The organism is Cedecea sp. NFIX57 (genome assembly GCF_900177785.1).
GTDB lineage: Bacteria > Pseudomonadota > Gammaproteobacteria > Enterobacterales > Enterobacteriaceae > Cedecea > Cedecea neteri_C.
The window spans coordinates 1-56,019 of sequence record NZ_FXAS01000002.1 but is presented as its reverse complement, the minus strand read 5'-3'; the positions used below and the strand labels follow the sequence as shown (position 1 = coordinate 56,019).

At 55.1% G+C, this 56,019-nt stretch carries 54 protein-coding genes, 2 pseudogenes and 1 other annotated feature (1 of these 57 only partly in view); of the genes and pseudogenes, 27 read left to right on the top strand and 29 right to left on the bottom strand.

Features of this window, described 5'->3' with window-relative positions:
- The 3 genes in view from B9Y90_RS01660 to B9Y90_RS01650 are tightly spaced (at most 59 nt apart) and all read right to left on the bottom strand, a layout consistent with a single transcriptional unit that may run on beyond the window.
- Positions 1–113, bottom strand: partial view of a septation protein A gene (locus B9Y90_RS01660; RefSeq protein ID WP_039294111.1) — the 5' portion only. It extends 424 nt beyond the left edge of the window; 113 of the gene's 537 nt are visible here — the first part of the coding sequence; it begins with the start codon at positions 111–113; the stop codon falls past the left edge of the window.
- Positions 114–172: 59 nt separating this feature from the next.
- Entirely contained in the window at positions 173–916 is a 744-nt protein-coding gene (locus B9Y90_RS01655; RefSeq protein WP_085540021.1) for a YciC family protein, read from the bottom strand.
- A gap of 28 nt (positions 917–944) precedes the next feature.
- Positions 945–1,355: a YkgJ family cysteine cluster protein gene (locus B9Y90_RS01650; RefSeq protein ID WP_085540020.1), complete on the bottom strand. Its 411-nt coding sequence runs from the start codon at positions 1,353–1,355 to the stop codon at positions 945–947.
- 285 nt (positions 1,356–1,640) lie between these two features.
- Between B9Y90_RS01650 and B9Y90_RS01645 the strand changes: the two are divergent.
- A pseudogene (locus tag B9Y90_RS01645) lies at positions 1,641–2,021 on the top strand (OmpW family outer membrane protein); the annotation flags it as partial.
- Between the two features lie 34 nt (positions 2,022–2,055).
- On the opposite strand, the pseudogene B9Y90_RS26320 reads toward B9Y90_RS01645, so the two are convergent.
- The 6 genes and pseudogenes from B9Y90_RS26320 to B9Y90_RS01620 form a co-directional block, all read right to left on the bottom strand.
- Positions 2,056–2,343: pseudogene (locus B9Y90_RS26320) on the bottom strand (alpha/beta fold hydrolase); the annotation flags it as partial.
- A 253-nt stretch (positions 2,344–2,596) separates the two neighbouring features.
- Entirely contained in the window at positions 2,597–3,403 is an 807-nt protein-coding gene (gene trpA, locus B9Y90_RS01640) for a tryptophan synthase subunit alpha (protein ID WP_039294104.1), read from the bottom strand.
- Positions 3,403–4,593 (bottom strand): tryptophan synthase subunit beta, encoded by a 1,191-nt coding sequence (trpB, locus tag B9Y90_RS01635; RefSeq protein ID WP_008454293.1) that lies wholly within the window; start codon positions 4,591–4,593, stop codon positions 3,403–3,405. Before trpB ends, trpA begins: the two co-directional genes overlap by 1 nt.
- A gap of 12 nt (positions 4,594–4,605) precedes the next feature.
- Positions 4,606–5,967: a bifunctional indole-3-glycerol-phosphate synthase TrpC/phosphoribosylanthranilate isomerase TrpF gene (gene trpCF / locus B9Y90_RS01630; RefSeq protein ID WP_085540019.1), complete on the bottom strand. Its 1,362-nt coding sequence runs from the start codon at positions 5,965–5,967 to the stop codon at positions 4,606–4,608.
- A gap of 4 nt (positions 5,968–5,971) precedes the next feature.
- On the bottom strand, positions 5,972–7,567 hold the full coding sequence (gene trpD, locus B9Y90_RS01625; RefSeq protein WP_085540018.1) for a bifunctional anthranilate synthase glutamate amidotransferase component TrpG/anthranilate phosphoribosyltransferase TrpD: 1,596 nt from the start codon (positions 7,565–7,567) through the stop codon (positions 5,972–5,974).
- Positions 7,567–9,129: an anthranilate synthase component 1 gene (locus B9Y90_RS01620; protein WP_085540017.1), complete on the bottom strand. Its 1,563-nt coding sequence runs from the start codon at positions 9,127–9,129 to the stop codon at positions 7,567–7,569. Before B9Y90_RS01620 ends, trpD begins: the two co-directional genes overlap by 1 nt.
- A gap of 21 nt (positions 9,130–9,150) precedes the next feature.
- Positions 9,151–9,248: a sequence feature (Trp leader region), on the bottom strand.
- Positions 9,249–9,380: 132 nt separating this feature from the next.
- On the opposite strand from B9Y90_RS01620, the gene rnm reads away from it, so the two are divergent.
- The 4 genes from rnm to rluB all read left to right on the top strand — a co-directional run bounded on the left by rnm (position 9,381) and on the right by rluB (position 12,813).
- Complete coding sequence (gene rnm / locus B9Y90_RS01615; protein ID WP_176227835.1) at positions 9,381–10,286, top strand: RNase RNM; 906 nt, start codon at positions 9,381–9,383, stop codon at positions 10,284–10,286.
- On the top strand, positions 10,283–10,903 hold the full coding sequence (locus B9Y90_RS01610; protein WP_085540015.1) for an L-threonylcarbamoyladenylate synthase: 621 nt from the start codon (positions 10,283–10,285) through the stop codon (positions 10,901–10,903). Before rnm ends, B9Y90_RS01610 begins: the two co-directional genes overlap by 4 nt.
- Before the next feature lie 10 nt (positions 10,904–10,913).
- The gene (locus B9Y90_RS01605) at positions 10,914–11,735 is read left to right on the top strand and encodes a MerR family transcriptional regulator (protein ID WP_085540014.1); all 822 of its coding nucleotides are present in this window, start codon (positions 10,914–10,916) and stop codon (positions 11,733–11,735) included.
- A 190-nt stretch (positions 11,736–11,925) separates the two neighbouring features.
- Positions 11,926–12,813, top strand: coding sequence for a 23S rRNA pseudouridine(2605) synthase RluB (rluB, locus tag B9Y90_RS01600; protein ID WP_085540013.1), 888 nt, complete (start codon positions 11,926–11,928; stop codon positions 12,811–12,813).
- Between the two features lie 30 nt (positions 12,814–12,843).
- Here rluB and cobO read toward each other — a convergent pair whose 3' ends face one another.
- Both cobO and B9Y90_RS01590 read right to left on the bottom strand, forming a co-directional pair.
- Positions 12,844–13,434 carry a cob(I)yrinic acid a,c-diamide adenosyltransferase gene (gene cobO / locus B9Y90_RS01595; protein ID WP_085540012.1) on the bottom strand — a complete coding sequence of 197 codons (591 nt, stop codon included), beginning with the start codon at positions 13,432–13,434 and terminating at the stop codon, positions 12,844–12,846.
- Entirely contained in the window at positions 13,431–14,192 is a 762-nt protein-coding gene (locus tag B9Y90_RS01590; RefSeq protein ID WP_039294082.1) for a YciK family oxidoreductase, read from the bottom strand. The genes cobO and B9Y90_RS01590 overlap by 4 nt, the downstream gene beginning before the upstream one ends.
- Before the next feature lie 256 nt (positions 14,193–14,448).
- Between B9Y90_RS01590 and sohB the strand changes: the two genes are divergently transcribed.
- Positions 14,449–15,498 carry a protease SohB gene (gene sohB / locus B9Y90_RS01585; RefSeq protein WP_085540011.1) on the top strand — a complete coding sequence of 350 codons (1,050 nt, stop codon included), beginning with the start codon at positions 14,449–14,451 and terminating at the stop codon, positions 15,496–15,498.
- A gap of 49 nt (positions 15,499–15,547) precedes the next feature.
- Here the strand turns inward: sohB and B9Y90_RS01580 are convergent, their stop codons facing one another.
- Positions 15,548–15,799, bottom strand: a complete 252-nt coding sequence (locus B9Y90_RS01580; protein WP_039294075.1) for a YciN family protein — start codon at positions 15,797–15,799, stop codon at positions 15,548–15,550.
- Between the two features lie 400 nt (positions 15,800–16,199).
- Here B9Y90_RS01580 and topA point away from each other — a divergent pair, with 400 nt between their 5' ends.
- From topA to acnA, 6 genes are all read left to right on the top strand, one after another.
- Complete coding sequence (gene topA / locus B9Y90_RS01575) at positions 16,200–18,797, top strand: type I DNA topoisomerase (RefSeq protein ID WP_085540010.1); 2,598 nt, start codon at positions 16,200–16,202, stop codon at positions 18,795–18,797.
- 198 nt (positions 18,798–18,995) lie between these two features.
- The gene (gene cysB / locus B9Y90_RS01570) at positions 18,996–19,970 is read left to right on the top strand and encodes an HTH-type transcriptional regulator CysB (RefSeq protein WP_008461319.1); all 975 of its coding nucleotides are present in this window, start codon (positions 18,996–18,998) and stop codon (positions 19,968–19,970) included.
- Positions 19,971–20,315: 345 nt separating this feature from the next.
- Positions 20,316–20,444, top strand: a complete 129-nt coding sequence (locus tag B9Y90_RS01565; RefSeq protein ID WP_071842743.1) for a YmiA family putative membrane protein — start codon at positions 20,316–20,318, stop codon at positions 20,442–20,444.
- A 2-nt stretch (positions 20,445–20,446) separates the two neighbouring features.
- The gene (locus tag B9Y90_RS26810; RefSeq protein WP_176227832.1) at positions 20,447–20,617 is read left to right on the top strand and encodes a hypothetical protein; all 171 of its coding nucleotides are present in this window, start codon (positions 20,447–20,449) and stop codon (positions 20,615–20,617) included.
- Positions 20,618–20,775: 158 nt separating this feature from the next.
- The gene (gene ymiC, locus B9Y90_RS27185; RefSeq protein WP_231560145.1) at positions 20,776–20,874 is read left to right on the top strand and encodes a small membrane protein YmiC; all 99 of its coding nucleotides are present in this window, start codon (positions 20,776–20,778) and stop codon (positions 20,872–20,874) included.
- A 230-nt stretch (positions 20,875–21,104) separates the two neighbouring features.
- On the top strand, positions 21,105–23,780 hold the full coding sequence (gene acnA, locus B9Y90_RS01560) for an aconitate hydratase AcnA (RefSeq protein WP_085540009.1): 2,676 nt from the start codon (positions 21,105–21,107) through the stop codon (positions 23,778–23,780).
- A gap of 48 nt (positions 23,781–23,828) precedes the next feature.
- Here the strand turns inward: acnA and ribA are convergent, their stop codons facing one another.
- Positions 23,829–24,419, bottom strand: a complete 591-nt coding sequence (gene ribA, locus B9Y90_RS01555) for a GTP cyclohydrolase II (RefSeq protein WP_039294068.1) — start codon at positions 24,417–24,419, stop codon at positions 23,829–23,831.
- A gap of 205 nt (positions 24,420–24,624) precedes the next feature.
- Between ribA and pgpB the strand changes: the two genes are divergently transcribed.
- The 5 genes from pgpB (at position 24,625) to yciH (ending at position 28,270) form a co-directional block, all read left to right on the top strand.
- Positions 24,625–25,389: a phosphatidylglycerophosphatase B gene (gene pgpB, locus B9Y90_RS01550; protein WP_085540008.1), complete on the top strand. Its 765-nt coding sequence runs from the start codon at positions 24,625–24,627 to the stop codon at positions 25,387–25,389.
- Positions 25,390–25,529: 140 nt separating this feature from the next.
- Positions 25,530–25,835 carry a LapA family protein gene (locus B9Y90_RS01545; RefSeq protein ID WP_039294065.1) on the top strand — a complete coding sequence of 102 codons (306 nt, stop codon included), beginning with the start codon at positions 25,530–25,532 and terminating at the stop codon, positions 25,833–25,835.
- A gap of 6 nt (positions 25,836–25,841) precedes the next feature.
- Positions 25,842–27,011, top strand: a complete 1,170-nt coding sequence (gene lapB, locus B9Y90_RS01540; RefSeq protein ID WP_085540007.1) for a lipopolysaccharide assembly protein LapB — start codon at positions 25,842–25,844, stop codon at positions 27,009–27,011.
- A gap of 195 nt (positions 27,012–27,206) precedes the next feature.
- Positions 27,207–27,944: an orotidine-5'-phosphate decarboxylase gene (gene pyrF / locus B9Y90_RS01535; RefSeq protein ID WP_039294060.1), complete on the top strand. Its 738-nt coding sequence runs from the start codon at positions 27,207–27,209 to the stop codon at positions 27,942–27,944.
- Positions 27,944–28,270 (top strand): stress response translation initiation inhibitor YciH, encoded by a 327-nt coding sequence (yciH, locus tag B9Y90_RS01530; protein ID WP_085540006.1) that lies wholly within the window; start codon positions 27,944–27,946, stop codon positions 28,268–28,270. Before pyrF ends, yciH begins: the two co-directional genes overlap by 1 nt.
- Before the next feature lie 129 nt (positions 28,271–28,399).
- On the opposite strand, the gene osmB is transcribed toward yciH, so the two are convergent.
- The 4 genes from osmB to B9Y90_RS01510 form a co-directional block, all read right to left on the bottom strand.
- Positions 28,400–28,618: an osmotically-inducible lipoprotein OsmB gene (gene osmB / locus B9Y90_RS01525; protein WP_008461331.1), complete on the bottom strand. Its 219-nt coding sequence runs from the start codon at positions 28,616–28,618 to the stop codon at positions 28,400–28,402.
- Positions 28,619–28,875: 257 nt separating this feature from the next.
- On the bottom strand, positions 28,876–29,634 hold the full coding sequence (gene yciT / locus B9Y90_RS01520; protein WP_039294053.1) for a DNA-binding transcriptional regulator YciT: 759 nt from the start codon (positions 29,632–29,634) through the stop codon (positions 28,876–28,878).
- Positions 29,635–29,677: 43 nt separating this feature from the next.
- A complete protein-coding gene (locus tag B9Y90_RS01515; protein WP_085540005.1) occupies positions 29,678–32,110 on the bottom strand; it encodes a formate C-acetyltransferase/glycerol dehydratase family glycyl radical enzyme in 2,433 nt (810 codons plus the stop codon).
- 5 nt (positions 32,111–32,115) lie between these two features.
- Positions 32,116–33,015, bottom strand: coding sequence for a glycyl-radical enzyme activating protein (locus tag B9Y90_RS01510; RefSeq protein WP_039294047.1), 900 nt, complete (start codon positions 33,013–33,015; stop codon positions 32,116–32,118).
- 136 nt (positions 33,016–33,151) lie between these two features.
- Between B9Y90_RS01510 and fsa the strand changes: the two genes are divergently transcribed.
- Positions 33,152–33,814, top strand: a complete 663-nt coding sequence (gene fsa / locus B9Y90_RS01505; protein ID WP_039294043.1) for a fructose-6-phosphate aldolase — start codon at positions 33,152–33,154, stop codon at positions 33,812–33,814.
- Positions 33,815–33,854: 40 nt separating this feature from the next.
- Here fsa and rcnR read toward each other — a convergent pair whose 3' ends face one another.
- The gene (gene rcnR / locus B9Y90_RS01500) at positions 33,855–34,127 is read right to left on the bottom strand and encodes a Ni(II)/Co(II)-binding transcriptional repressor RcnR (RefSeq protein WP_039294041.1); all 273 of its coding nucleotides are present in this window, start codon (positions 34,125–34,127) and stop codon (positions 33,855–33,857) included.
- Positions 34,128–34,245: 118 nt separating this feature from the next.
- Here rcnR and B9Y90_RS01495 point away from each other — a divergent pair, with 118 nt between their 5' ends.
- Positions 34,246–35,361: a nickel/cobalt efflux protein RcnA gene (locus tag B9Y90_RS01495; RefSeq protein WP_085540004.1), complete on the top strand. Its 1,116-nt coding sequence runs from the start codon at positions 34,246–34,248 to the stop codon at positions 35,359–35,361.
- Between the two features lie 68 nt (positions 35,362–35,429).
- Here the strand turns inward: B9Y90_RS01495 and yciZ are convergent, their stop codons facing one another.
- The gene (yciZ, locus tag B9Y90_RS01490) at positions 35,430–35,612 is read right to left on the bottom strand and encodes a protein YciZ/DeoL (protein ID WP_085540003.1); all 183 of its coding nucleotides are present in this window, start codon (positions 35,610–35,612) and stop codon (positions 35,430–35,432) included.
- A gap of 222 nt (positions 35,613–35,834) precedes the next feature.
- On the opposite strand from yciZ, the gene B9Y90_RS01485 reads away from it, so the two are divergent.
- Positions 35,835–36,704 carry a crotonase/enoyl-CoA hydratase family protein gene (locus B9Y90_RS01485; protein WP_085540002.1) on the top strand — a complete coding sequence of 290 codons (870 nt, stop codon included), beginning with the start codon at positions 35,835–35,837 and terminating at the stop codon, positions 36,702–36,704.
- On the opposite strand, the gene pdeR is transcribed toward B9Y90_RS01485, so the two are convergent.
- The 10 genes from pdeR to pspF all read right to left on the bottom strand — a co-directional run bounded on the left by pdeR (position 36,701) and on the right by pspF (position 49,616).
- The gene (pdeR, locus tag B9Y90_RS01480) at positions 36,701–38,692 is read right to left on the bottom strand and encodes a cyclic di-GMP phosphodiesterase (protein WP_085540001.1); all 1,992 of its coding nucleotides are present in this window, start codon (positions 38,690–38,692) and stop codon (positions 36,701–36,703) included. The two genes, B9Y90_RS01485 and pdeR, sit on opposite strands and share 4 nt — an antisense overlap.
- Before the next feature lie 196 nt (positions 38,693–38,888).
- Positions 38,889–40,823, bottom strand: a complete 1,935-nt coding sequence (locus B9Y90_RS01475; protein WP_085540000.1) for an exoribonuclease II — start codon at positions 40,821–40,823, stop codon at positions 38,889–38,891.
- 85 nt (positions 40,824–40,908) lie between these two features.
- Positions 40,909–42,084, bottom strand: coding sequence for a CMD domain-containing protein (locus B9Y90_RS01470; protein ID WP_085539999.1), 1,176 nt, complete (start codon positions 42,082–42,084; stop codon positions 40,909–40,911).
- 211 nt (positions 42,085–42,295) lie between these two features.
- Positions 42,296–43,087: an enoyl-ACP reductase FabI gene (gene fabI / locus B9Y90_RS01465; RefSeq protein ID WP_039294025.1), complete on the bottom strand. Its 792-nt coding sequence runs from the start codon at positions 43,085–43,087 to the stop codon at positions 42,296–42,298.
- Between the two features lie 138 nt (positions 43,088–43,225).
- Entirely contained in the window at positions 43,226–44,032 is an 807-nt protein-coding gene (sapF, locus tag B9Y90_RS01460) for a putrescine export ABC transporter ATP-binding protein SapF (RefSeq protein ID WP_085539998.1), read from the bottom strand.
- Positions 44,032–45,024, bottom strand: coding sequence for a putrescine export ABC transporter ATP-binding protein SapD (gene sapD / locus B9Y90_RS01455; protein WP_039294023.1), 993 nt, complete (start codon positions 45,022–45,024; stop codon positions 44,032–44,034). Before sapD ends, sapF begins: the two co-directional genes overlap by 1 nt.
- Positions 45,024–45,914: a putrescine export ABC transporter permease SapC gene (gene sapC, locus B9Y90_RS01450; protein WP_085539997.1), complete on the bottom strand. Its 891-nt coding sequence runs from the start codon at positions 45,912–45,914 to the stop codon at positions 45,024–45,026. The genes sapD and sapC overlap by 1 nt, the downstream gene beginning before the upstream one ends.
- The gene (gene sapB / locus B9Y90_RS01445; protein ID WP_039294015.1) at positions 45,901–46,866 is read right to left on the bottom strand and encodes a putrescine export ABC transporter permease SapB; all 966 of its coding nucleotides are present in this window, start codon (positions 46,864–46,866) and stop codon (positions 45,901–45,903) included. The genes sapC and sapB overlap by 14 nt, the downstream gene beginning before the upstream one ends.
- On the bottom strand, positions 46,866–48,503 hold the full coding sequence (gene sapA, locus B9Y90_RS01440) for an ABC transporter substrate-binding protein SapA (protein ID WP_039294012.1): 1,638 nt from the start codon (positions 48,501–48,503) through the stop codon (positions 46,866–46,868). Before sapA ends, sapB begins: the two co-directional genes overlap by 1 nt.
- Positions 48,504–48,617: 114 nt before the next feature.
- Positions 48,618–49,616 carry a phage shock protein operon transcriptional activator gene (gene pspF, locus B9Y90_RS01435; protein WP_085539996.1) on the bottom strand — a complete coding sequence of 333 codons (999 nt, stop codon included), beginning with the start codon at positions 49,614–49,616 and terminating at the stop codon, positions 48,618–48,620.
- A gap of 172 nt (positions 49,617–49,788) precedes the next feature.
- On the opposite strand from pspF, the gene pspA reads away from it, so the two are divergent.
- The 7 genes from pspA (at position 49,789) to tyrR (ending at position 55,867) form a co-directional block, all read left to right on the top strand.
- Positions 49,789–50,457 carry a phage shock protein PspA gene (gene pspA / locus B9Y90_RS01430; protein ID WP_038471992.1) on the top strand — a complete coding sequence of 223 codons (669 nt, stop codon included), beginning with the start codon at positions 49,789–49,791 and terminating at the stop codon, positions 50,455–50,457.
- Between the two features lie 61 nt (positions 50,458–50,518).
- On the top strand, positions 50,519–50,743 hold the full coding sequence (gene pspB / locus B9Y90_RS01425; RefSeq protein WP_008461355.1) for an envelope stress response membrane protein PspB: 225 nt from the start codon (positions 50,519–50,521) through the stop codon (positions 50,741–50,743).
- Positions 50,743–51,102: an envelope stress response membrane protein PspC gene (gene pspC / locus B9Y90_RS01420; RefSeq protein ID WP_085539995.1), complete on the top strand. Its 360-nt coding sequence runs from the start codon at positions 50,743–50,745 to the stop codon at positions 51,100–51,102. Before pspB ends, pspC begins: the two co-directional genes overlap by 1 nt.
- 175 nt (positions 51,103–51,277) lie before the next feature.
- Positions 51,278–51,508, top strand: coding sequence for a phage shock protein PspD (gene pspD / locus B9Y90_RS01415; RefSeq protein WP_085539994.1), 231 nt, complete (start codon positions 51,278–51,280; stop codon positions 51,506–51,508).
- Positions 51,509–51,616: 108 nt separating this feature from the next.
- Positions 51,617–53,014: a YcjX family GTP-binding protein gene (locus tag B9Y90_RS01410; RefSeq protein ID WP_085539993.1), complete on the top strand. Its 1,398-nt coding sequence runs from the start codon at positions 51,617–51,619 to the stop codon at positions 53,012–53,014.
- Positions 53,011–54,078 (top strand): YcjF family protein, encoded by a 1,068-nt coding sequence (locus tag B9Y90_RS01405; protein WP_085539992.1) that lies wholly within the window; start codon positions 53,011–53,013, stop codon positions 54,076–54,078. Before B9Y90_RS01410 ends, B9Y90_RS01405 begins: the two co-directional genes overlap by 4 nt.
- Before the next feature lie 226 nt (positions 54,079–54,304).
- The gene (gene tyrR / locus B9Y90_RS01400; protein ID WP_039293991.1) at positions 54,305–55,867 is read left to right on the top strand and encodes a transcriptional regulator TyrR; all 1,563 of its coding nucleotides are present in this window, start codon (positions 54,305–54,307) and stop codon (positions 55,865–55,867) included.
- Positions 55,868–56,019: the final 152 nt, after the last annotated feature.

Sequence of the window (56,019 nt, the reverse complement as noted above, 5' to 3'; positions counted from 1 at the left end):
ACCAGCGCGAGGGCGGTGGCGATGATCAGCGCCCAGGTGCCGACAAAAATGTCGTACATCTTGTAGAAGGCAAAAAAGACAATCAGGGGCAGGAAGTCGAGAAACTGCTTCATAATCTGTTCCGTAAAGAGGTGACTCCTGACTATAACGCGCGGTCAGGAGTCGGGGAAGGTTATTGACGTATCAACATGTACAGGCGGAATAAGTAGATAAGCAGCACGGCTGAAATCAGGTTGCTTATGGTATTCGCGACCACGGCACCGGCTTCCGGCGACAGCGCAGCAAAGCTGGATGCCAGCAGTAGTAACGCCGTTTTAGCCGCCAGCCAGGCGACGACCGCAGGAGCGACAAGGCGCATGTTTGCCCACACCAGGCGCAGGCTGCTGCGCATAGAGCGGAAAATCCCGATTTTATCCTGCACCAGCATCACCGGGGCAAGTGAGAGCAGGATTGCCAGCAGCACGCCCGGCACAACCACAAGCATAATGCCGATTTGCACCAGCAGCGTGGTCAGGAAGATCAGAATAAACATTTTTGGCAGCACGGGCGCGGAGGCACCAATCGCGCGCAGGGCGCTAACGCGCTGGCCTGCAGAAACGATTTGCATCAGTACCATCATGCTGGCCGCCAGAATAGCGTTGCCAATCAGGCCCGAAAACGTGGAAGCCGCAGACGCTTTCAGTAACACTTGCTGCTGTTCCAGCGACATATTCTGCACTAAATCAAACAGCCCGACGCTGCCCGCCAGGTTATCTCCCTCACTCAGAATCGCCATTTGTTCTTCGCTGGGCGAGAACGCACGGCCAATAATCACCGAAATTAAGGCGCAAAGTAACGCAATCAGCAATATGGTAACAAACTGATTACGCAAAAAATTCCCCGTGTCACGGTATACGGAACCTGCCGTGATAGACATGCACTCTCCTTGATGTTGCTAACGGTTATCAATCTGGGGGCAATTGTACCCTGGATGAGGCTGCCGTGGCACCACAAAGACTTTCTATAAGCGGTTGAATAGCGTCAGTTCCGTACAGCGGTACCAGGCCGTAGCGGGCTCTTGCCCGGTTGCAGGCATCGTGGGTGATGCCGTCTTCCCCGGACATCGCAAACTCGCGGCAGGGCGAAGGGCGATTCTCATAAATGCCGCAGCTGACCCGCTGACCCGGCTCGCCCTCCAGCGCAACGCAGCGGCTATTGCGCTGGTTGGTGCCGCTCATGCAGCGCAGAAAAGGGGTAACAGGCTCGGTTAAGTGTGAAGGGACCAGGCCGCCAGCGTCGTCGGCTTCAGCCCAGTAGAAAGAGACACGAAAGTAAGCACAACAGGCACCACAAGTCATACAAGGGTTATCGCTCATCTTGCACCTGCAACTTCTGATTTCACGTTCCAACGGTTGAGAGGAATATCCAAATTAGCCAGGGCAGGACGTTTTGCAAGAGGTGGAGGGGGAAGAATTTTCAGGATGTGATTATTCACAAAGTTGATCTGGTTTCGGTTTGTTGTTTTTCACTGCGCAACCAAAAATTAATCCAGATCATTGAATGTTAAATTAGTGGATAAAGTGTGATCGGTGTTAGATCACTTTGTACTTCTTTCTAAGTATATTCAGCCCGCTGTTAAAAACCATAACAAGGGAAGGGCTATGAAAAAACTCACACTGGCATTACTGGCGATGGGATGTTTGTCCGGTGCGGCGTCGGCGCATCAGGCGGGGGAATTCTTTATGCGCGCGGGTACCGCGACGGTTCGACCCACCGCGGGTTCGGATGACGTGCTCAACATGGGCAGCTTTAAAGTTGATAACAATACGCAGCTGGGGCTGACTTTCGACTATATGGTCACCGATAACATCGGGATTGAGCTGCTGGCGGCGACGCCGTTCCGTCATAAGGTAGGGCTTGGGCCAACCGGTGACCTGGCCACCGTGCACCAGCTGCCACCCACGCTGATGGCGCAGTGGTACTTTGGCGATGCGGGCAGCAAAGTGCGGCCTTATGTGGGCGTCGGGGTGAACTACACCACTTGTGTCCACGACTGTCGACAATAATGACCTGGTGATTTTTAGCTAATACGGGGATTTGTTTCCCCCAATAGTCAGAATTAGCGAGGCCGCCGTGAACCAAAATAACCGGTGAGCCATGGCCCAGGGTGCCATAGTAGAGCTTAATGCCGTTGATGTCTGCGTAGCTCGATTTTATGCCAGCGACTGGCGCTGGCGTCTCAGGTAAGTGTTGCCAGCGAGATGCCCAGTTGATTTGATTAGGTGCTTGTGACGCCTGAACAGCTGGCAAGAGACCACCAGTGAAGGAGAGCAGTCCAGCAAGTAATATGGATGTCTTTTTCATCTTTTCTACCATCTTAGGTTCTGAGTTGTGGGAGTGACTTCAGTTACATCTGCGTCTGGGCGCGAATTGCATTTCTGAAGCGGTGAGAGAATAAAGGTAAATTACTCCAGAGATCTTCATCAAATATTCACATTTTTGTGATTTGTAATGGCGGGAAATGGCAAAAGGATCAGAGATAAGCGAGAAGAGACTGGGAAATATCGATGAAACAATGGGAAAAGAATAAGGCCGGATCTCTCCGGCCTTTTGCTTATTAACCGCGCGTGGCGGCTTTCATGTTTTGCACGAACTGTTTTAGTTCGCTGAGCATCACTTCAGGCTGCGCCAGATTCTTTTCGATGATTTTCACCACCGCAGAACCTGAAATCGCGCCTGCTGCACCGGCGGCAATGGCATCGCGTACCTGAGAAGGTTCGGAGATCCCGAAGCCTTGCAGAGGCGGTGCGGCCTGATATTCGCCCAGTTTCTCAATTAAATGATGCAGCGGAAGCTGAGCGCGCGTTTCGGTGCCGGTGACGCCTGCACGAGAAAGCAGGTAGGTGTAACCCCGGCCATGAGCCGAAATTTCACGCAGCAGCGTTTCGTCGGCGTTCGGCGGGCAGATGAAAATAGGCGCGACGTTGTGGCGCATTGCGGCGTGGCGGAATTCAGCGGACTCTTCCACCGGCACGTCTGCAACCAGCACGGAATCCACGCCCACTTTGGCGCACAGCGCATAAAACTCGTCGATGCCGCGGTTAAAGACCAGGTTGGCATACATCAGCAGGCCGATCGGGATCTCCGGGTACTTTTGGCGGATCGTCGCCAGCATTTCAAAGCACTGGGTTGGCGTCACGTCAGAAGCAAAAGCCCTCAGCGCTGCGCCCTGGATGGTTGGCCCGTCTGCCAGCGGATCGGAGAACGGAATGCCCAGCTCGAGCGCATCCGCGCCGCCTTCAACCAGCGCATCAATAATTTTCAGCGAAAGCTCAGGGTTCGGGTCGCCCAGCGTCACGAAGGGAACGAATGCGCCTTCCTTGCGGGCCTGGAGCTGTTCAAACAGATGATGATAACGTTCCATTACATTTCCCCTCGTGCTTTCAGAATATCGTGGACGGTGAAGATGTCTTTGTCGCCGCGGCCAGAGAGGTTCACTACCAACAGCTGCTCTTTTTCAGGGTTCTCGCGCATCATTTTTAAGGCATGGGCGAGGGCGTGGGAGGACTCCAGCGCAGGAATAATCCCTTCGCTGCGGCACAGTGCTTTAAAGGCATCCAGCGCTTCGTCATCGGTAATAGAGACGTAATCGGCGCGGCCGGTGCTGTTCAGGTACGCGTGCTGTGGCCCCACGGACGGGAAGTCCAGCCCGGCAGAAATAGAGTAAGACTCTTCAATTTGCCCTTCGTCGGTTTGCATCATCGGCGACTTCATGCCGAAGTAGATCCCCACGCGGCCATGTTTCAGCGGCGCGCCGTGTTCACCGGTTTCGATCCCGTGCCCGGCTGGCTCAACGCCAATCAGGCCCACGCTGGTTTCATCGATAAAGTCGGCAAACATGCCGATGGCGTTAGAGCCACCGCCCACGCAGGCGATTACTGCGTCAGGCAGGCGACCTTCTTTTTCCAGGATCTGCGCTTTGGTTTCTTCGCCGATCATGCGCTGGAATTCACGCACGATGGTCGGGAACGGGTGCGGACCCGCAGCGGTGCCGAGCATGTAGTGCGCGGTTTCATAGCTTGCAGACCAGTCGCGCAGCGCTTCGTTACAGGCATCTTTCAGGGTGGATGAGCCGCTGTGCACCGGAATGACTTCGGCCCCCATCAGGCGCATACGGAAGACGTTTGGCGACTGGCGCTCGACGTCTTTGGCACCCATATAAATGCGGCATTTAAGGCCGAGCAGGGCGCTGGCGAGAGCAGACGCTACGCCGTGCTGACCCGCGCCGGTTTCGGCGATGATTTCGGTTTTGCCCATGCGCTTGGCAAGCAGCGCCTGGCCCAGTACCTGGTTAGTTTTGTGTGCACCGCCGTGAAGCAGGTCTTCACGTTTGAGGTACAGCGTGGTGTTGGTGCCTGCGGTGAGGTTTTTGCATTTGGTCAGCGCCGTTGGGCGGCCCGCGTAGTTCTTCAGCAGGTCGGTAAATTCCGCCTGGAACTCAGCGTCGCTTTGTGCCGCCACGAAAGCTTCTTCGAGCTGGCGCAAAGCAGGCATCAGGATCTGCGGCACGTACATACCGCCAAATTCACCAAAATAAGGGTTCAGTAAAGTCATGGTATCTCTTCCTTAGTAAGCCCGCAGGGTCCGGAAGACCGCAGCCAGCTTGTTAGCATCTTTTATTCCTGGCGCGCTTTCTACGCCAGAGTTGAAATCCAGTCCCGCGCAGCCGGCTTTAGCCGCTTCCACGCAGTTATCCGCTCCGAGGCCGCCCGCCAGAATCACGTTGTCCAGCTTTTGTCCGGCTAACAGTCGCCAGTCAAAGCTTTGCCCGGTGCCGCCCTGGCCGTTATCGAACACGTATTTATCGACGTGCTGCAGATTCCGCTCTGGAAGCGTGTCGGCCACGCTTAACGCTTTCCAGATTTGTGTTTTCTCCGGCAGCAGCGCTCGCAGCTCATTAATGTATGCCTGGGTCTCAGCGCCGTGAAGCTGAACTGCGCTCAGTGAGAATGTCTCTACTTTCTGCACAACTTCTGTTACCGGCGTATTTCTGAATACGCCCACGTAGCGAAGCGGCGCGGAGGCTATGACTGCGGCGGCTTTCTCATCGCTGACGAAACGCGGTGAAGTCGGGACGAAGATCAGGCCCCCGTAAATAGCCCCGGCTTCCTGAGCCGCACGAGCATCTTCCCCTCGGGTCAGGCCGCAAACTTTATTTTCACCCAGCAGCACGCGGCGTACCGCAGCGTTCAGGTCATCTTCACTCATCAACGCAGAGCCAATCAGGAACCCGTTGGCGAAGTGGCTTAGCTCACGAACCTGGGCGTAATTATTGATGCCCGATTCGCTAATAACCGTGACGCCATGAGTCAGACGTGGAGCCAACTGGCGAGTGCGGTCCAGGTCAATGGACAGATCGCGCAGGTCGCGATTGTTGATGCCGACCACTTTGGCACCGAGCGCGATGGCACGCTCCAGTTCTTCTTCGTTACTGACTTCCGTCAGCACGCCCATGTTCAGGCTGTGGGCCACGGCGGCCAACTGGCGATACTGTTCATCGTCCAGCACCGAAAGCATCAGCAGGCAGGCATCCGCCTGGTAAAAACGCGCCAGATGGATCTGGTAGGCGTCGATAATAAAGTCTTTGCACAGCACAGGCTGGCTGACAATTCCGCTGACGATTGGCAGAAAATCGAAGCTGCCCTGGAAGTATTTCTCGTCGGTCAGCACCGACACGGCAGAGGCATAATGCTTATACACACCGGCGATACGCGCCGGGTCGAAGTCATCGCGGATCACCCCTTTAGAGGGAGATGCCTTTTTGCACTCAAGAATAAAGACGGTGCGGGCACCCTGCAGCGCGTGATAGAAGTTCCGCGTGGCTGGCACAATCTCATTCTGGAAGCTCGCCAGCGGCTGCTGCTGTTTGCGGGCTTCGACCCACAGCGCTTTGTCAGCCACGATGCGGTTTAAAACAGTCTCCTGCATTCCCTTATCCTCTCCCTGCGAGCGCGGTAACGCGGTCGTATGCGGCTCCGCTGTGCAATACATCCAGCACTTTTTTGACGTTAGCCTTCAAGTCTTCATGGCCGTGCAATCTCATCAGCATCGCTACGTTGGCCGCGACGGCAGACTCGTGCGCGGTCTCGCCTTTACCTTGTAGCAGGCGCGTCAGAATGTCACGGTTTTCTTCCGGCGTACCGCCCGCCAGCGCTTCCTGGTGATAGGCCGGAAGATCGAAATCGGCGGCGGTCAGCTGATAGCTTTTGATTTCGCCGTTATTTAATTCAGCGACCAGCGTTGGGGCATGGAGCGACACTTCATCCATGCCGCCGCTGTGAACCACAGCCGCACGCTTATAGCCGAGGACGCGCAGGGTTTCAGCAATCGGCAGCACCAGTTCCGGGCTGTAGACGCCGATCAGCGCCAGCGGCGGATGCGCCGGGTTAATCAGCGGCCCCAAAACGTTGAACAAGGTACGCGTTTTCAACTGCTGGCGAACCGGCATCGCGTGGCGGAATCCTGTGTGGTACTTAGGCGCAAACAGGAAGCAAACGCCCAGCTCGTCCAGCGCTTTGCGGGATGCGTCCGCGTTCATTTCCAGGTTGATGCCAAACGCCGCCAGCAGATCGGAGGACCCCGAACGACTGGAAACGCTGCGGTTGCCGTGTTTGGCGACCTTTAGCCCGACCGCAGCGGCGACAAAGGCGCTGGCGGTGGAGATATTAATACTGTTACTGCCGTCGCCGCCGGTACCGACGATATCGGCAAACTCGTAGCTCGGGCTTGGGAACGGCGCGGCGTGCTCAAGCAGGGCGGATGCGGCCCCGGCGATTTCGTTCGGGTGTTCGCCACGTACCTTCATGCTGACCAGCGCGGCGGCAAGCTGCTCTGGTTTCAGCTCACCGCGAACGATGGCGGAAAACAGCTGGTGGCTCTCTTCGCGGCTCAGGGTTTGCGCCTGATAAAGCTTGTCGAGGATCGGCTGCAGCGTATTGGCCTGCTTCAGCTTCTGCAGCGCCCAGTCGAGGGTTTGTTCCAGCAGGCGTGCGCCGTGGCTGGTGAGGATGGATTCCGGGTGGAACTGGAAGCCCACAACCCTGTCAGCCTCGTGGCGAACCGCCATCACCATGCCGTCGAAATGCGCGTTGATGGTCAGGCCGGCAGGGATGTTGCTGCCGACCAGGGAGTGATAGCGCGCTACCGGCAGCGGGTTAGGCAGCCCGGCAAACATCGCTTCGCCGTCATGGGAAATTGAGGAGGCTTTGCCGTGCAGGATTTCGCCTGCCTGGCCGACGTAGCCGCCGTAGGCTTCGACAATGGCCTGGTGGCCGAGACAAATACCGATAATTGGCAGTTTACCGCGCATACGCGTCAGCAATTCTGGCATACAGCCCGCTTCGCTTGGGGCACCAGGCCCTGGGGACAGCATGAGCACCGGGTTATCCATGGTGGCCAGACGTTCGATCAGGGTTTGCGCCGGGACGTGGTTACGGTAAATCACCACGTTATGGCCGTTCGCGCGCAGCTGGTCTGCCAGGTTATAGGTGAATGAGTCGATATTATCGAGCAGCAGAATGTCAGCCATTAGAAAATCTCCTGGGCGTGATGCGCGGTAGCAATGGCGCGCAAAACAGCGCGGGCTTTGTTTCGGGTTTCGTCGGCTTCGGACTGCGGGTCTGAATCAAGTACAACGCCAGCGCCAGCCTGCACGGTGGCAATACCGTCTTCAACGTAGGCTGAGCGGATGACGATGCAGGTATCGAGGTCGCCGTGGGCGGTGAAATAACCCACCGCGCCGCCGTAGCTGCCGCGACGGACGCCTTCGGCCCCGGCAATCAGCTGCATCGCACGGACTTTCGGTGCTCCGCTCAGGGTGCCCATGTTCATACAGGCGCGGTAGGCGTGCAGCACGTCCAGGTCGTGGCGCAGTTCGCCAACAACGCGTGACACCAGGTGCATCACAAAGGAGTAACGGTCAACTTTGGTTAAATCAGCCACGTAGCGGCTGCCCGGCGTACAGATGCGGGCGAGATCGTTTCGCGCCAGGTCAACCAGCATCAGGTGTTCAGAAAGCTCTTTATGGTCGGTACGCATTTCCAGCTCGATGCGGCTGTCCAGGTCGCGATCCAACGAACCGTCAGCGCGGCGGCCACGAGGGCGCGTGCCGGCAATCGGGTAAATTTCAATCTGGCGATTCGTCGCATCATATTTCAGTGAGCTTTCCGGGGAAGCGCCGAACAGCGTGAAATCGTTGTCCTGCATAAAGAACATGTACGGGCTTGGGTTGCTCTTCTTCAGCGTCTGGTATGCCGCCAGCGGTGACGGGCATGGCAGCGAGAAGCGGCGGGACGGCACAACCTGGAAAATTTCACCGATGCGAATGGCTTTTTGCATCTGGCGAACTACCGCCCCGAACTCTTCGTCGGTCTGATTGACATCGCAGCTCATGTGCTCAACTTTTTGCACCGGTAGGGCAGCAGGCTCTTCGCTGATTTGCTGGCGCAGCTGTTCGGTGCGTTTCAGCAGGCGCTGTTTTTCGCTGTCTGACGGCGTAAACAGGCTTGCCTGAATGCGGGTTTGCTTTTTCTGGTGATCGATGGTCAATAAGGTTTCAGCCAGGTAGAAGCAGTAGTCCGGGCAACGGTTGTCCTGTTTCAGCTGCGGCAGGTCTTCGAAGCCAGCCACCAGGTCGTAGGCAAACAGACCGCCGAAGAACATCGCATGACGCTCTTCCGCTGGTACGCTGACCAGTTCCTGCATAATGCGGAATGCATCAAAGACCGACAGCGAGCACAGGCGCGCATCTTCATCTAATAACGTGCTGACCGTTGGGAACCGCAGGGTGCGGCCATCCGGGAAGTGTTCGTTTTCGACGCCGGCTGGCAACGCGGCATCCAGCAGCGGCAGCAGGGATGCGCCGTTAGCAGACAACGCCTGTAAGGTGACGGTGTCACCTAAGGCCGTAATGCGCATGGCGCTATCCACCAGCAGCAGGCTTTTTAAGTCGTCTTTACTGTCGATGTCTGCGGATTCCAGCAGCAGCGTCGCAGGGCGCGCACCGCACAGCTGGTGGAAAAGGGCCGTTGGGTTTTCACGGTAGGCAGCTTCGCTGCTCAGGAGTTCAAGTGCCGGTTTTTGTGTTTGCATTTTAGTTCTCAAATTTTGTTCAAAAAAAAGCCCGCATCGTTGGCGGGCCTGGTATCTGTGCTGTTAAACAGCGTACGCGATCGCACCGCCCGAGTTCAGGGAGTACGCCACCAACCGTGCAGGGAATTCATCGCTTTCATTTCAGATACCTCGTTATGTGAACTTGCGTACTAGTAAACTGGTTCGTGGCTATATTGTCAAGACTGATTTTTTAAAATAGCCGATTATCGTTATCATGGGCCGCTAAATTTCTGTTTACCCATTCTGGAGCCATTTTGAGCGAGCCCACCCTGGCCACGATCCACGATTTACACAGCCACACTACCGCCTCGGATGGCCTGTTGTCTCCTGAAGCTTTGGTTAATCGCGCGGTTGATATGCGCGTTACGGTACTGGCAATTACCGATCATGACACCGTGGCGGGCCTGCCTGCTGCGAGGGCTGAAATCCAGCGCCTAAATTTACCGCTACAGTTAATTAGCGGCGTTGAAATCTCCACCGTCTGGGAAAATCACGAAATTCATATCGTTGGCCTGGGCATTGATGAGCATCACCCGGCGCTGAAGCTTTTTCTTGAACAGCAAAGTGAACGCCGCAGCCAGCGTGCGGTAATGATTGCTGAACGGCTGGATAAAGCACGTATTCCCGGCGCGTTAGAAGGGGCGATGCGCCACGCAGGTAATGGGGCAATTACCCGCGGGCATTTCGCTCGTTTTCTGGTCGAGCAGGGCAAGGCCAGCAATATAGGGGACGTCTTCAAGAAGTATCTGGCGAAGGGGAAAACCGGATACGTTCCGCCCCAGTGGTGTACAATAGAACAAGCTATTGATGTGATTCATCATTCTGGCGGGCAGGCGGTGCTGGCGCATCCAGGGCGCTACGGCCTGACCGCAAAATGGCTAAAACGACTGCTGGCGCACTTTGCCGAACACGGTGGCGATGCCATGGAAGTTGCGCAGTGCCAGCAGGCTCCCAACGAACGTACTCAGCTTGCGAGCTACGCTAAGCAATTTAATCTGCTGGCGTCGCAGGGGTCTGATTTTCATCTGCCCTGCGCGTGGATTGAACTGGGTCGTAAGCTGTGGCTACCGGCGGGCGTTGAGCCCGTATGGCAGCACTGGGAGCAGAGCCACATCGCTAAAGAGAGGGCAGTATGAGTCAGTTTTATTATATCCATCCGGATAACCCGCAGCCGCGCCTGATTAACCAGGCCGTCGATATTATTCGTAAAGGCGGGGTCATTGTTTACCCTACCGATTCCGGCTATGCGCTGGGCTGCAAGATTGAAGATAAGGGCGCTATGGAGCGCATTTGTCGTATTCGTCAGCTCCCTGACGGCCACAACTTTACCCTGATGTGTCGGGATCTGTCCGAGCTGTCGACTTACGCCTTTGTCGACAACGTGGCATTCCGGCTGATTAAAAACAACACGCCGGGGAATTACACCTTTATTCTGAAGGGCACCAAAGAAGTTCCTCGCCGCCTGCTGCAGGAAAAACGTAAAACCATCGGGCTGCGCGTGCCGTCAAACCCGATTGCTTTGGCGCTGCTTGAAGTGCTGAACGAGCCTATGCTGTCGACCTCGCTGATGCTGCCGGGCAACGAGTTTACCGAGTCCGATCCCGAAGAGATCAAAGATCGCCTCGAGAAAGTGGTGGATCTGGTTATCCACGGCGGTTATCTGGGGCAGCAGCCCACCACGGTTATCGATCTGACGGAAGACGCGCCGGTTGTTATGCGCGAGGGCGTCGGGGACGTTAAACCTTTCCTGTAAGGAAATCGCTATGGCCCGATTTAACATTGATGTTCTTGCTTCTCAATGCGGCGTGACGCCCGCCAATATTCGCAGCTGGCAGCGTTATGGGTTGATCAAGCCGCAGGTGGATGAGAACGGGCACCGTTTTTTTGATTTTACCCACTGTTCGCAGGTCGCCGCTATTGTCGGCTGGCTTGAAAAAGGGGTTGCTTTGTCGGATATGCTGGCGCTGCTGAAAGGCGAGGAGATGTCTCCGCCTTTAAGATGGCTCGACGTTCAGGAAGCTCTGCTGGCGCAGTGTGAAGCGATTCAGCCTGCGAAGCTGCGGGGGCTTATCTGGCGCTATGGCCGCGAAGTCCCGCCCGCTGTTTTTATCGATGAAGTTATCCGCCCGCTGAGACTATGGCTTAACGCCGATGCACAGCAGGAGCAGGCGATGAATAGCGCATTGCTTGATACGGCGCTGATTGAATATGCGACTTTCGTCCTGGCCAGCGGGCGTAAGCGTCCGGGTGGCAGTCTGTTTATTCTGGCGCTTTCGCTTAAAGACCCCGTTGAACTGTGGCTGGAAGGGATCCGTTTTGCCAGCGACGGTTTTTGCGTCGAGGTACTGGACCGCGGTATTCCCTGCCCGGATCTTAGCCGTATTCACGCTGACCACATTATGATTTGGGCCGATAAGGCGCTGGATGCTAATCAACAGGCGCTGTATCACCGCTGGCTGAAGAGTGGCATTCCTGTTTTTCTGGGGGGCAGTGAGGCCGTCAGAGGAAATAAACATGCGGCTACTTCGCGAAACTGTGCTCCCGGCGAGCGAACTATGCTGCTGGATACTCAGAGCCAGCGGTGAGTAAATCGGGAAACGGGTTTTCACTCCATTTAAGTTAAAATTCGTGTACTATGTGCGGCCACGATGCTGTCAGCGGTTTTCCTGTATTTCCGGGCAGCCATTCAAATTCGTATTTATACTTCATCAGGCTCATGCCTTTTGATTTCAAAGTATCTGAGACGCCTGTGAAGGCGACACCCGAGGAAGCTCAATGAGCGAAAAGTTACAAAAAGTGCTGGCTCGCGCTGGCCATGGTTCCCGTCGTGAGATTGAAACCATTATCTCTGCAGGTCGCGTAAGCGTTGATGGCAAAATTGCCACGCTGGGCGATCGTGTTGAAATCACCCAGTCGCTTAAAATCCGCATCGATGGTCATTTGATCTCCATCCGCGAATCTGCGGAACAAATCTGCCGCGTGTTGGCCTATTACAAGCCGGAAGGTGAGCTGTGTACCCGCAGCGACCCGGAAGGGCGCCCAACCGTTTTTGACCGTTTGCCAAAGCTGCGCGGTGCACGCTGGATTGCCGTTGGGCGTCTGGATGTGAATACCTGTGGTTTACTGCTGTTCACCACCGACGGAGAACTGGCAAATCGCCTGATGCACCCAAGCCGTGAAGTGGAGCGTGAATACTCCGTGCGCGTATTTGGCCAGGTGGATGACGACAAGGTAAGACAACTGTCCCGCGGCGTGCAGCTTGAAGATGGCCCTGCGGCCTTCAAAACCATCAAGTTCACCGGCGGCGAAGGCATTAACCAGTGGTACAACGTGACCCTGACCGAAGGCCGTAACCGCGAGGTGCGTCGCCTTTGGGAAGCGGTTGGCGTACAGGTTAGCCGCCTTATTCGCGTGCGCTACGGTGACATTAAGCTGCCGAAAGGCTTGCCGCGCGGGGGCTACACCGAACTTGACCTGGCGCAGACAAACTATCTGCGTACGCTGGTGGAATTGCCGGAAGAAACCAGCAGCAAAGTGGCTGTGGAGAAAGATCGTCGCCGCATGAAGGCGAATCAGATCCGCCGCGCCGTGAAGCGTCACACTCAAGTGACCGGCGGCAACCGCCGCGCCAGCAGCAGCCGTAATAACGGCAACGGCAGCTAAATCTTAACCCCTCAAGCGAGGGGTTTTTTATTAGTAATCAATACCCATCTGCGCCTTCACTCCGGCGTCAAAGGCATGCTTAACCGGGCGGAGTTCGCTGACCGTGTCGGCTATCTCCAGAATATCGCGGTGGCACCCGCGGCCTGTCACAATCACTGTCTGATTCACCGGGCGGTTAGCCAGCGCGCTTAAGACGTCTTCCAGCGGCAGATAATCGTAAGCCACCATGTAGGTCAGCTCGTCGAGGATCACCATATCCAGCGTGGCGTCAGCCAGCATCCGTTTGCCGTGCTCCCACACGGTAAGGCAGGCGGAGGTGTCCGTTTCCCGGTTTTGCGTCTCCCAGGTAAAGCCTGTCGCCATCACCTGAAACTCAACCCCGTGTGGCTCCAGCAGATTGCGCTCGCCGTTGGGCCACTGGCCTTTAATGAATTGAATCACACCGACTTTTTTGCCGTGGCCTACTGCACGGCTAGCTGTGCCGAATGCGGCGGTGGTTTTGCCTTTGCCGTTACCGGTGAAGACGATCAAAATCCCGCGTTCCTGTTGGGCTTCTGCAATGCGCGCATCAACCTTTTCTTTCTGGCGCTGTTGGCGCTGCTGATAACGCTCCTCGCTCATTCTGAAATCCCGGGTTTGCGGTTAGGCTGGGCATCAAAACTCATGCCGGTCTTACGGCGACTGTCGTCGCCCATCAGCCAGAGATAAAGCGGCATTAAATCCCGCGGCGTTTTCAGTTTGGCCGGATCTTCCGTAGGGAAGGCGCTGGCGCGCATGGCTGTACGGGTACCGCCTGGGTTGATGCAGTTCACGCGCAGGTTGTGCTGCTTATACTCTTCCGCCAGTACCTGCATCATGCCTTCCGTAGCAAACTTCGAGGCGGCGTAAGCGCCCCAGCCAGCGCGGCCCTGGCGACCCACGCTCGAGGTGGTAAACACCAGAGAGCCGGATTCGGATTTAAGTAATAAAGGAAGCAAAGCCTGAGTCAGGAAAAAGGTCGCATTGACGTTCACCTGCATGACGGCCTGCCAGGTGTCGGGATCCTGCTTATCCATTGACACGACATCGCCAAGAATACCGGCATTATGCAGGACACCATCGAGGCGGGGAACCAGCGCGCTAAGCTTGTTAGCCAGCGCATGGCAATCTGCTGACGTGGCGGTAGCCAGGTCGAGCGTGAACCAGTGTGCAGGGAGCAAACCGTGAGACTGGATCTCACCGGCGACGGCGCGGAGCTTTTGCTCATTGCGACCCAGTAAAATGACCGAGGCACCAAAGCGAGCGTAGGTGAGCGCGGCGACGCGGCCGATGCCATCGCTGGCGCCGGTTACTAAAATAATGCGATTTTTCAGTAAATTATCTTGTGGCTGATAGTGCACGGTTTTACTCCTCGCGTGATGCAATATGCTCACGTCTTATTTCTCATTGGGTTACCCGGCTTTATGCCTTAAAGACGGGCGTATTTCAATCAGTCAGCCGGAGACAATGCTAAGGATTAACATTTTGCAAAAATTTCCCCGGGCCAAACGCTTTAAAGAAGCGCTGTTGCTGCCTTTATAGTTACTTACAGACGAACGTGTGCCAGCTCGGGTACACTGCGGACATTAACAATGCTTAGTGATAAAGGCGGTAAATGTGGATCTGATTGCTGACTATGGACTTTTTTTGGCTAAAGCGGTGACCATTGTGGTGGCAATTGGTGCCGTTGCTCTCATTCTGGTGAACGTTGCGCAACGTAAGAAGCAGGCCCGGGGTGAACTGAGGCTGACGAATCTGAGCGAGCAGTATCAGGATGTGCAGCAAGAGATGCAGGTCGCGATGCTTGACCCGCATCAGCAGAAGCTGTGGCTTAAGGAAGAAAAGAAAAAGCTTAAGCTGGAGGCTAAGCAGGCCAAAGCGCGGGCTAAACGCGGTGAAAAGGCCAGCTCGGGCAAGCCGACGCTTTATGTCCTCGATTTCAAAGGCAGTATGGATGCCCACGAAGTCAGCTCGCTCCGTGAAGAAATTACCGCCGTGTTATCTGTGGTTAAACCCAAGGATGAAGTTTTGCTGCGCCTGGAAAGCCCCGGCGGCGTGGTTCATGGCTACGGGCTGGCGGCATCCCAGCTTCAGCGCTTGCGAGACAAAGCAGTGCCTTTAACCATTGCGGTCGATAAGGTGGCGGCCAGCGGCGGTTATATGATGGCGTGTGTGGCACAGCGCATTGTGGCCGCGCCATTCTCCATCATTGGGTCAATTGGCGTTGTCGCGCAAATCCCTAACTTCCATCGCCTGCTAAAGCGGAATGATATTGACGTTGAGCTGCATACTGCAGGGCAGTACAAACGTACGCTGACGCTGCTGGGTGAAAACACCGAACAGGGGCGGGAGAAGTTCCGGGAAGACCTCAATGAAACGCATCATCTGTTCAAGCAGTTTGTCAGCAGTATGCGTCCGGGCCTTGATATTGAAGCGGTGGCCACGGGCGAGCACTGGTATGGTACGCAGGCGAAAGAAAAAGGTCTGGTGGATGACGTGGCGACCAGCGACGATCTGCTGCTGGGGATGATGAAAGATTTTGACGCTATTAATGTACGCTATCTGCAGCGTAAAAAAGTGATGGACCGCTTCACCGGTAGCGCAGCGAACAGCTTAGACCGCCTGCTGTTACGCTGGTGGCAGCGTGGTGAAAACCCCCTGCTGTAAAGCCATTTTTTGCTAAAAAAAAGCGAGGCATTCAAGCCTCGCTTTTCGTTTAGCCCTGCAGAGAATACTTTTCTGACAGGACGTGGGCCAGGTGTTTAAACATATTAAACACCGCCGTACTCTTCGGCGTGGGCAAACCTTGCTCGTCCAGGAAGTATTCTCCACTAAAGACCAGCACGCCGTTTTTCTGTTCCACGCCGGTGGCTTCCATCCCGTGCAGGAAATCCTCATGTTCACGAATGATTTTGTTCGCCTCGACTAGGAGGGATTCGCGGTCAATAGGCTGAGTTGTCTCTTGCATGATGTTCTCCTTAAAAAACTGGCGCTAGTTTACGTCCGCTTGAGGGAAAAGGGCAAATTTTCCCTGTAAACCCTGTGGCCTTAAAAAAGTTAACCGTGCTGGCGGGATCGGGTATTGCATGCTAATAAAGTTGCGTAACATATTTTATCAGGTAGAGTGTGACGCTTTCGCAAATCTGGCAACAGAATTGCTTGACATTCGACCAAACTTCCGTCGTGCTATGCCACTTGCTTGAGGCTTTTGGCCTGCATTACCCGATGAGTGAGCTGAGGGTGTTGCAGGTTATTGAAAAAAAGAGTTGATCTCCTTCTACGCTGCCGCAATATAAAAAAGCGCGTCGCCAGTGGAAGGTGAAAATTTGCGACGTATTCCTGGAAGAATTAAATAGGTAAAGGTGAAAATGGGTAAAGCTCTCGTTATCGTTGAGTCCCCGGCAAAAGCCAAAACGATCAACAAATATCTCGGAAATGACTACGTGGTGAAGTCCAGCGTCGGTCACATCCGTGATTTGCCGACCAGTGGATCAACCACCAAGAAGAGCGCTGACTCTACCGCCGCCAAAGGGGCCAAAAAGGTCAAAAAGGATGAACGCGGAGCGCTCGTCAACCGTATGGGTGTCGATCCCTGGCATAACTGGGATGCTCATTACGAAGTGCTGCCAGGCAAGGAGAAAGTGGTCTCCGAGCTGAAGTCACTGGCAGAAAAAGCAGACCACATCTATCTCGCAACCGACCTTGACCGCGAAGGGGAAGCCATTGCCTGGCACCTGCGGGAAGTTATCGGTGGCGATGACACCCGCTATAGCCGCGTGGTGTTTAACGAAATCACTAAGAATGCGATTCGTCAGGCGTTTGAAAAGCCGGGTGAACTGAATATTGACCGTGTGAATGCCCAGCAGGCGCGCCGCTTTATGGACCGCGTTGTGGGCTACATGGTGTCTCCGCTGCTGTGGAAAAAGATTGCGCGTGGCCTGTCAGCCGGGCGCGTTCAGTCCGTGGCGGTTCGCCTTGTGGTCGAACGTGAGCGCGAAATTAAAGCGTTCGTTCCGGAAGAGTACTGGGAAATCGACGCCAATCTGTCGACGCCGAAGGGCGACGCGCTGCCGGTACAGGTGAGTCACCATAAAGACAAACCGTTCCGTCCGGTTAACCGCGAGCAGACGATGGCGGCCGTTAGCCTGCTTGAAAAAGCGCGTTACACCGTTCTGGATCGCGAAGACAAGCCAACCAGCAGTAAACCTGGGGCACCGTTCATTACCTCCACGTTGCAGCAGGCCGCCAGTACCCGCCTTGGCTTCGGCGTGAAGAAAACCATGATGATGGCGCAGCGTCTTTACGAAGCGGGCCACATTACCTACATGCGTACTGACTCTACCAATCTGAGCCAGGATGCGGTGAGCATGGTGCGCGGCTACATCGAAGAAAACTTCGGTAAGAAATATCTGCCGGCTGAAGCCAATCAATACGCCAGCAAGGACAACTCTCAGGAAGCGCACGAAGCGATTCGTCCTTCTGATGTGTCCGTGCAGTCTGAAGCGTTAAAAGACATGGAGGCGGATGCCCAGAAGCTTTATCAACTAATCTGGCGCCAGTTCGTTGCCTGCCAGATGACGCCTGCGAAATACGATTCCACGACGCTGACGGTGGAAGCCGGTGAGTACCGCCTGAAGGCGCGTGGCCGCACGCTGCGCTTTGATGGCTGGACGAAAGTGATGCCTGCTCTGCGTAAGGGCGATGAAGACCGCACTTTACCGGCGGTGAACCCAGGTGAGGCGCTGACCCTGGTTGAGCTGCTTCCTGCCCAGCACTTTACCAAGCCGCCAGCGCGTTTCAGCGAAGCGTCGTTGGTGAAAGAGCTGGAAAAACGCGGAATTGGCCGCCCGTCCACCTACGCGTCTATCATTTCGACCATTCAGGATCGTGGCTACGTGCGCGTTGAGAACCGCCGTTTCTACGCTGAAAAAATGGGTGAGATTGTTACCGATCGTCTGGAAGAGAACTTCCGCGAGCTGATGAATTATGACTTCACGGCGCAAATGGAGGACAGCCTCGATCAGGTGGCCAATAACCAGGCCGAGTGGAAAGGCGTACTGGACAACTTCTTCACTGATTTTAGCGGCCAGCTTGAGAAAGCGGAGCAGGATCCGGAAGAAGGCGGTATGCGCCCGAACCAGATGGTCCTGACCAGTATCGACTGCCCAACCTGCGGCCGTAAAATGGGGATCCGTACCGCGAGTACCGGTGTATTCCTCGGCTGTTCTGGCTATGCGTTACCGCCGAAAGAACGCTGCAAAACCACCATCAACCTGGTGCCGGAGAACGAAGTTCTTAACGTGCTTGAAGGTGATGATGCGGAAACCAACGCGCTGCGCGCCAAGCGTCGCTGCCAGAAGTGCGGCACGGCAATGGACAGCTACCTCATCGATCCAAAGCGCAAGCTGCACGTGTGTGGTAATAACCCGACCTGTGACGGCTACGAAATCGAAGAGGGTGAATTCCGCATCAAGGGCTATGACGGCCCAATTGTTGAGTGCGAGAAATGTGGCTCAGAAATGCACCTGAGAATGGGGCGTTTTGGCAAGTACATGGCTTGTACCAACGATGAGTGCAAAAACACCCGTAAGATCCTGCGTAATGGCGAAGTTGCGCCACCGAAGGAAGATCCGGTCCCGCTGCCGGAACTACCGTGTGAGAAATCGGACGCGTATTTCGTTCTACGAGACGGTGCCGCTGGCGTCTTCCTGGCCGCGAACACGTTCCCGAAATCTCGTGAAACACGCGCCCCGCTGGTTGAAGAGCTGCATCGCTTCCGCGATCGTCTGCCCGAGAAGCTGCGCTATCTGGCCGATGCTCCTCAGGAAGATCCAGACGGCAATAAAGCGTTCGTTCGCTTTAGCCGCAAAACGAAGCAGCAGTATGTGGCTTCTGACAAAGACGGCAAAGCGACCGGCTGGTCGGCTTTCTTCGTTGACGGCAAGTGGGTCGTTGGCAAGAAATAATTCTGCCTGAACCTGTGAAAACCGGAGCCTGTCTCCGGTTTTTTTATGGCGCCTTATATAACTCGTTTATTATCTTTTCATCCCATCTATACAAAGTAGCTATAACTGATATAGTGAGTAAAGCAATGTCAATTTTCGTTTTTTCTGCGTCTTAACCCCGCCCATCGCGCCGGGGCCTTTGACCCTGGACGGTAAGTTATGAAATTACAGCAGCTGCGTTATATCGTTGAAGTCGTAAACCACAATCTTAATGTCTCCTCGACGGCGGAAGGGCTTTATACCTCCCAGCCCGGGATCAGTAAGCAAGTTCGTATGCTGGAAGACGAACTGGGGATCCAGATTTTCGCCCGTAGCGGGAAGCACCTGACCCAGGTCACCCCGGCGGGGCAGGAAATCATCCGCATCGCCCGTGAAGTGCTGTCGAAAGTCGATGCGATCAAATCCGTCGCCGGAGAACACACCTGGCCTGACAAAGGCTCGCTCTATGTGGCGACAACCCACACGCAGGCTCGTTACGCGCTACCAGGCGTGATTAAAGGCTTTATCGAACGTTATCCTCGGGTTTCACTGCATATGCATCAGGGGTCGCCGACGCAGATTGCAGAGGCAGTTTCCAAAGGAAATGCAGACTTTGCGATCGCTACTGAGGCGCTTCATCTTTATGACGACCTGGTGATGCTGCCTTGCTACCATTGGAACCGCTCCATTGTGGTCACGCCGGATCATCCATTGGCTTCTAAAGAATCGGTCAGCATCGAAGAGCTGGCACAGTATCCACTGGTCACCTACACATTTGGTTTTACCGGACGTTCTGAGTTGGACACCGCCTTCAACCGCGCAGGGTTAACGCCGCGAATCGTCTTTACTGCCACCGACGCCGATGTGATTAAAACCTACGTTCGCTTAGGACTGGGAGTAGGGGTTATTGCGAGCATGGCGGTGGATCCGATTTCAGACCCTGATTTAGTCCGTATCGAAGCCCAGGGCGTATTTAGCCACAGCACCACGAAAATAGGTTTCCGTCGGAGTACTTTCCTGCGTAGTTATATGTATGATTTTATTCAGCGTTTTGCGCCACATTTAACCCGTGACGTGGTGGACACCGCCGTAGCTTTGCGCTCTAACGAAGATATTGAAGCGATGTTTAAAGATATAAAATTACCTGCCAAATAATTCCCCAGGGTATCTTCGGGTGAATCCGGAGATGCCCGAGTCATTATTAAACAAGAATTAAACGCATTTCTTCGTCTATTCCCATTCCCGCAAATAAGCCACATCCTGTTAATGGTTATTGTGTCGCAATTAAGAGACACAGCTAGTAAATAATTCGTGGTTGCGCAAATCTGAGGTTTCGATTATTTATTTCAGGTCAAAAGATTAAATCTTTTCTCCTGCTTATTGCGCAATTTTTCTGGCTTTTGAGCTAGAGTTTCTTTAGGATTAATCCCAACTGGCGATTAGTTATACCGATTGTTTAGAAACGTTACGATAAGTGGTGTCGATTGTATGAGGCTAGCAATGTCATCAGGAAGTGAGGAACCGCAACAAGATCCGGCTCTGAAACGCAAGGCATGGATTGCGGTGTTTTTGGTTTCAGCCTTGTTCTGGCTGGTTGTGGCGCTGGTTGCCTGGCATTTTTGGGGGTAGCTATGTCTACTCGGGATAGGGCTTCTGCACCTAAGGTCGTGGCCCGCAACAGCGGCAAGCCACGAAAAGACGTTAAGAAAGAGGAAAACACGCCACCTGAAGGCTGGAAGCTGACGAAACAGCAGCAGGCCTTTATTGATTTGTTTTCTGAAGACGACAGTAAAAAACAATAAAATCGTTATTGAATCGTTTATTTTCTCTGCGGGATTTAAAGCACTTTTTATTTACCGCCGGGTAACCTGTTATTCACTAATAATTACACGCAGCAATACATTCTGGTGATTGCTTAAATAAGCAGTCTGGTTGCATATAGTCACATTGGGTTAACCCTATGAATAATCACAATGCTGTAAAATACTGGTCATGGATGGGCGCTTTTACGCTCTCTGCCTTGTTCTGGGTAGAAATACTTCGCGCCTTCGCCAATTAACCTTTGTTGTCAGTGGCTAAACGCCACGTCCTTACTGCTTCGAATTATCCTCCCGGTTTTCCTCTCGCCCTGACGTTATCGTTGGGGCGTTCGTTTTATTACCGCTTCTCCATCACCGCCATTTATCAATTCGGGTTGTTATCAAATCGTTACGGCAGGTTTGTGTTATCTTTAATAGTGACCCTGCGAATAATCAGGGCACTCGCTATCCCTGTCATAAAGGAGGAGCTATGTCGTTAACCCTACGCGAAGCCAGTAAGGACACTCTACGGGCGCTAAATAAAACCTGGCACTACTACAGCTTGCCGCTGGCTTCAAAAGAGCTGGGGGATATCAGCCGGTTACCTAAGTCGCTAAAAGTTTTGCTGGAGAACCTGCTGCGCTGGCAGGATGAAGACTCCGTCACCCGCGAAGATATTCATGCCCTGGCCGGTTGGCTGAAACAGGCCCACGCCGATCGCGAAATTGCCTATCGTCCCGCCCGGGTGCTGATGCAGGACTTCACCGGCGTACCAGCGGTGGTGGATCTGGCCGCGATGCGTGAGGCGGTCAAGCGCCTCGGCGGCGATGTGGCCAAAGTTAACCCGCTTTCCCCGGTCGATCTGGTGATTGACCACTCCGTGACCGTAGACCACTTCGGTGACAACGATGCCTTCGAGGAAAACGTTCGCCTCGAGATGGAGCGAAACCACGAGCGCTATGTTTTCTTACGCTGGGGCCAGCAGGCGTTTAGCCGTTTCAGCGTTGTGCCGCCCGGGACCGGCATTTGCCACCAGGTCAACCTTGAGTACCTGGGTAAAGCCGTCTGGAGTGAAGAACAGAACGGCGAACTTGTCGCTTACCCTGACACGCTGGTGGGCACCGACTCGCATACTACGATGATTAACGGTCTTGGCGTGCTGGGCTGGGGGGTAGGCGGCATCGAAGCTGAAGCGGCGATGCTGGGCCAGCCGGTATCCATGCTGATTCCCGATGTGGTCGGCTTTAAGCTTGAGGGCAAACTGCGGGAAGGGATCACCGCGACGGACCTTGTGCTGACCGTCACCCAGATGCTGCGTAAACACGGCGTTGTGGGCAAATTTGTTGAGTTTTATGGCGATGGCCTCGATTCGCTCCCGCTCGCCGATCGGGCAACTATCGCCAACATGTCTCCTGAATACGGTGCGACCTGCGGCTTCTTCCCGATTGACGGCGTAACGCTGGAGTATATGCGCCTCAGCGGGCGTAGCGAAGAGCAGGTGGCTTTGGTGGAGGCCTACGCTAAGGCGCAGGGCATGTGGCGCAATACCGGTGATGAGCCTGTGTTCACCAGTACGCTCTCTTTGAACATGAATGACGTTGAGGCAAGCCTGGCCGGGCCAAAACGCCCGCAGGATCGTGTCCCGCTCGGCGGAGTGCCAAGAGCTTTTGCCGCCAGCAACGAGCTTGAAGTCAACGCTTCCCATAAAGATCGTCATCCGATCAGCTACACGCTGGCAGGCGAAGAGCATCAATTGCCGGATGGCGCCGTGGTGATTGCGGCAATTACCTCTTGTACCAACACTTCAAACCCTAGCGTGCTGATGGCGGCTGGGCTGCTGGCTAAAAAAGCCGTTAGTTTAGGGCTGAAGCCGCAGCCGTGGGTTAAGGCTTCGCTTGCGCCGGGCTCTAAGGTGGTCTCGGATTATCTGGCGAAAGCCAAATTAACCCCCTACCTTGATGAGCTTGGCTTTAATCTGGTGGGCTACGGCTGTACTACCTGTATCGGTAACTCAGGCCCGTTGCCCGATCCTATCGAGCAGGCGATCAAAAAAGGCGATCTTACCGTAGGCGCTGTGCTTTCCGGCAACCGCAACTTCGAAGGCCGTATTCACCCGCTGGTGAAAACTAACTGGCTGGCCTCACCGCCGCTTGTCGTCGCCTATGCGCTGGCTGGCAACATGAACATCGACCTGACTAAAGAGCCACTGGGGCAGGATAAAAATGGCGCTGATGTCTACCTGAAAGATATCTGGCCGGGCAGTCAGGAAATTGCTACGGCTGTGGCGCAGGTCACTACCGAGATGTTCCACAAAGAATATGCCGAAGTGTTTGAGGGGACTGAAGAGTGGCGCAACATTGAAGTGGAGCGGTCGGCCACCTACGGCTGGCAGGATGATTCAACCTATATCCGACTGTCGCCGTTCTTTGATGAGATGGGCGCTGAGCCAAAAGCAGTGGAGGATATTCACGGGGCTAACGTGCTGGCGATGCTGGGGGATTCGGTTACTACCGACCATATTTCCCCTGCGGGGAGCATTAAACCAGACAGCCCGGCGGGGCGCTACCTGCAGGGGCATGGGGTAGAGCGTAGGGACTTTAACTCCTACGGTTCTCGCCGCGGTAACCATGAAGTGATGATGCGCGGGACGTTTGCCAACATCCGTATTCGTAACGAGATGGTGCCGGGCGTTGAAGGCGGCATGACGCGGTTACTGCCGGGTGAAGAAGTCCTGTCTATCTATGACGCCGCAATGCGTTACAAAAAGCGGGGCATTCCGCTGGCAGTAATCGCCGGGAAAGAGTATGGCTCTGGTTCAAGCCGAGACTGGGCGGCCAAAGGCCCTCGTTTGCTGGGCGTGCGGGTAGTCATCGCCGAATCCTTCGAGCGTATTCACCGTTCGAACCTTATCGGCATGGGCATTTTACCGCTGGAGTTCCCACAGGGCGTCACGCGAAAAACGTTAGGTTTAACAGGGGAGGAGAAGCTGGATATCAGCGGGTTAAACCAGCTGAAGCCAGGTGCTGTTGTGCCGGTTACGCTGACCTTTGCCGACGGGCGCAAGCAAGTGATTGACTGCCTCTGCCGTATTGATACCGGCAATGAGCTGACCTATTTCCGGCACGACGGTATCTTGCATTATGTGATCAGGAATATGCTGAAGTAAGAAACGAAAAAGCCCCTGAAAAGGGGCTTTTTTACGAGATGAACACGCTTATTCCGACAGCAGATGGCCCATTTTGGCCGCCTTGGTGTCTAGGTAATGCGCATTTTTCGGGTTACGGCCGACAATGAGCGGCACGCGCTCAACGATGTTGATCCCTGCCTCGGTCAAAATTTCGACTTTCTTCGGGTTGTTGGTGAGCAAACGTACGGCATCCACGCCCAGTAGTTTGAACATGTCGGCACACAGCGTAAAGTCACGCTCATCGGCAGCAAAACCGAGTTGGTGGTTCGCTTCTACCGTATCGTAGCCTTTGTCCTGCAGCGCATAGGCCCGGATTTTATTCAGCAGCCCGATATTACGGCCTTCCTGACGATGATAAAGCAGCACGCCACGGCCTTTTTCAGCAATGTGGGTCAACGCCGCTTCAAGCTGGAAACCGCAGTCGCAGCGCAGACTAAACAGCGCGTCACCGGTCAGACATTCGGAGTGAACGCGCGCCAGAACAGGTTCTTCACCACTAATATCACCAAAAACCAGGGCAACATGATCCTGTCCCGTTGCCACTTCTTCAAAACCCACCATCAGGAAATCGCCCCATGGGGTTGGCAGTTTGGCTTCTGCCACACGTTTAAGCTGCATGTGATTCTCCAGGTACTTATTTTGACACCTTGGTGTCTGCCAGAAGTCTGGCCTGTACGTTAATGTCGGATATTTTGCCATAACGCGCAGTCGTTCGCTTCATTGACAGATTAAAAAGCCATTTTTGCCAATGACCACCGCGTGGTTTAACCTTCTCAGGCATTTTCGGTTATTCTTTAAAAGCTTTCATTATCATGAGGTTTTCATGCAGGCAATAGCAAAACGCATCGCAGCTGGCACAATACTTCTGTTAATCATGCCGTTAATCGTCTGGTTCAGCGGCTGGCAATGGGCCCCTGGGGGCAATGAAAGCGAGTTAAAAATGCTTTATTGGGTCACTGAGACCGTCACCCAACCCTGGGGAGTCATTACGCATGTTATTCTCTGCGCATGGTTTCTGTGGTGTCTGCGCTATCGCCTTAAACCTGCACTGATGTTATTTGCTATCCTCGCTGCCGCTATCCTTATAGGTCAGGGCATTAAGTCCGTTATCAAGAATAAAGTGCAGGAACCCCGGCCTTTCGTCGTATGGCTTGAAAAAACTCACCATATCCCTACCGACGAGTTCTACAATTTAAAGCGTACTCAGCGTGCGGAACTGGTTAAAGCACAGCTGGAAGGGCAGGATAATATTCCAGGCTGGTTACGCAAGCACTGGCAGTTCGAAACCGGTTTCGCTTTTCCTTCAGGTCACACGATGTTTGCTGCCAGTTGGGCGTTGTTGGGCGTAGGATTGCTTTGGCCGCGCCGACGGACATTGACGCTGGCGGTGTTGTTGATATGGGCAACCGGCGTGATGGGGAGTCGATTGCTGCTGGGGATGCATTGGCCCCGCGATCTGGTTGTCGCTACGATTATCTCTGGGGCGTTAGTCATTCTGGCGACCTGGCTTGCGCAGCGCTGGTGTGGTCCGCTCACGCCACCCGCCGAAGAAGAGCAGGAAATAACCGAACGCAACGAAAAAAGTTGATAATAGTGTTTTAACCCTCATTTCTTATGCATTGATGGGGGTTAATGGATTCCCCGGTTTGGCCTGAAATGGTAGTTTATACCTCCGGGATTCATTTTTGGCATAGCTGAGCAAGCTGTGACCACATAACGGGATGTCATGTGAAATATTTATTCATTTTCTTGCTGGTCCTCGCCATCTTTGTGATTTCAATTACGTTGGGGGCGCAAAACGATCAGGTAGTGAACTTTAACTACCTGCTGGCACAGGGGGAATATCGGGTATCCAGTTTGCTGGCGACGCTGTTTGCCGCAGGATTTATTATTGGATGGCTGATTTGCGGTCTGTTCTGGCTGCGCGTCCGTGTTTCCCTGGCCCGCGCTGAGCGAAAAATTAAACGCCTTGAGCAACAAGTTACCCCCACCGCTGATGTGCCGGCTCCCAATGTGCCGGCTGTGAAGGAATAATCTTCTATGTTGGAACTGCTGTTTCTGCTATTACCCGTTGCGGCCGCTTATGGCTGGTATATGGGGCGCAGAAGTGCGCTGCAAGACAAACAGCAGGAGGCCAGCCGCCTTTCCCGTGACTACGTGGCCGGCGTGAACTTCCTGCTGGCTAACCAGCAGGATAAAGCGGTTGATCTGTTCCTCGACATGCTTAAAGAGGACACAGGCACCGTTGAAGCGCATCTCACGTTAGGCAACCTCTTCCGCCAGCGTGGCGAAGTCGATCGGGCTATTCGTATCCACCAGTCGCTTATGGAGAGTGCGTCGCTGAACTATGATCAGCGCCTGCTTGCCGTGCAGCAGCTTGGCAAAGACTATATGGCTGCAGGTCTTTATGACCGCGCCGAAGATATGTTCAGCCAGCTTATCGACGAGACCGATTTCCGCATCAGCGCGCTGCAGCAGCTGCTGCAAATTCACCAGGCAACAAGCGACTGGCAGAAAGCCATCGACGTGGCCGAACGTCTGGTGAAACTCGGTAAAGACAAACAGCGTGTGGAAATCGCGCACTTCTACTGTGAACTTGCGCTGCAAAATATCGGCAATGACGATACAGACAAAGCCATGTCATTGTTGAAAAAAGGGGCCGCAGCAGATAAAAACTGCGCCCGGGTCTCCATCATGATGGGGCGTATTTTTATGGAAAAAGGCGAGTATGCCAAAGCGGTAGACTCGCTAAAACGTGTGATTGAGCAAGATAGCGAACTGGTCAGTGAAACACTGGAGATGCTGCAGGTTTGCTACCAGCAGCTTAATCAGCCGGATGAGTGGGAAGTATTCCTTAAGCGCTGCGTGGAAGAAAACAGTGGGGCGGTGGCAGAGCTTATGCTGGCGAGTATTCTCGAGCAGCGCGAAGGGGCTGAAACTGCTCAGATGTATATCAACCGTCAGCTCCAGCGTCATCCGACAATGCGTGTATTCCATCGTCTGATGGATTATCACCTGCATGAGGCGGAGGAAGGGCGAGCGAAAGAGAGTTTGATGGTACTGAGGGATATGGTTGGCGAGCAAATTCGCACCAAGCCCCGCTATCGCTGTCAAAAATGCGGCTTTACCGCCTATACCATGTACTGGCATTGCCCGTCCTGCCGCGCATGGTCAACGGTGAAACCGATTCGCGGGCTGGATGGTCAGTAAGCCTCCGATTTTTTAAAAGCCCACACTTTAGTTACAACATACTATATAAATCTTCATCGTGCCCAACTTCAGCATCGTGCAACTTTCGCTTAGCAGGGGGCAATCGCGGCTGTAAATTTACCTGGCTGGCGAGTAGAATGCTGCCGTTTAACTTTTTTGCGCCGCGCTGGTGCCCAACAGTCAGAAGGTTTTGCCATGAATTCAACTGCGTCATCCTCCTCCCGTGTTGTCACTGAATCGCCGATAGTCGTTGCACTTGATTATGATAATCGCGATAGCGCCCTGGCCTTTGTTGACCGTATCGACCCGCGCGACTGCCGTCTGAAAGTAGGCAAGGAGATGTTTACCCTGTTTGGTCCACAGCTGGTGGGCGACCTGCACCAGCGAGGGTTTGATGTTTTCCTCGATCTGAAGTTCCACGATATCCCTAACACCACCGCGCGTGCCGTGGCGGCTGCGGCTGAAATGGGCGTGTGGATGGTCAACGTTCATGCTACGGGGGGCGCTCGTATGATGCGTGCGGCAAAAGAAGCGCTTGTTCCATTTGGGAAAGACGCGCCACTGCTGATCGCCGTTACCGTACTGACCAGCATGGAAGCCAGCGACCTGGCTGACCTGGGCATTACCGCCAGCCCGGCAGACTACGCCGAGCGCCTGGCGACGCTGACAAAAGAGTGTGGCCTGGATGGCGTCGTGTGCTCTGCACAGGAAGCGGTGCGCTTTAAGACGGCGTTAGGCCGTGAATTCAAACTCATTACCCCTGGCATTCGCCCGGTTGGCAGTGATGCAGGCGATCAGCGCCGAATCATGACGCCGCAGCAGGCTCAACAGGCTGGGGTAGACTTTATGGTGATTGGGCGTCCGATCACCCAATCTGCGGACCCGGCACAGACTCTACGGGATATCCGCGCCTCGCTGGCACAGGGGGCGTGATGAAAGATAATAACAGCCGGCTGGTGTACTCCACGGAAACCGGGCGTATTGATGAACCGAAAGCCGAAGTCCAGCGCCCAAAAGGCGACGGGATTGTGCGTATTCAAAAGCAAACCAGCGGGCGCAAAGGAAAGGGCGTATGCCTGATCTCCGGTATTGATGCGGACGATGCGACGCTGGCGAGCATTGCCGCCGAGCTGAAAAAGAAATGTGGCTGCGGTGGCGCGGTGAAAGACGGTGTGATTGAAATCCAGGGCGATAAGCGTGATTTGATTAAATCATTGCTGGAAGCGAAAGGGATGAAAGTAAAACTCGCGGGCGGTTAATTCGGAATAATATTAATTATTGGGCCACGGCAATTACCGTGGCCTTTTATTTTAACTGCTGTTAGTCAGACCTGAAAATTAACACACAATAATTCGTCAACGCGGGTTTGCTTTTGCTGGCGTCCTGCCTTATTTGCCCACCTGGTGACCGATAATACCGCCTACTGCCGCACCGCCAAGCGTACCGAGCGTGCTGCCATCGGTCAGTACTGCACCGCCCAGCGCACCGGCACCTGCGCCGATTGCCGTGTTGCGGTCACGCTTAGACCAGTTAGAGCAGGCACTCAGGGACATTGCGAGGGTAATAGCCAGCATTGCAGCGGCCACTTTTTTGTTATTTAAGGTCATCATACTTTCTCCAGAATAATTGATTCACGGAAGCCAGTCTCAGTTAAGTATAGTAAGAATTCACCACTTTACCGGGCGGTTCGTGAAACGATGTCACGATATAAGCTTAAAAAGGGCAGGTGCGTATATTACTCCCTGTTATATCGCTAAATTCTATTCTAATTTTTCCGCATGATTAACACAGGTAAAAACTCTTAATTACAACGTGGGAATATTCTGAGAGAGGGAAGGCCCGTGCCTGACACGGGCAAAAAGCGTTAAACGACGGCGTAAGGATCGACGATATCCACCTGAAGATGGGCTGCTTTCAACTGCTCCAGCGTCTCCTGGCTCAGCGCTGCGTCGGTGATAACGCGGTTAAAGCGTGAAATCGGGCCAAGCGTGTACGGATGCACATTGCCAAACTTGCTGCTGTCCGTAAGCACAATGGCCTCGCTACCTTTCTCCAGCACAGAATTCACCACGTCTGTACGCAGCATATCGCGCCCGGTAAAGCCGGTTTCTGGCAAGAAACCGTCGATGCCGATAAAAGCCTTACTGAAATGCAGCTGCTGGATAAACTGGCGGGTAAGCGGCCCGACCATGCTTTCACTTTTCTTCTGATAGATCCCGCCGACCAGAATGACTTCGCAATCGGTGTCTTTCAGCAAATGAGCGATGTAGCTGCTGACGGTGATCAGCGTGACTTTTTTCTGCTCCGCCAGCGTGCGGGCAAGAAGCGCGTTGCTGCTGCCGTTTTCGATAAACACGGTTTCACCATCATTTACCAGCGAAGCGGCATATTGCGCAAGCTGTAGCTTGAGGGTGTAGTTGTTCATCATACGAGTTTCAACGTCATCGCTATCGAGCGGGACGGCAAAACCATGCGTGCGACGAAGGTAATTATTTTTTTCCAGCAGGTTTAAATCCTGGCGGATGGTGACTTCTGAAACGCCGGTTGTTTTCGCCAGAGAGGCGACGCTAACCCGGCCCTGATCGATAACCATCTGCAGAATAATTTGTTGTCTTGAGTTCATGTCGGCCAGTCGTCAGGCGGTGGGATTAACCACCGCCTTCTCGTCAAAGAGTATGTTCCGTGCGGGCTATAATATCATCCTGCGCGTCAGGAGATAAGGCCGTAAAGAAGGCCGAGTATCCTGCAACCCTTACCACCAAATCTCGATATTTATCAGGATCTTGTTTGGCTTCAAGCAGTGTTTCACGAGAGACAATGTTGTACTGAACGTGCCAGCCCTTGTGTGATTCGAAGAAGGTACGCAGCATAAACATTAATTTTTCACGATCGCGTGGATTATCTAACGTTGAGGGATTCAGTTTTTGGTTCAATAAAACACCGCCGAGGATTTTATTGGTCGGCAGTTTGCCCACGGAACTGATGACCGCTGTAGGGCCAAGATGATCGGTCCCGGACGCGGGGCTGGCGCCTTCTGCCAAAGGTGTATGCGCCTTACGGCCATCAGGTGTGGCCATTGTGGCTGCGCCGAACGGAACGTTTGCAGAGATAGAGGATGTTCCCGCGTAGTATGTCCCGCCAACAGGGCCGCGGCCAAAGCGCGTGTTGTGATAGCGCTTAAGTTCATCGATGTAGGTCTGGTAGGCGCGGGCGAGCAGCATATCGACTTCGTCATCGTCGTTGCCGTATTTTGGCGCACCGTTGATTAATCGCTGGCGAAGCTGCTCGCCGTTCAGCCCGGCAAAGTCGTTAACCAGGGCGTCCGCTAACTGCTGCTGCCCGATGATACCCTGTTCAAAGACCAGTTTTTTCACGGCTGAGAGACTATTCCCAAGGTTGGCAATCCCGACCTGGAGCCCAGAAACCCAGTCGTATTTCGCACCCCCTTGCTTAATACTTTTTCCCCGTTCAATACAATCATCCACCAGCGCCGAACAAAGAATATCGTGCGCGTTTTCCTCCAGTACGGTATCCACCACGCATTCGATCTCGATCGATTTTTGTGTGTAATAACGAATTTGCCGATCCCAGGCGTCGAGGACTTCGTCAAACGAAGTGAAGTTGCCTTCGGACAGTGCCTTTTGCTGCGGGAAGAAAATTTTTCCACTGGTGGCATCGCGGCCATGTTCAAGGCTCGCCAGCATCACCCGGGCAAAGTTGATGAAGCTCATGCCGGTACAACGGTAGCCCCATTTTCCGCCGACGGCGGTTTCAATGCAGCCGATAGCCGCGTAGTCATAGGCATCTTCCCGGCTGACGCCGAGTTTGATGAATTCCTCGATAACAATTTCATCATTGTTAAACGCCGGCATGCCGAATCCGCAGCGAATCACCTGCACACAGGCGTCAAGGAAGTCATTGCTCATCCCGGCGTGATAGCGAACGCTGAGATTAGGTTGCGTTGATCGCAGGCGGCCGCAGGATTCAAGAATGGCGTAGGAGAGAGGGTTAACGGCGTCCACCGCGACGCCGTGCACCAGCGTTTGTCCACCGATGGTGACGTTCTGGTAAAGCGGGCTACCGGCGGAGGCTTTTGAATGCGAACCGGAGCGAATTTTGTTCACCTCAAGCAGCTTCAGCCAGCAGCTTTGCAGCAGCTCAATGGCCTGTTCCCGGCTGGTGGTTTGCTGTAATTCCACATCCCGGCGGTACCACGGATAAAGGTACTGATCGAGCCGACCAAAGGAGACGGAGTGCCCGTTGGATTCAATTTGCAGCACAAGCTGAACGAAATAGCTGAGCTGTAAAGCCTGCCAGAAAGTCACCGGCGGGTTGCTGGCGATATGTTCGCAGTTTTCAGCGATCGCCAACAGCTCGTCACGGCGGGGAGTGCGTGACTCTTCTTCCGCCATTTTCTTCGCCAATTCTGCGTAGCGTAATATATGGTCGCTCAGGGCAGCAAAAGTCATATCAATGGCCTTCAGGAACTGCTCTTTATGCAGATCGTCCCAGTCGGTCAACTGCAAACGCCCGCGTCGCTCGGCGACTTTCTCACGCAGTCCGTTGATGCCGAGCTCAAGCAACAGCGGGAAATTAACCGCCAGGTGAGCGTCGCCGGAAGTCATATTGCCTTCGGCTTTGATAATCCCGGTCGCCAGCAGCGCTTTTTGCTCGTCGGTAAACATGCCATAACAGCGATCCTGTACCGTCTGCCCGCGCCACCAGGGGCAAATTTCATGCATAACCGCTTTGTCCGCGTCGGAAATCGAGAAGCCAGCCCCCGGACGGTCGCCAAGCTCGTCGATTTCGCTCTCAATCCAGCCCACGGTATATTCCGGGAAAAACGGTGCTCCGCGTACATGGCTTGCCTGGTTGCCGACGATAAGCTCGTCATGTTTGATCCAAATAGTTCGCTCTGCCAGATGATGGGCCAATGCCATCGCGCGGCGAACCGGCAGCGGTTTATCCTGATGCTGCTGGTAAACGGCCGTGTAGTGGCGGGCGCGTTCGGTGCAGACCGGCGGCTTAACGATATGTATCAGCGCCTCTTTGTGTGCTTCTATTCGTGGGCTGAGAAAGTTCAGATTCAGTTCGGTCATGATGATTATCCTCTAATCCAGGCTGTCATGCCTTTTTGGCTGGCGTACTGTTCGGCGAAGTGCAGAAGGTCTGGTGCATCAAGTGGCCTGCTGGCGGCCAGATAGGGCTGACCCAACAGGTGATATTTGTTAATCCCTAAGGTGTGATACGGCAGAAAATGGATGGATTTCGCACCAATTTCGTCGGCGGCAAAATCACTGATGGCGCGGATGGAACGTTCATCGGCGTTAAAATCGGGAATCAATGGCACGCGAATGGTCATCTCTACGCCGCGGGCGGCCAGCTTGCGAAAATTATCCATCACACGTTCGGCGTTGCCGTCGGTCCACTGCTGAAAGCGCGCTTTGTCTACGTGCTTAAGATCCGCCAGCAGCAAGTCTAAAAAAGGCAATGAAGGTTCGATGTATTTCCACGGCACATGCAGGCAGGATTCCACGGCGGTGTGCAGGTCGGCTTCTTTGCTGCGCTGGAGTAGTTCACGCGCCAGGTCGGGCTGCATAAAAGGTTCCCCGCCGGAAAGCGTAATTCCCCCTCCGCTGCGAGCATAAAAAGGCTTGTCGCGTAGCACGGTGGCCATAATAGAATCCGCCGTTTTTACTTCGCCGCAAACGATCAGTGCCTGGGTAGGGCAGCACTCTCTCAGTGCATTTATCGCCTCCGCACTGAGTTTACCGCGAGCAATAACCAGTTCGCCGTTAACATGGGAAATTACGTCTGGTGCGGCCTGCTGGCAAAGTTCGCACCCTTTGATGCACAAACGGCGGTCCAGCAAAACGTCGCATTCCCGGCTGCGGCTTTCGGGATTCTGGCACCAGCGGCAGCCTAGCGAGCATCCTTTCAGGAAGACCACCGTGCGGATCCCCGGACCATCGTGCGTGGAGTAGCGCTGAATATTGAACAGCATGGCATTATCTCATTTTGTTTCTTTCGTAAATTAAATTACTTTCGAATGAAAGTTATATTGATGTTGATCAGCTAAACAATCGACAGCCGGGTTATGATGCGTTCAATGAGAGATGACTCTAATTCTGGAGAGCGTAATGGAACTGTATTTAGATACCGCCGATGTTGCCGCCGTTAAGCGCCTGGCCCGTGTTCTGCCGCTGCAGGGCGTAACTACCAATCCTTCTATCGTTGCCAAAGCGGGTATTTCCCTGTGGGAAGTGCTCCCTGCGCTGCAGGACGCGCTGGGGGGGGAAGGTAAGCTGTTTGCTCAGGTGATTGCGAACCAGGCCGATGAAATGGTGAAAGAGGCGCAGCTGTTAACCACGCGCGTACCGGGGTTGGTGGTTAAAGTTCCCACTACGCCAGAAGGCCTGGCAGCACTCAAGCAGCTTAAAGTCCTCGGGATCCCAACGCTCGGGACGGCAGTTTATGGCGCGACGCAGGGGCTACTGGCCGCGCTGGCGGGCGCTGAATACGTTGCGCCTTATGTGAACCGGCTCGATGCTCAGGGCGGGGATGGTATTCAGATGGTGCAGGATCTCCAGCAGCTTCTGACGCTGCATGCCCCTGATGCGAAAGTGCTGGCGGCCAGCTTCCGCACCCCGCATCAGGCGATGTCATGTCTTCTGGCCGGTTGCGAAGCGATCACGCTGCCACTTGATGTGGTCGAACAGATGCTGGTCACGCCTGCGGTGACGGCGGCGATAAGCGGTTTTGAAAAAGACTGGCAAGGGGCGTTTGGCTCATTAACGCTCTAATCATTTATGGCCACCGTTCGCGGTGGCTGTCACGTAAAGCCTATTTAATGTAGGAATCCAGCACTTTCAGGATCACATCCAGATCCTCCTCACGCTTCACTTCGTCTACCTCATGCACGATATGCTCCGTCAGATGCCCTTTAATCACCTCGCGCATTAATCCGTTTACCGCCCCTCGAATGGCGGCAATTTGCTGCAGGACTGCGGCGCACTCATGCGGTTCATCAAGCATCTTTTTAAGCGCAATCACTTGTCCCTGGATCTTACTGGTCCGGGCCTTGAGCTTTTGTCTGTCGCGAATGGTATGTGACATGTGAATTTCCCTCTGAGAAGAACTTCATAATGATACTATTACAAATCTACTGGGGGGTAGTATTTTGTACTGGGGGGGAGTAGAATTCAGATCCCGCATCTCAGCAAGAATGATCCCAATGACTGAATTCACTACGCTTCTCCAGCAAGGCAATGCCTGGCTGTTTATCCCCAGTGCAATTTTGCTTGGTGCCCTGCATGGACTTGAACCCGGGCATTCAAAGACCATGATGGCGGCGTTTATCATCGCCATTAAAGGCACGGCCAGACAGGCGATCATGCTTGGCCTTGCGGCAACGCTTTCCCATACGGCCATTGTCTGGCTCATCGCGTTTGGCGGGATGTACATCAGCCAGCGTTTTACCGCGGAGTCTGCCGAGCCGTGGCTGCAGTTAATTTCTGCCGTCATTGTGCTGGCCACCGCATTCTGGATGTTCTGGCGCACCTGGAAGGGAGAGCAAAACTGGCTGACAGAGCCGCAGGCAAAAGAGCATCACCACGACGATGAAACCAAACGAATAGATACCGGCCACGGCCTGGTTGAGCTTTCGATCTTTGAGCAGGGCCAACCCCCACGCTGGCGTTTGCGCAATCTCAGCCGCAGAAAATGGGCTCCGGGGGAAATCTCGTTGGTGACCAGGCGCGAAGAAGGCACATTCTCCCAGGTTTTCCAGTTTGTAGATTGCGGCGACTACATGGAGTCGACGGCGATCATCCCGGAACCTCATAACTTCAACGTCCGTGTTTCGTTTGGCCATCGTGGGCACAGCCACGATTACGATCTGGCGTTCCACGAGCACGATCATGACCACAGCCATGCGGGAACCGAGGGGCTGGAAGTGGGCTCCAGGGGGTATCAGGATGCGCATGAGCTGGCGCATGCCAATGACATTAAGCGCCGTTTTACCAACAAAGATGTCACCAACGGGCAAATTTTACTGTTTGGCCTGACCGGAGGGCTGATCCCATGCCCCGCGGCCATAACCGTCTTGCTGATTTGCCTGCAGCTTAAGGCGCTGGTGCTGGGGGCAACGCTGGTTATCGGTTTTAGCGTGGGTCTGGCATTGACGCTGGTGACCGTTGGCGTGAGCGCGGCGGTTGGCGTTCGTCAGGTGGCAAAACGCTGGAGTGGATTTAACACCGTGGCCAGAAGAGCACCTTACTTTTCCAGCATTCTGATTGCGGCGATGGGAATATATATGGCCATCCAGGGCTGGACCGGCCTGGTTCACTGAACGCTTTCACTATGATTGTATAAAAGAAAAGCAGCCTTTATTTTGGGCTGCTTTTTCGGCCAGAAAATTTAAATTTCCCAGGGCGATTTTTTTTGCTCGCCGTCCTGCTTATTTTCGTCGTTATTCATGCTCAGTAATTCAGCTTTGAGGATCTCAAGGTTGTTTATCGCGGAGGCATAATCTTTGGCAACCAGAATATCCAGCACGGTATCAATACGTTTGGCAAGCTGCTGCGGATCCAGTGTTGGCATTGTTAATCCTGTCTGTGTTAGGGAATCAATCATTCGCCCATAATGCAAAAAATAGCCGATAAAGAGAAGGGCAGTCGGCGAATTCTTAGCCTTATTCTTCAATAAATTATCGCACAACATATAAGCATTAATTATTAATCCTTACGCTGCATTCATCAAACTACGGGCGTGGATTAGTCTGATCCTGCGATGACCGCACATTCATTTAATGAGGATCTGGCTATGACAGTTATCAACCAACCAACTTGCAAACTCTTTACTGATACTGCACGTTTTACTCAACTGTCTGGATATTACGAAGAAGAGCGCCGTACCGTCTGGATGATGCTTCGTGCCCGCCCGCGTCCCTGCTTCAATCACGGACTTATCGAGGAAATAATGAACCTCGGATATATCGTCCAGAAGAGCGGATTTAAAGTCGATTTCTGGGTTACCGGCTCGCTGGTCCCCGGGATGTACAATACCGGCGGCGATTTAGGCTTTTTTGTGGAAACTATTCGGAATGGACGTCGGGAGGCACTCCGCGCTTATGCGCGTGCCTGTGTGGACTGCGTGCATGCCGCGTCTCGCGGTTTTGATACGGGGGCGATCAGTCTGGCGATGGTTGAGGGCAGTGCCCTTGGCGGCGGATTTGAGGCGGCACTCGCGCACCATTTCCTGCTGGCGCAGCGTGATGCCAGGCTGGGGTTCCCGGAAATTGCCTTCAACCTGTTCCCCGGTATGGGGGCTTATTCTCTGGTCGCGCGACGTTCCGGGATGAAACTTGCCGAAGAGTTGATTTATAAAGGCGAGTCGCACACGGCGGAGTGGTACCAGCAGCACGGGCTGGTGGATCAGCTGTTTGAGCCAGGACAGGGATACCTGGCCACCCGCACCTTCATCGATACCCTGCAGCCTAAACTTAACGGCGTGAAAGCCATGCTGCGCGCGCGTCAGCGCGTGTTACAGCTGCCGCGCTCAGAGTTGATGGACATCACCGAAGACTGGGTGGATGCCGCGTTCTGCCTTGAAGACAAGGATATTGCTTATATGGAGCGGCTGGTCATGCTGCAAAACCGCCATACTTCAACGGCTTTGCGTAAAGCGGGCTAGCGCTTTGTTCTGGCCTGATAGCGCTTAAACCAACGCTCAAACACGGCTGCGGGCATTGGTTTTGCAAATAAGAACCCCTGCCGTTCGTTGACGCCGTTCTTGGTAAGAAAGGCGTCTTCTTTTTGATTTTCTACGCCCTCGGCGATGACCTGCAGATTCAGTGCCTGCGCCACGGCCACAATGGCTCTCACCAGCGACTGAGACACTGAGTGTTTATGCACATCGCGCACAAAGGACTGATCGAGCTTAATGGCATCGATAGGGAAGCGCGCCAGCTGCGATAAAGACGAATACCCTGTGCCGAAGTCATCCAGGTGCACCTGTGCGCCCAGTTGACTAAATTGCTTGATAACCGACAGCGCCAGCTCTTCGTTCTCGATAAGACAGCTCTCGGTTAGCTCAACGTCAATCGGGCAGTATTCAAAATTCAGATCTTTCAGCGCCTGTTTGAGATCGCTAAAAATAGTCTGATCGGCAAGCTGGCGGGCGGACACGTTGACCGCCACGCGGAGATTAATGCCTTTGTCCCGCCACTTAGCTACCTGCTGCACAACGCTGACCATCACCCAGCGCCCAAGCGGCACAATCAGGCCGGACTCTTCCGCATAGGAAATAAAGCCCTGCGGAGGAATAAGACCTCGTTCCGGCGATTGCCAGCGCACCAGCGCCTCCAGGCTACGGATTTCACCGCGCCAGGTCATCTTCGGCTGATAGTGAATAACCAGCTGATCGTTATCCAGCGCTTTACGCAGATTGGTATCCAGCCACAAATACTCAAACACCCGCTGATTCATCTCTGGCGAGAACACGCAAAACTTCCCGCGGCCGCTCTCTTTGGCGGTGTACATGGCGGTGTCGGCGTTACGAATCAGATTCTCTCGTTCATCCCCGTGCTGTGGGGCGAGAGAGATACCCAGCGAACAGCCGCTGTAGACCTCAATCAGGCCAATCCTGAAGGGTTGCTTCAGGCGGGTCAGAATGCGGGAAGACATCGCTTCCAGCGAGCCCTGAGAGGTGTATGTTGCCAGCACGATAAATTCATCACCCCCGAGGCGCGCCAGCACCTGGCCTTCTTCAAGGCAGCTTAAAATCGCCAGCGACACGGCCTGCAGCAGCTGATCGCCAAACATGTGGCCGTAGGCATCGTTCACTTTTTTAAAGTTATCGAGGTCCAGATAGACAATACCGACCTGCGTGTCGCCCCGTTTGGCAATGGCCTCGGTGATCAGGTCGTAAATGGTGTTGCGGTTAGGCAATCCAGTGATGGTATCGGTATTGGCCAGCACCCGCAGGCGTTCCTGCGCGCGGCGTTCTTCGGTAATGTCGGTGCCGGAGCAAATCAGGTAGATTTCGTTTTTGCCGCTGCCGCTGTGAACAAACTTGTTGCGGAACAAAAACAGCCGCTGGCCTTTGCGGGTTTTGACCCAACGCTCAACTTCATAGGAGCTGCCGTTGCGAAAAAATCCGCTGATATTGCGCTTTGAGGCGGCGGCTTCGCTGCGGCTCATAAACAGCTTAAAGACATTCTGACCGATGACCTCATGCTCTTTCATCCCGGTGTACTCTTCACTTAACCGGTTGAAGCGCTGAATATTTCCCTGTTTATCAAGAATGACAATCACGGAATTCGCTTCAGAGACAACCTGCTCGGCAAAAGAGAGGCCCTGCACCAGGTCGCGAGCTACCGAATGGGTATCATGCCAGGCCGAGGCGGTGCCCGCCCATTCGCGTTTAGACACTTTGCGGCCGACCATATGCACCGGCACTTCTATGCCGAACAGCGACAGCGTCATGGTCAGGCTGGAGGTAATCACCGTCATCTGGCGAATTTCGTCGGCCTGTGTCATGTCCAACGCCACCACCTGGCCGGTGTCTGAATCTTCGCTGGCCGCCAGTTGAAGGGCGTTGCTGTCCGCCGGTAGACGCCAGTAGGGGCTGGTCGTCCCCAGGTAACGATAAAGCAGGTTCTGCTCCAAATCGTCTTTCATTCGTGCTCCTGAGCCTCAGGGGAAAAATATCACCTAAATCTATTATTTATAGTAGCAACAGACGGCCGATGTTAAAGCCCTGGTAAAGAGGAAAAGATCTTGTTTTTGCAGAGGATGTGCAATATATCGGCACATTGAGAGGGCAGAAATGAAAAAGCCGGGCAGAGCGCCCGGCTTTATACGGTGAAAATCAGGATCAGACAGCAGGGCGAGCGATAACGCTGCGCGTTTCCATGCGAACTTCCGCGATGGTTACGTCGATAACGTCGGTCACTTTATAAACCACTTCGCCTTTGATCTGCACGGTGCCGTTTTCCTGGCTGCAAACCAGTTCATCACGTACCGCGTGGATGAATGGCGCAGGGATAAATGCGACAGCGCCGTTTTCCACCAGACGCACGCGCATCCCGCCGCGGCTGACATCGATAATCTCTGCCGCGAAGCGAGTATCGGTGCCGGCTTTCGGGCTCAGGAAACGAGCGTACAGCCAGTCACCCACGTCACGCTCGGCCATCCGGTTTAGACGACGGCGTTCCGCCATCTGGACGGTAGTGTCTTCCGTCGGACGAGCCGCCGCTTCGCCTTTAATAATTGCTTTCAGCAAACGGTGGTTAACCATATCGCCGAATTTACGGATCGGGGAAGTCCAGGTGGCGTAGGCTTCCAGGCCCAGGCCGAAGTGTGGGCCTGGCTCGGTGCTGATCTCCGCGAACGACTGGTAACGACGAATGCGGCTGTCCAGGAACCCGGTCGGCTGAGCGTCCAGTTCGCGGCGCAGCTTGCAGAAGCCTTCCAGCGTCAGCACTTCCTGCGCGTCCACGGTGATGCCGTGGGTTTGCAGCATGGTGGCCAACTGTTCAGTATTAGCCGGGTCGAAACCGGTATGAACGTTATAAATCCCGAAGCCCAGCTTCTCGCGCAGCACGATGGCCGCACAAACGTTAGCCGCAATCATCGACTCTTCAACGATACGGTTTGCGATGCGGCGCGGCTCGGCCACGATATCCAGCACTTCGCCTTTCTCGCCCAAAATAAAGCGGTAATCCGGGCGATCTTTAAAGACCAGCGCGTGGGTCTGACGCCATTCGCTGCGGGCCAGGCAAACGCGATGCAGCAGACGAATTTGCTGTGCAATGGCGTCGCTCTGCGGCTGCCAGCCACCTTTCTCTTCCAGCCAGTCAGAAACTTCGTCATAAACCAGCTTGGCTTTAGACTCGATATTCGCGGCGAAGAAATGAATGTCGCTGGCGATAGCGCCGTCCTGCTCAATGGTCATGCGGCAGGCGAGGACAGGGCGGACAACGTTGGCACGCAGGGAGCAGAGGTCGTCTGACAGCTCGCGCGGTAGCATTGGAATGTTGAAGCCAGGCAGATAGTTGGTGAAAGCGCGAATTTTGGCGATGCCGTCGAGCTTGCTGTCTTCCTCGATCCACGCCGTTGGGTCAGCGATGGCCACGGTCAGCTGCAGTTTGCCGTCGGCAAGTTCTTCAACGTACAGCGCATCGTCCATATCTTCGGTGCTGGCGCTGTCGATGGTGACAAAATCCAGCGACGTTAAGTCTTCGCGCACCAGACCATCGTCAAGCATTTCGGTGGCCACGCCGTCTGGCGCTTCGCGTTCAAGATTATGACGTGACAGTGTCACCCACCACGGTGCGAGATGATCGTCACCGAAGGTGATAAATTGGGTTAACTCGGCGTAGAAACCACGATCGCCCTTCAGCGGATGACGGCGCATTTCAGCCACCGCCCAGTCACCGTTCTGGAAGTCATGCGTCACATCGCGCGCCGCGCGGCACTGAATGGCATCTCTCAGCAGTGGGTGATCCGGCACAATTGACAGGCGGTCGTCTTTTTTCTGAACGCGGCCAACAAAACGCGTCAGGAAAGGTTCGATAAGCGTTTCCGGCTCGGCGGACTCACGGTCTTTATCGGTGTGGATGACGGCGCTGATACGGTCGCCGTGCATCACTTTTTTCATCTGCGGCGGTGGAATAAAGTAGCTTTTATTCGCGTCGACTTCGAGGAAGCCGAACCCTTTTTCCGTGCCTTTCACCACGCCTTCAGCGCGTGGAGTCTGTGAATGCAGTTGCTGTTTTAGCTGCGCGAGCAGCGGGTTATCCTGAAGCATATCGTTTCGTTTTCGTGGCCAAAAGAGCGGCTGACAGTTTTACGCGAAACCGTACCTTGCGGCAAGCGCTGATTGCCGTGAAGGCTTATGGATTCAGCGCTTGAGCGGTATTTCCGAGGCCAATTTTCAGGCGGTTTATCCACCCGGCCAGACCGGCACTAACCAGTAATTTCAGCACCTGCTGTTCGCTAAAACCTTGCTCATACAAAGGTTGAAGCTGCGCTGCGCTAAATCTGTCCGGGGCGCGGGTTAACAGTTGCACAGCCTGAATAATTGCTTTTTCACGTGGGTGGTTGTGGCTCCAGGCGTTCAACGCTCGTTCCCCGTTGCGCATCGCGTCCGGTAATCCGGCATCTCCCTGCCAGGCGGCTACGGCATCGCTAAAGCAGGCGGCGCTGCCGTTAATCCGTGACGTCAGCATCACCACCAGCAGCGCATCGTCTGGATGTTGAGGCGTGGTCTGCCAGAACAGACGGGTAAGCTGGCTGAGGTAAGACAGTGCCCGCTCATCGTGGGCAAGCAGCCAGGCAATATCACGCAGGGTACGCAGCGGCTGGCTGATGCTCAGGACTTCCAGCTGTTCCGCACGGGCATAGCGCATTTCAACCGGTGCCAACCCCGGAAGCCAGTTGACCGGGTACGGCGTAAACAGCGCGGGCTCCGCGTCCTGTTGCCCGGCAAGTCCCGGCAGCCAGCGAACGGGCAGCCCCTGTAGCGCTTGCCAGACGGCAATGGCGCGCGCCTGGAAGCCCACGAAGCCGATAATCTGGGTGAAAGAGACAATATCGTCCACAGAGAGGCCGCATTCATCCAGCTGTGCTAAAGCGCTTTCGTCGATAAGCGTCGGTTGGCTGGCAAGCTGGCGGGCAAACTGGGTGATCTGAGTCAGGCGACGATTGCTTTCCCGGGATGAGTCTGGGCCGGGCTGCGGGGCGAGGCGAGCGGCATAGTGATTACACAGGCGCTGGACGCCATAGACCTGCGCGACGGTCAGCGCCGTGCTCAGGCGATCGTAGCTGCTCAGGGTGTGTAAACGCGTCACGTTAATACTTTCGGGCAGCAGCACATCGGCTGCCGCTCGGGCGGCATCAAGCCACGGGGCTTCAACAATCAATTGCGCTTCAGAAGGGACTACATCAAGCAGAAAGCGGTCTTCAAACTGCGCCGCTTCGGGAACTAAAGGCAGTACATCCGCCGGGCACAGACTGGACTGGGTTTCATGATACCAGTGGCTTTTACCAGAAAAGCGGCGTTGTTCCATGGTCGTTCCTTGGTCAAAAAGTTTGCAGACCCGGATACAACGTGAATGCCGGGCCTGGTTCGCTGTTTTATCCTGGCGCAAGCTCGGGAGGTGACAAAAGAATGATCGGTGATAATAAATATCGGAAAGGTATAACTAATTCGGAATCAGGCGAGGAAAACAGGGGGAAATAGCGAAACGGGCCGCAGCCCGCTTCGCTCAGAAACAGAAATTAGTCTTTCAGTTCCAGTTCGTTCATGGCTGCGATGCTGAAACCGCCGTCAACGTGAACCACTTCACCGGAGATACCGGCAGACAGGTCGGAACACAGGAAGGCTGCGGAGTTACCCACATCTTCGATGGTTACGGTACGACGAATCGGGGTAACGGCTTCACAGTGGGCCAGCATTTTGCGGAAGTCTTTGATGCCGGAAGCAGCCAGGGTACGGATTGGGCCAGCGGAGATGGCATTCACGCGCACGCCTTCTGGGCCCATAGCGTTAGCCATGTAGCGAACGTTAGCTTCCAGAGATGCTTTAGCCAGGCCCATAACGTTGTAGTTAGGGATAGCACGCTCTGCGCCCAGGTAGGACAGGGTCAGCAGGGCGGAGCCTGGGTTCAGCATTTCACGGCAAACTTTCGCCATTGCAACAAAGCTGTATGCGCTGATGTCGTGGGCAATTTTAAAGCCTTCACGGGTAACGGCGTTCACATAGTCGCCATCCAGCTGGTCGCCTGGGGCGAAGCCGATGGAGTGAACGAAACCGTCAAATTTCGGCCAGCTTTTCGCCAGTTCGGTAAACAGCGCTTCGATGCTCTCATCTTCAGCCACATCGCAAGGCAGCACAATGCTTGAACCCAGCTCGGCAGCAAAACCTTCCACACGGCCTTTCAGCTTCTCGTTCTGGTAGGTGAATGCCAGCTCGGCGCCTTCGCGGTGCATCGCCTGTGCAATACCGTAGGCAATGGAGAGTTTACTGGCGACGCCAGTGATCAGAATGCGTTTACCGGTAAGAAAACCCATAGCTTTAATCCTTAATAGTCATTGTTGTTGCGGCCAGCAGGTGAATAAACAGGCAAGCCGACGTTAAGACGGGGCGATTCTAACATGACTCCTGCGTAAGCGTTAATCCGACCACTTTTCCGTTAGGAAAAGTGCGAATCAACGATCTCTACGCCAGGCATCAGCGGTTAAAGCCTCGCCGAAGTGGCTGTTAATCAGCCGTTTAGTCAATTCATGCAGCGGGGAGGCGAGCACGTCGGCCGTGCTGCCGCGCTCCACCACTTCGCCTTCGTGCATCACCATCACCTGGTCGCTGATGTGCTTCATCATGCCAATGTGTTGAGTCACGTAAATATAAGAAATTCCTTGCTTTTCCTGCAGCTCAAGCATCAGGTTTATCAGCTGTGAGCGCATAGACATATCCAGCGAAGCCAGCGCTTCGTCGGCGATAATCACCTTCGGCCGGAGGATCAGCGCGCGGGCCAGGCCCAGACGCTGTTTTTGCCCCGGCGCCAGCATATGCGGGTAATAACTGGCGTGGTCCGGCAGCAGGCCAACCATGCGTAAGGTGTCCAGGATGCGCTTTTGCCGCAGTACCGGCTCCAGCTCGGTATTCAACCGCAGCGGGAAGTCCAGAATTTGCGAGATGCGCTGGCGTGGGTTCAGAGACGTACTCGGATCCTGAAATATCATGCGGATCCGCTGACTGCGCCAGGAATAATCGCCGAAGTGGAGAGGGTGGTCGTCAATCACTAACTCGCCGGTGGTTGGCTCAATCATCCCCGCCAGCATTTTTGCCAGCGTAGATTTACCTGAGCCATTTTCCCCGATAATCGCCAGCGTTTGCTTTTCGCGCAGCGTAAAGTTGAGCGGCTTTACCGCTTCGACGTGCTGGCGGTGGAACAAACCGGTACGGTAGCGAAACGTCTTACTTAAATTGCGGACTTCCAGCAGCGTTTCGACCATTACTGACTCTCCATATTCAGCGGGAAATGACAGGCGTAGAGGTGATTTTTCGCCCCTTCAAGCCTCGGCGCTTCAATGCATTTGCGCTGGGCATAAGGGCAGCGTGGCCCAAGGCGGCAGCCCATCGGCAATTGTTCCAGCAGAGGAATCGCACCCGGCATGGTATTTAACCGGCTCTTGTGCGGCATCGGGCTTCCAAAATCAGGGATTGCGCGGATCAGCGCCTGGGTATACGGGTGGTGCGGGGTGGCGACCAGCTCTTCGCTCGTCGCGCTTTCCACGGTTTGCCCGCAGTACATCACGTTAATTTTATCCGCCCACTGGCTCAGCATCTGCAGGTCGTGACTAATCAGCAGAATGGTGGTGTTGTTGTTCTGATTGAGCCGCGTTAACAGACGGAAAATCTGCGACTGTGTGGTCGGCTCCATGGCGTTGGTGGGCTCGTCCGCAATCAGCAGGCGCGGCTGGTTTGCCAGCGCAATGGCGATCATCACCTTCTGGCATTCACCTTCCGTCAGCTCGTACGGATAGCTGCTCATGGCGTCTTTGTGATCTTTAATCCCCACGCGGTGCAGCAGCTCGATAACCCGGCGTTTGCGCCAGCCGAAGCGCTGCCACCAGCGGCCTTTATAAGTCCAGCCGGGAATATTTTGGGTCAGCTGGCGGCCAATTCTTTCAGAAGGATCCAGGCAGGATTGTGGCTCCTGGAAAATCATCGACACGTTGTGACCCACCAGCCGGCGGCGCTCGCGCGGCGAGAGTCGCAGCAGGTCGATATCGTCAAAGCGCATACGGTCGGCGGTGACCCGCCAGTTATCTTTGGTAACGCCACAGATAGCTTTCGCGATGAGGCTTTTCCCTGAGCCGGATTCGCCGACCAGGCCGCGAATTTCCCCTTCACCAAGCGTCATACTCACGCGATCGACGGCTTTTACCCAGCCTTCGGACGTCATAAATTCGATGGTCAGATTGCGGATATCAAGTAGCGGCATTATTGCACCCCCGCGTTAATTGCGCGGCGCAGGCCGTCGCCAAGCAGGTTGATCAGCAGAACGCTTATCATAATGGCCGCCCCGGGCAGCATGACAGTCCAGGGCGCAACGTAAATCAGTTCCAGTGCGTCGCCGAGCATTGCACCCCATTCCGGAGAAGGGAGCTGCGCGCCAAGATCGAGAAAACCGAGCGCGGCAATGTCCAGAATCGCCATGGACAGTGCTCGCGTGATTTCCGTTACCAGCGTGGCGGTAATATTAGGCATGACGGCAAACCACAGAATGTTCAGGGTAGAAGCGCCATCCAGACGGGCGGCGATCACGTACTCTTTCTCCAGTTCATCGTGCACTGCGCTGTAGACCGAGCGTACCATTCGCGGCAGCAGCGCCAGCCAGACGGCAAACATCGCATGGCTGAGATGTGGGCCAGCAAAGGCGACCACAATAATCGCCAGCAGCAGCGAAGGAATCGACAGCAGCGTATCGAGAATGTGGTTCAGCACCGCCGAACGCAGGCCGTGGGTCGACCCGGCAATCACGCCGAGCACGATGCCGCAAATTGTCGCCGCAAGGGTGACGACAAACGCGCCGCCTACGGTGGGAGCCGCGCCGCTCAGCAGGCGGCTCAGCACGTCACGGCCGAGATCGTCGGTGCCGAGGAAGAACGACACTTCGCCGTAGCGGGACCAGGACGGCGGCAAAAGCTGGTAGCCCAGAAACTGCTGGTCAATCTGATAAGGTGCAAAAAGGCCGCCGAACAGGCACAGAATAGCCAGCCCGCCGCAGCCGTAGAGGCCAATCATCGCGGTGGTATCGCCATAGAATTTTCGCCACGTCAGGCGCAGCGTACTTGGCGGTCGCTTTTCGCGGTAGACGCTATCGTAAGGCATACCATTCCTTATGCTTCAGTGGGTTGGCCATAGCGCCCAAAATATCGGAAATTACGTTAACAATAATTACCAGCGAACCAATCACCATCACCCCGGCGGAGATCGCCATGTAATCCTGCTGGCGAATGGCGTTAATCAGCCAGCGTCCCAGGCCCGGCCAGCTAAAGACCACTTCGGTAATCATCGCCAGCGTCAGCATGGTTGAAAACTGCAGGCCCAGGCGAGGGATCACCGGCGGCAGCGCGTTGTGCAGCACATGGCGATGCAAAATAGTGAAGCGGGAAAGCCCACGCGTGGCGGCGGCTTTGACGTAGTTCTGATCGAACACTTCGATAGTGCTGATGCGCATCAGGCGAATCACTTCGGTGGTCGGGGCGACGGCGAGCGCGGCAACAGGCAGCACCATATGACGCAGGGCGCTGACGATCATTTCGCTACGGTAAGGTGAGTCCGAGAGCCACGCATCCACCAGCGCAAAGCCGGTGACGGACTTGACCTCATACAGCAGGTCAAAACGCCCGGAGACCGGGAACCAGCCCAGCGTCAGTGAGAAAAACAGCGTCAGAAGCAGCGCCAGCCAGAACACCGGAATCGAAAAGCCCACCAGCGCCAGGGCGCTGATCAGCTTATCCTGCCACTTATTGCGCATGATGCCCGCCAGCATCCCGACCGGGATACCAATCAGCAACGCCAGCCCAAAGGCCAGAATGCACAGCTCCATGGTGGCCGGGAAAACGTCGCGTAATTGCTCGTTAATCGACTGACCGTTAATGCTGGACACGCCAAAATCCCAGTGCAGCAGGCTTTCAAACCAGAACACCCAGGCGTTCCACAGCGAGGCACCCTGCAGCGGCGCGTGCGGCGTAAAATAGTTGAGGCTAAAGCCGACCACCGCCAGGAAAAGCAGGGTGATCAGCAGCAACAATAGGCGGCGCAAAGTAAAGATGATCATTATTTTTTCGCCTCTTCATTTTCCCTGGACACGCCCGCAAATGAGGCGTTGCCGAACGGGCTGAGCACCAGGCCTTTCATGTCGTAGCGGTAGGCCTGCAGCCTTAACGAAGAAGCCAGCGGCAGCACCGGTAGCTCGGCGGACAGAATGTCCTGCGCTTCGTTATAAGCTTCAATGCGAGCGGAGAGTTGCTGAGAAGAGAGCGCTTTTTGCAGCACGCTGTCGAAATGCGGGTTACACCAGCGGGCATAGTTGGTTTGCGAGCCAATTGCCGCGCAGCTCAGCATCGGGCGGAAGAAACTGTCCGGGTCGTTACTGTCCGTTGCCCAGCCGGCCAGCGTCAGATCGTGATTCATGTCCATCAGCCTGGCTTCCTGGAAGCGGCCCTCCATCGGCACGATAATCACCTTCACGCCAATTTGCGCCATATCCGCCTGAATCAGCTCAGCGGTTTTCAGCGGACTCGGGTTCCAGGCCTGGGAACTGGTCGGCACCCACAGACGGAGTTCCAGTTTATCCACGCCCAGGGCCTGTAACTGTTCACGGGCTTTCGCCGGGTTGTACTCGGTAATTTTTGCGTCGTTATCGTATGCCCATGAGGCGCGCGGCAAAATTGATGCGGCGGTTTCTGCCGTGCCGTAATAGATAGACTGCATCAGGCGCTGGTTATTAATGGCAAGCGCCAGCGCGTGGCGAACGGCCGGGTTATTCAGCGGCGGTTTGTTGGTGTTAAACGCCAGATACGCGATGTTCATGCCCGGGCGCAGCGTCAGGCGCAGACGCGGGTCGTCACGCAGGATAGTCAGCTGACTTGCCGCAGGCCAGGCCAGCACGTCGCATTCGCCGGTGAGTAGTTTGGAAAGACGACCGGTGCCGCCGGAACCAAGATCGACCACCACCTGCGGCATCAGCGGTACGCCGCGCCAGAAGTGTTGGTTGCGTGCCAGGCGAATGTACTGCCCGGCGCGATATTCGCTAAGCAGGAAAGGGCCGGTGCCGACAGGCTGCCTGTCCATCAATTCCTGATGGTCAGATTTGGTCAACTGCGCGGCGTACTCAGCGGACATCACCGACGCGTAATGCGTCGCTAAATGCCAGAGGAAGGAAGCGTCCGGCTTATTGAGGCGGAATTCAACGGTACTGTCATCCAGTTTGCGAACGCTTTTCACCGTTTCCGGGAACTGGAGGCTGTCGAAATAGGGGTAGCTGCCGCCGTTAACGTTATGCCACGGATGGTTGCGGTCGAAGATTCGCTCAAAGGTAAACACCACATCATCGGCGTTTAACGCCCGGGTGGGCTTAAACCACGCGGTAGTCTGGAACTGGACATTGTGGCGCAGGTGGAAGCGATAGGTCGCGCCGTTATCCAGCACTTCCCAGCTTTCTGCCAGCTCAGGCACCAGGCGATAAGTATAAGGATCGACGTCCAGCAGGCGGTCATAAAGCTGCGCCGCCAGCGTATCGACGGTCAGGCCACCGCTGGTCATCTGAGGGTTAAAGGTGTTGACCTGCCCGTTGACGCAATAAACAAAGCCACTGCGGCGAATATCTGCCGGCTTTTCAGCGGGCGTTGCGGCACGCGCCGCGCCGCTCAGGCAGCATAAACCCAGTAACAGGGAGGAGAGCATTCCGCGCATAAGTTTTTGAGTTATCTCAAGTGATAGGCAAAGTGTATCGCACTCTTGCCTTCTCCCCAAAATTACTGGTGACGATCGGCAATTTTCTGCGCAGGACGATGAAAAAAGCGCCGTTCAGTCCGGCGTCAGGCTGTTTAACTGGTGCTTTTTCAGCATCGCTCGTAGCTGATGATAACTCACGCCCAGCAGTTCTGCAGCCCGGCGCTGGTTAAAAGTTGCCTGCTTCAGGCTTTGTTCCAGCAGGTTTTTCTCCTGTTCGTTTTGCCAGCTTCGCAGATCGAGCGGCAGGCCGGGCAGGCTCGCCGGAGCCTCTTGTCTGGCCTGATGGAGCGGGGCGGGTTTATGGGTGAAAGGGTTAAGGATAATGTTGTCCAGCGCCTCATCGCTTGAGCCGTGACGGTATACCGAGCGCTCGACCACGTTTTTCAGCTCGCGGATGTTGCCCGGCCAGCCATAATTAAGCAGCGTCTCGCAGGCCCTCCCGGTAAAGCCGGGGAACAGCGGCAGATTAAGTTCCCGGCACATTTGAATGGCAAAGTGATCGGCCAGCAGCAGGATATCAGAGCGTCGTTCACGCAGGGGCGGGAGCATCACCACGTCAAACGCCAGCCTGTCGAGCAGGTCGGCGCGGAATTTCCCTTGTTCGGCCAGTTCCGGCAAATCGGCATTGGTGGCGCAGACGAGGCGAGTGTTCACCTGCAGCGGTTGGCTGCCGCCCACGCGTTCGAGTTCGCCGTATTCCACCACGCGCAGCAGTTTTTCCTGCACCAACATTGGAGCCGTGGCCAGTTCATCAAGAAACAGCGTGCCGCCTTCCGCGCGCTCAAAGCGGCCCTGGTGGCGCTTCTGTGCGCCGGTAAACGCGCCGGCCTCATGGCCAAACAGTTCGCTGTCCAGCAGGTTTTCGTTCAGCGCCGCGCAGTTGAGGGAGATAAACGGCCCCTGCCAGCGCTGGGAGAGGAAATGCAGGCGGTTGGCTATCAGCTCTTTCCCGGCGCCGCGTTCGCCGATGACCAGCACCGGTTTATTCAGCGGGGCCAGGCGGGAAACCTGCTCCATGACCTCAAGGAAGCTATTGGCCTCTCCAATGAGGCTGTCCTTGTTTTCTGACATGGTTAAATTCCCTAATAGTTAGTTAATTTAACCACTATAGCGGCTTTTGTGGGATCGTCAAATTTCCATGAATCCTTATTAATCAATAAAATAAAAAGTTGGCACGGATGCTGCAATATTCTGTCAGAGCAGAGTGCCTGGCACCTGAGATAATGACTAAGAGGATTGAATTATGGGTATTTTTTCTCGTTTTGCCGACATCGTGAATGCGAACATCAACTCCCTGCTGGAGAAAGCGGAAGATCCGCAGAAGCTGGTGCGCCTGATGATTCAGGAAATGGAAGACACGCTGGTGGAAGTGCGTTCCACTTCAGCCCGCGCGCTGGCCGAGAAGAAGCAGCTGAGCCGTCGTGTTGAGCAGGCTACCGCGCAGCAGGCCGAATGGCAGGAAAAAGCCGAACTGGCGTTGCGTAAAGAAAAAGAAGATCTGGCGCGTGCCGCGCTGATTGAAAAACAGAAGCTGACCGACTTGATCGTCACGCTGGAAAATGAAGTTGTGCACGTGGATGAAACTCTGGCGCGCATGAAAAAAGAAATCGGCGAGCTGGAAAACAAGCTGAGCGAAACTCGCGCTCGCCAGCAGGCGCTGACCCTGCGCCATCAGGCGGCTTCTTCTTCACGCGATGTTCGCCGTCAGCTGGATAGCGGTAAACTGGACGAAGCGATGGCCCGATTCGAATCTTTCGAGCGCCGCATCGACCAGATGGAATCCGAGGCGGAAAGCCACGGTTTTGGCAAACAGAAATCGCTGGACACCCAGTTTGCCGAGCTCAAAGCCGATGATGAAATCAGTGCCCAGATCGCCGCGCTGAAAGCAAAAATGAACCAGGATCGTCAATAATAATCCAGGCCGCGGTGCGCCCGGCGCATCGCGACTCAAGCCTGACCCGTAAGGAGTACACATGACTGCGCTTTTTCTTGCTATCCCGCTGACCATTTTTGTGCTGTTCGTGGCGCCGATTTGGCTGTGGCTTCACTACAGCAACCGTCCTGATGCAGGGCAGCTTTCACAGAGTGAGCAGCAGCGGCTCGCCCAGTTGACCGATGAGGCGCGACAGATGCGGGAGCGCATTCAGTCTCTGGAACAGATCCTTGATGCCGAACACCCGAACTGGAGAAACAACTAATGGTGAATTCATTTTCCGGTCGTAAGCTGTGGCGTATCCCCGAGAAAGGGATGGTGAAAGGGGTTTGCGCGGGTATTGCGCAATACCTTGATGTGCCGGTCAAGCTGGTCCGCGCCATTGCGATTTTATCGATATTCTTTGGCCTGTCGTTCTTTGTGCTGGTGGCCTACATCGTGATGACCTTTGTACTGGACCCGATGCCCTACGGCGCAGATGAAAAAGATACACAACCGACCAACCGCGATCTGCTGAACGCGGTGGACGCTGAGCTGGCTGCCGGTGAGCAGCGTTTGCGCTCGATGGAGCGTTACATTACGTCTAACACTTTCACGCTGCGCAGCCGTTTTCGTCAGCTGTAAAACAACCCTCACCCTAACCCTCTCCCTGAGGGAGAGGGGATAAACTGGCGTTATTCTGCCATTGAGGGATAAGGGATAAACAGGTTTTCCCCCTCTCCTGGGGGAGAGGGTCGGGGTGAGGGAGCCCAGGCTCAATGCCAACCGCACACCACAATTAACCGCTTTTGGAGAGACAATGACCACATTCCATTCCGTCAGCCAGAAAGCTAAACCAGGCCTGAAACTTGCCGGGAAGCTTGCTTTACTTGCCGCGCTGCGCTTCGGCCCGGCGGGTTTTGCAGCGTGGGCGATAAAATCCGTTGCCCGTCGCCCGCTTAAAATGGTGCTGGCCGTGGTGCTTGAGCCGTTACTGACCCGCATTCTGCGTAACGTCTCTGACCGTTACGACCGCCGCATGGCCAAATAACCTCCCGGCGGCGGGTTCCTCCGCGCCATGCTTTGATTCCTGGCAATCGCTCCCATTTGATATTATCAATAAAGGTATTTTCTGCAGCGGAAGGCAATCAGGACGCTTATGAACCGACTCAAAAACGAATTTAACGCCCTGGTGAACCGGGGCGTCGATCGTCATTTACGCCTCGCGGTAACCGGGCTTAGCCGCAGCGGTAAAACTGCGTTTATCACCGCGATGGTCAACCAATTGCTGGGCATTCACACCGGCGCACGGCTGCCAATGCTTAGCGCCGCGCGTGAAGAGCGTTTGCTCGGCGTTAAGCGCGTGCCGCAGCGCGATCTGGGCATTCAGCGTTTTACCTATGATGAGGGCATGGCGCAGCTTTTCGGCACGCCACCGGCCTGGCCGACGCCGACTCGTGGCGTAAGCGAAATGCGTCTGGCGCTACGCTACCGTTCCAACGACTCGCTGCTGCGCCATTTCAAAGACACGTCCACGCTTTACCTGGAAATTGTGGATTATCCCGGTGAATGGCTGCTTGACCTGCCCATGCTGGCGCAGGATTACTTGAGCTGGTCGCGGCAGATGACGGGCCTGCTGCAGGGCCAGCGCGCCGAGTGGTCGGCCGAATGGCGTCGCCTTTGCGAGGGTTTAGATCCTCTCGCGCCCGCAGACGAAAACCGCCTGGCGGCGATTGCCGAAGCCTGGACCGACTACCTGATGCGCTGCAAAAAAGAAGGGCTGCATTTTATTCAGCCGGGGCGCTTTGTCCTGCCTGGAGACATGGCGGGTGCGCCCGCGCTGCAGTTCTTCCCGTGGCCGGATGTGGACGCTTTTGGTGAGTCAAAGCTGGCCCAGGCGGATAAGGGCAGCAACATCGGCATGCTGCGCGCGCGATTTGATTATTACTGTGAAAAGGTGGTGAAGGGGTTCTACAAGAATCACTTCCTGCGCTTCGACCGGCAGATAGTGCTGGTGGATTGCCTGCAGCCGCTCAACAGCGGTCCTCAGGCGTTCAACGATATGCGGCTGGCGTTAACCCAGCTAATGCAAAGCTTCCACTATGGGCAGCGCACGCTGTTCCGCCGTCTGTTTTCCCCGGTGATCGATAAGCTGCTGTTTGCCGCCACCAAAGCCGATCATGTCACGGTAGACCAGCACGCCAACATGGTTTCTCTGCTGCAACAGCTCGTGCAGGATGCCTGGCAAAACGCGGCCTTCGAAGGTATCAGCCTGGACTGCATGGGGCTGGCTTCCGTACAGGCAACGCAAAGCGGCATTGTGGACATGCAGGGGGAGCAAATCCCGGCGCTGCGCGGTAATCGCCTGAGCGATGGTGCGCCGCTGACGGTGTATCCAGGGGAAGTTCCTTCGCGCCTGCCGGGCAACGCTTTCTGGCAAAACCAGGGCTTTCAGTTCGAACAGTTCCGGCCGCAGGTGATGGACGTTGACCGTCCGCTGCCGCACATCAGGCTGGACGCGGCGCTGGAATTCTTAATTGGAGATAAATTGCGATGAGCGATCCTATTAAACCGCGCATCGATTTTGCGCAGCCGCTGGAGGCGGAAAAAGAGCAGGACTGGAAAGCGGCACATGCGTTCAGTGAACCGGAAGCTCAAAAATTTACACCGGTCACCACCAGCGTTGAAACGCTTGCTGACGAAGAGGGGCAGGCCGAGGCCGTTATTGAGGCTGCTTTAAGGCCGAAACGCAGCCTGTGGCGCAAAATGGTGACAGCCGGGCTGGCGCTGTTTGGCGTCAGCGTCGTAGCGCAGGGCGTACAGTGGACCCACAACGCTTTTGTCACTCAGGACTGGATCGCGCTTGGCGGCGGTGTTGCCGGGGGGCTTATCGTCGCGGCTGGCGTCGGCTCGATTGCCAGCGAATGGCGGCGGTTGTGGCGTTTGCGCCAGCGTGCCGAAGAGCGTGACGAGGCGCGAGAACTGCTCGCCAGTCATGGTACGGGCAGAGGACGGGCATTCTGCGAAAAACTGGCCAGCCAGGCCGGGCTGGATAAAGGTCATCCTGCGCTGCAGCGCTGGTATGCTTCGATCCATGAAACCCACAACGACCGGGAAGTCGTGGCGCTGTATGCTCAGCTTGTTCAGCCGGTGCTGGACGCGCAGGCCCGGCGTGAAATTAGCCGCTCTGCCGCTGAATCCACGCTGATGATCGCCGTCAGCCCGCTGGCGCTGGTGGATATGGCTTTTATTGCCTGGCGCAACCTGCGCCTGATTAACCGCATTGCCACGCTGTACGGTATCGAACTGGGCTATTTCAGCCGTATTCGCCTGTTCCGCCTGGTGCTGCTGAATATCGCTTTCGCCGGGGCGAGCGAACTGGTGCGTGAAGTTGGTATGGACTGGATGTCGCAGGACATTGCCGCCAGACTTTCGGCTCGCGCCGCGCAGGGGATTGGGGCCGGGTTGTTGACTGCCCGTCTGGGTATTAAGGCGATGGAACTCTGTCGTCCGCTGCCGTGGCTGGAGGATGACAAGCCCCGGCTGGGCGATTTCCGCAAACAGCTTCTGGTTCAGCTGAAAGAGACGTTGGCCTCCGGGAAAAACAAACCGGCCAACTGAATTTGTATCATTGACCCTAAGGGCGGCTTCGGCTGCCCTTTGTTATTTACAGCTCACGTATAAATTTCGTGCTTGTTGACCAGTGGTTTGTCTTTTAGTGTCAACATTTCATGACAGGCATCTTCTTGCCAACGGCTAACTGCGTTATTATCCCTGCAACTCTATGAGGACCTTCAGCCCGGCTGGAGGTCGTATAGGCCGTTTTCCGTAACATAAGGTCACCTGCATGCGTCTGGAAGTCTTTTGTCAGGACCGCCTTGGTCTCACTCGTGAACTGCTCGATCTGTTAGTGCTGCGTGGTATTGATTTACGCGGTATCGAAATTGACCCGATCGGGCGTATTTACCTTAATTTTTCCTCCCTTGATTTTGAATCTTTCAGCAGCCTGATGGCGGAAATTCGCCGCATCCCTGACGTTACCGACGTGCGTAAAGTGCCGTGGATGCCTTCCGAGCGAGAACACCGTGCCCTGAGCGCACTCCTTGAAGCATTGCCGGAGCCGGTGCTGTCGCTGGATATGCGCAGTAAAGTTGAGCTGGCTAACCCGGCAAGCTGCGCGCTATTTGGGCAGAGCGAAGATCGCCTGCGTAACCACAATGCGGGCACGTTGATTAGCGGATTTAACTTTACCCGCTGGCTGGAGAGCGAACCGCACGATTCCCATACCGAACACGTTGTGATCCACGGGCAAAATTTCCTGCTGGAGATCACGCCGGTTCATCTGGATGGCGAAGATAATCAGCCGCTGCTGGTGGGCGCGGTTGTGATGCTGCGTTCTACCGTGCGCATGGGGCGCCAGCTGCAGAACCTCTCCAGCAGCGATTTCAGCGCCTTTGACCAGATTGTTGCCGTCAGCCAGAAAATGCGTCATGTGGTTGAGCAGGCCCGCAAACTGTCGCTGCTGAATGCTCCGCTGCTGATTGTGGGCGATACCGGTACGGGCAAAGATCTTCTGGCCAACGCCTGCCACCTGAGCAGCCAGCGAGCACAGAAACCTTATCTGGCGCTGAACTGCGGCTCTATTCCTGACGATGTGATCGAAAGCGAACTGTTTGGTCACGCGGCCGGGGCTTATGCCAACGCCGTCGAAGGGAAAAAAGGCTTCTTTGAGCAGGCCAACGGCGGGTCGGTGCTGTTGGACGAAATCGGTGAAATGTCGCCGCGTATGCAGACCAAACTGCTGCGCTTCCTGAACGACGGCACTTTCCGTCGCGTAGGCGAAGAACACGAAGTGCATGTTGATGTCCGCGTGATTTGCGCGACGCAAAAAAATCTGGTGGAGCTGGTGCAGAAAGGCGAGTTCCGCGAGGATCTCTATTATCGCCTCAACGTCCTGACCCTGAACCTGCCGCCGCTGCGCGATCGCCCGCAGGACATCATGCCGCTGACGGAACTGTTTGTGGCGCGCTTTGCCGACGAGCAGGGCGTACCGCGGCCTAAGCTGTCTCACGATTTAAGCAGCGTGCTGACCCGCTACGGCTGGCCGGGTAACGTACGTCAGCTGAAAAACGCCATTTACCGTGCTTTAACCCAGCTGGAAGGCTACGAGTTGCGTCCACAGGACATCCTGCTGCCGGACTTCGATTCGGCCAGCCTGGCCGTGGGGGAAGAGGCAATGGAAGGCTCACTGGACGATATCACCAGCCGCTTTGAGCGTTCCGTGTTAACTCAGCTTTACCGCAGTTATCCAAGCACGCGTAAGCTGGCAAAACGGCTGGGGGTTTCCCACACCGCGATCGCCAACAAGCTGCGTGAGTACGGGCTGAGCCAGAAGAAGGGCGAAGAGTAAAAACAAAAAACCCCGGCATGCCGGGGTTTTCAGACTGCTGACAAAGTCCTGGCCGTGAGGCCGGGACTTTGATCTAATAAGGTCAGTGCAAAAAACGGACTGACCGCCATGCTCAGAGAACTTTCCCCGCAGCAGTACCAGTTTGAAACCAT

Excerpts from the sequence above, each read along its gene's own strand:
- B9Y90_RS01655 (WP_085540021.1), bottom strand. The coding sequence starts at position 916 with ATGTCTATCACGGCAGGTTCCGTATACCGTGACACGGGGAATTTTTTG.
- B9Y90_RS01650 (WP_085540020.1), bottom strand. The coding sequence starts at position 1,355 with ATGAGCGATAACCCTTGTATGACTTGTGGTGCCTGTTGTGCTTACTTT.
- trpA (WP_039294104.1), bottom strand. The coding sequence starts at position 3,403 with ATGGAACGTTATCATCATCTGTTTGAACAGCTCCAGGCCCGCAAGGAA.
- trpB (WP_008454293.1), bottom strand. The coding sequence starts at position 4,593 with ATGACTTTACTGAACCCTTATTTTGGTGAATTTGGCGGTATGTACGTG.
- trpCF (WP_085540019.1), bottom strand. The coding sequence starts at position 5,967 with ATGCAGGAGACTGTTTTAAACCGCATCGTGGCTGACAAAGCGCTGTGG.
- trpD (WP_085540018.1), bottom strand. The coding sequence starts at position 7,567 with ATGGCTGACATTCTGCTGCTCGATAATATCGACTCATTCACCTATAAC.
- B9Y90_RS01620 (WP_085540017.1), bottom strand. The coding sequence starts at position 9,129 with ATGCAAACACAAAAACCGGCACTTGAACTCCTGAGCAGCGAAGCTGCC.
- B9Y90_RS01610 (WP_085540015.1), top strand. The coding sequence starts at position 10,283 with ATGAGTCAGTTTTATTATATCCATCCGGATAACCCGCAGCCGCGCCTG.
- B9Y90_RS01605 (WP_085540014.1), top strand. The coding sequence starts at position 10,914 with ATGGCCCGATTTAACATTGATGTTCTTGCTTCTCAATGCGGCGTGACG.
- rluB (WP_085540013.1), top strand. The coding sequence starts at position 11,926 with ATGAGCGAAAAGTTACAAAAAGTGCTGGCTCGCGCTGGCCATGGTTCC.
- cobO (WP_085540012.1), bottom strand. The coding sequence starts at position 13,434 with ATGAGCGAGGAGCGTTATCAGCAGCGCCAACAGCGCCAGAAAGAAAAG.
- B9Y90_RS01580 (WP_039294075.1), bottom strand. The coding sequence starts at position 15,799 with ATGCAAGAGACAACTCAGCCTATTGACCGCGAATCCCTCCTAGTCGAG.
- topA (WP_085540010.1), top strand. The coding sequence starts at position 16,200 with ATGGGTAAAGCTCTCGTTATCGTTGAGTCCCCGGCAAAAGCCAAAACG.
- cysB (WP_008461319.1), top strand. The coding sequence starts at position 18,996 with ATGAAATTACAGCAGCTGCGTTATATCGTTGAAGTCGTAAACCACAAT.
- B9Y90_RS01565 (WP_071842743.1), top strand. The coding sequence starts at position 20,316 with ATGTCATCAGGAAGTGAGGAACCGCAACAAGATCCGGCTCTGAAACGC.
- B9Y90_RS26810 (WP_176227832.1), top strand. The coding sequence starts at position 20,447 with ATGTCTACTCGGGATAGGGCTTCTGCACCTAAGGTCGTGGCCCGCAAC.
- ymiC (WP_231560145.1), top strand. The coding sequence starts at position 20,776 with ATGAATAATCACAATGCTGTAAAATACTGGTCATGGATGGGCGCTTTT.
- acnA (WP_085540009.1), top strand. The coding sequence starts at position 21,105 with ATGTCGTTAACCCTACGCGAAGCCAGTAAGGACACTCTACGGGCGCTA.
- ribA (WP_039294068.1), bottom strand. The coding sequence starts at position 24,419 with ATGCAGCTTAAACGTGTGGCAGAAGCCAAACTGCCAACCCCATGGGGC.
- pgpB (WP_085540008.1), top strand. The coding sequence starts at position 24,625 with ATGCAGGCAATAGCAAAACGCATCGCAGCTGGCACAATACTTCTGTTA.
- lapB (WP_085540007.1), top strand. The coding sequence starts at position 25,842 with ATGTTGGAACTGCTGTTTCTGCTATTACCCGTTGCGGCCGCTTATGGC.
- pyrF (WP_039294060.1), top strand. The coding sequence starts at position 27,207 with ATGAATTCAACTGCGTCATCCTCCTCCCGTGTTGTCACTGAATCGCCG.
- yciH (WP_085540006.1), top strand. The coding sequence starts at position 27,944 with ATGAAAGATAATAACAGCCGGCTGGTGTACTCCACGGAAACCGGGCGT.
- osmB (WP_008461331.1), bottom strand. The coding sequence starts at position 28,618 with ATGACCTTAAATAACAAAAAAGTGGCCGCTGCAATGCTGGCTATTACC.
- yciT (WP_039294053.1), bottom strand. The coding sequence starts at position 29,634 with ATGAACTCAAGACAACAAATTATTCTGCAGATGGTTATCGATCAGGGC.
- B9Y90_RS01515 (WP_085540005.1), bottom strand. The coding sequence starts at position 32,110 with ATGACCGAACTGAATCTGAACTTTCTCAGCCCACGAATAGAAGCACAC.
- B9Y90_RS01510 (WP_039294047.1), bottom strand. The coding sequence starts at position 33,015 with ATGCTGTTCAATATTCAGCGCTACTCCACGCACGATGGTCCGGGGATC.
- fsa (WP_039294043.1), top strand. The coding sequence starts at position 33,152 with ATGGAACTGTATTTAGATACCGCCGATGTTGCCGCCGTTAAGCGCCTG.
- rcnR (WP_039294041.1), bottom strand. The coding sequence starts at position 34,127 with ATGTCACATACCATTCGCGACAGACAAAAGCTCAAGGCCCGGACCAGT.
- B9Y90_RS01495 (WP_085540004.1), top strand. The coding sequence starts at position 34,246 with ATGACTGAATTCACTACGCTTCTCCAGCAAGGCAATGCCTGGCTGTTT.
- yciZ (WP_085540003.1), bottom strand. The coding sequence starts at position 35,612 with ATGCCAACACTGGATCCGCAGCAGCTTGCCAAACGTATTGATACCGTG.
- B9Y90_RS01485 (WP_085540002.1), top strand. The coding sequence starts at position 35,835 with ATGACAGTTATCAACCAACCAACTTGCAAACTCTTTACTGATACTGCA.
- pdeR (WP_085540001.1), bottom strand. The coding sequence starts at position 38,692 with ATGAAAGACGATTTGGAGCAGAACCTGCTTTATCGTTACCTGGGGACG.
- B9Y90_RS01475 (WP_085540000.1), bottom strand. The coding sequence starts at position 40,823 with ATGCTTCAGGATAACCCGCTGCTCGCGCAGCTAAAACAGCAACTGCAT.
- B9Y90_RS01470 (WP_085539999.1), bottom strand. The coding sequence starts at position 42,084 with ATGGAACAACGCCGCTTTTCTGGTAAAAGCCACTGGTATCATGAAACC.
- fabI (WP_039294025.1), bottom strand. The coding sequence starts at position 43,087 with ATGGGTTTTCTTACCGGTAAACGCATTCTGATCACTGGCGTCGCCAGT.
- sapF (WP_085539998.1), bottom strand. The coding sequence starts at position 44,032 with ATGGTCGAAACGCTGCTGGAAGTCCGCAATTTAAGTAAGACGTTTCGC.
- sapD (WP_039294023.1), bottom strand. The coding sequence starts at position 45,024 with ATGCCGCTACTTGATATCCGCAATCTGACCATCGAATTTATGACGTCC.
- sapC (WP_085539997.1), bottom strand. The coding sequence starts at position 45,914 with ATGCCTTACGATAGCGTCTACCGCGAAAAGCGACCGCCAAGTACGCTG.
- sapB (WP_039294015.1), bottom strand. The coding sequence starts at position 46,866 with ATGATCATCTTTACTTTGCGCCGCCTATTGTTGCTGCTGATCACCCTG.
- sapA (WP_039294012.1), bottom strand. The coding sequence starts at position 48,503 with ATGCGCGGAATGCTCTCCTCCCTGTTACTGGGTTTATGCTGCCTGAGC.
- pspF (WP_085539996.1), bottom strand. The coding sequence starts at position 49,616 with ATGTCAGAAAACAAGGACAGCCTCATTGGAGAGGCCAATAGCTTCCTT.
- pspA (WP_038471992.1), top strand. The coding sequence starts at position 49,789 with ATGGGTATTTTTTCTCGTTTTGCCGACATCGTGAATGCGAACATCAAC.
- pspB (WP_008461355.1), top strand. The coding sequence starts at position 50,519 with ATGACTGCGCTTTTTCTTGCTATCCCGCTGACCATTTTTGTGCTGTTC.
- pspC (WP_085539995.1), top strand. The coding sequence starts at position 50,743 with ATGGTGAATTCATTTTCCGGTCGTAAGCTGTGGCGTATCCCCGAGAAA.
- pspD (WP_085539994.1), top strand. The coding sequence starts at position 51,278 with ATGACCACATTCCATTCCGTCAGCCAGAAAGCTAAACCAGGCCTGAAA.
- B9Y90_RS01410 (WP_085539993.1), top strand. The coding sequence starts at position 51,617 with ATGAACCGACTCAAAAACGAATTTAACGCCCTGGTGAACCGGGGCGTC.
- B9Y90_RS01405 (WP_085539992.1), top strand. The coding sequence starts at position 53,011 with ATGAGCGATCCTATTAAACCGCGCATCGATTTTGCGCAGCCGCTGGAG.
- tyrR (WP_039293991.1), top strand. The coding sequence starts at position 54,305 with ATGCGTCTGGAAGTCTTTTGTCAGGACCGCCTTGGTCTCACTCGTGAA.